General features: G+C 59.3%; 26 protein-coding genes. 22 read left to right on the forward strand and 4 right to left on the reverse strand.

From position 1 onward, the window contains the following. The 22 genes from LLH00_00915 to LLH00_01020 all read left to right on the forward strand — a co-directional run. Positions 1 to 706 (forward strand): phosphoheptose isomerase (locus tag LLH00_00915; GenBank protein ID MCE5269828.1); only part of this gene is annotated, 706 nt, incomplete at its 5' end. Further along, entirely contained in the window at positions 678 to 1,634 is a 957-nt protein-coding gene (locus LLH00_00920) for an ROK family protein (GenBank protein MCE5269829.1), read from the forward strand. The genes LLH00_00915 and LLH00_00920, both read left to right, overlap by 29 nt. A 75-nt stretch (positions 1,635 to 1,709) precedes the next feature. Continuing rightward, positions 1,710 to 3,131: a glycoside hydrolase gene (locus LLH00_00925; GenBank protein ID MCE5269830.1), complete on the forward strand. Its 1,422-nt coding sequence runs from the start codon at positions 1,710 to 1,712 to the stop codon at positions 3,129 to 3,131. A gap of 397 nt (positions 3,132 to 3,528) precedes the next feature. Beyond that, a complete protein-coding gene (locus LLH00_00930) occupies positions 3,529 to 11,178 on the forward strand; it encodes an SDR family NAD(P)-dependent oxidoreductase (GenBank protein MCE5269831.1) in 7,650 nt (2,549 codons plus the stop codon). Beyond that, positions 11,171 to 12,493: an aminotransferase class I/II-fold pyridoxal phosphate-dependent enzyme gene (locus LLH00_00935; protein ID MCE5269832.1), complete on the forward strand. Its 1,323-nt coding sequence runs from the start codon at positions 11,171 to 11,173 to the stop codon at positions 12,491 to 12,493. The genes LLH00_00930 and LLH00_00935 overlap by 8 nt, the downstream gene beginning before the upstream one ends. 39 nt (positions 12,494 to 12,532) lie before the next feature. After that, positions 12,533 to 13,318: an SDR family NAD(P)-dependent oxidoreductase gene (locus LLH00_00940; protein MCE5269833.1), complete on the forward strand. Its 786-nt coding sequence runs from the start codon at positions 12,533 to 12,535 to the stop codon at positions 13,316 to 13,318. Between the two features lie 88 nt (positions 13,319 to 13,406). After that, positions 13,407 to 14,552: a hypothetical protein gene (locus tag LLH00_00945; GenBank protein MCE5269834.1), complete on the forward strand. Its 1,146-nt coding sequence runs from the start codon at positions 13,407 to 13,409 to the stop codon at positions 14,550 to 14,552. Between the two features lie 296 nt (positions 14,553 to 14,848). Beyond that, the gene (locus LLH00_00950) at positions 14,849 to 16,285 is read left to right on the forward strand and encodes a TolC family protein (GenBank protein ID MCE5269835.1); all 1,437 of its coding nucleotides are present in this window, start codon (positions 14,849 to 14,851) and stop codon (positions 16,283 to 16,285) included. Positions 16,286 to 16,308: 23 nt separating this feature from the next. Then, positions 16,309 to 17,217 carry an efflux RND transporter periplasmic adaptor subunit gene (locus LLH00_00955; GenBank protein MCE5269836.1) on the forward strand — a complete coding sequence of 303 codons (909 nt, stop codon included), beginning with the start codon at positions 16,309 to 16,311 and terminating at the stop codon, positions 17,215 to 17,217. Beyond that, positions 17,214 to 18,443, forward strand: coding sequence for a glycosyltransferase family 2 protein (locus LLH00_00960; protein ID MCE5269837.1), 1,230 nt, complete (start codon positions 17,214 to 17,216; stop codon positions 18,441 to 18,443). Before LLH00_00955 ends, LLH00_00960 begins: the two co-directional genes overlap by 4 nt. Before the next feature lie 40 nt (positions 18,444 to 18,483). Continuing rightward, positions 18,484 to 19,614 (forward strand): FtsX-like permease family protein, encoded by a 1,131-nt coding sequence (locus tag LLH00_00965; GenBank protein MCE5269838.1) that lies wholly within the window; start codon positions 18,484 to 18,486, stop codon positions 19,612 to 19,614. 2 nt (positions 19,615 to 19,616) lie between these two features. After that, positions 19,617 to 20,759 (forward strand): ABC transporter permease, encoded by a 1,143-nt coding sequence (locus LLH00_00970; protein MCE5269839.1) that lies wholly within the window; start codon positions 19,617 to 19,619, stop codon positions 20,757 to 20,759. 41 nt (positions 20,760 to 20,800) lie between these two features. Next, positions 20,801 to 21,928, forward strand: a complete 1,128-nt coding sequence (locus tag LLH00_00975; protein MCE5269840.1) for an ATP-binding cassette domain-containing protein — start codon at positions 20,801 to 20,803, stop codon at positions 21,926 to 21,928. Positions 21,929 to 22,457: 529 nt separating this feature from the next. Continuing rightward, positions 22,458 to 23,819, forward strand: a complete 1,362-nt coding sequence (locus tag LLH00_00980) for a sigma-54 dependent transcriptional regulator (protein MCE5269841.1) — start codon at positions 22,458 to 22,460, stop codon at positions 23,817 to 23,819. A 159-nt stretch (positions 23,820 to 23,978) separates the two neighbouring features. Continuing rightward, complete coding sequence (locus LLH00_00985) at positions 23,979 to 25,799, forward strand: HAMP domain-containing protein (GenBank protein ID MCE5269842.1); 1,821 nt, start codon at positions 23,979 to 23,981, stop codon at positions 25,797 to 25,799. Positions 25,800 to 25,915: 116 nt separating this feature from the next. Beyond that, on the forward strand, positions 25,916 to 26,575 hold the full coding sequence (locus tag LLH00_00990; protein MCE5269843.1) for a hypothetical protein: 660 nt from the start codon (positions 25,916 to 25,918) through the stop codon (positions 26,573 to 26,575). Positions 26,576 to 26,603: 28 nt separating this feature from the next. Then, entirely contained in the window at positions 26,604 to 26,684 is an 81-nt protein-coding gene (gene kdpF / locus LLH00_00995; protein ID MCE5269844.1) for a K(+)-transporting ATPase subunit F, read from the forward strand. Positions 26,685 to 26,699: 15 nt separating this feature from the next. After that, complete coding sequence (kdpA, locus tag LLH00_01000) at positions 26,700 to 28,376, forward strand: potassium-transporting ATPase subunit KdpA (protein ID MCE5269845.1); 1,677 nt, start codon at positions 26,700 to 26,702, stop codon at positions 28,374 to 28,376. A 43-nt stretch (positions 28,377 to 28,419) separates the two neighbouring features. Further along, positions 28,420 to 30,498: a potassium-transporting ATPase subunit KdpB gene (gene kdpB / locus LLH00_01005; protein MCE5269846.1), complete on the forward strand. Its 2,079-nt coding sequence runs from the start codon at positions 28,420 to 28,422 to the stop codon at positions 30,496 to 30,498. A gap of 13 nt (positions 30,499 to 30,511) precedes the next feature. Beyond that, on the forward strand, positions 30,512 to 31,099 hold the full coding sequence (kdpC, locus tag LLH00_01010; GenBank protein MCE5269847.1) for a potassium-transporting ATPase subunit KdpC: 588 nt from the start codon (positions 30,512 to 30,514) through the stop codon (positions 31,097 to 31,099). Further along, entirely contained in the window at positions 31,096 to 32,757 is a 1,662-nt protein-coding gene (locus tag LLH00_01015) for a PTS sugar transporter subunit IIA (GenBank protein ID MCE5269848.1), read from the forward strand. The genes kdpC and LLH00_01015 overlap by 4 nt, the downstream gene beginning before the upstream one ends. Before the next feature lie 1,142 nt (positions 32,758 to 33,899). Next, entirely contained in the window at positions 33,900 to 40,739 is a 6,840-nt protein-coding gene (locus tag LLH00_01020; GenBank protein MCE5269849.1) for a PAS domain S-box protein, read from the forward strand. A 39-nt stretch (positions 40,740 to 40,778) separates the two neighbouring features. Here LLH00_01020 and LLH00_01025 read toward each other — a convergent pair whose 3' ends face one another. From LLH00_01025 to LLH00_01040, 4 genes are all read right to left on the reverse strand, one after another. Continuing rightward, positions 40,779 to 41,012 (reverse strand): hypothetical protein, encoded by a 234-nt coding sequence (locus LLH00_01025; GenBank protein MCE5269850.1) that lies wholly within the window; start codon positions 41,010 to 41,012, stop codon positions 40,779 to 40,781. Next, entirely contained in the window at positions 41,002 to 43,581 is a 2,580-nt protein-coding gene (locus LLH00_01030) for a hypothetical protein (protein ID MCE5269851.1), read from the reverse strand. The genes LLH00_01025 and LLH00_01030 overlap by 11 nt, the downstream gene beginning before the upstream one ends. Positions 43,582 to 43,707: 126 nt before the next feature. Next, a complete protein-coding gene (locus tag LLH00_01035; protein ID MCE5269852.1) occupies positions 43,708 to 45,795 on the reverse strand; it encodes a carbohydrate binding family 9 domain-containing protein in 2,088 nt (695 codons plus the stop codon). A gap of 323 nt (positions 45,796 to 46,118) precedes the next feature. Beyond that, the coding region (locus tag LLH00_01040) for a hypothetical protein (GenBank protein MCE5269853.1) at positions 46,119 to 46,324 on the reverse strand (206 nt) is incomplete at its 5' end.

Raw genomic sequence — 46,324 nt, forward strand, 5'->3', positions numbered from 1 at the left:
GGCGACCGGTCACGGGGCCAGGACCTATATCGGTTTCAACGAGGCGGCCGACCCGGACGAGTTCATCCGGGAGGTAAAAAAGTCGGAAACCGAGTTCACGCCGGTCGATTACCGCAAGTACGTGAACCATATCGACTCCCGGCCCGGGGTGCAGGTGCTGCTGCCGGCAGGGACGCTCCACTCCTCCGGGCGGAACCAGGTGGTGCTGGAAATCGGCAGCCTGTCAGTCGGCTCGTACACTTACAAGCTGTACGACTACCTTCGCCCCGACCTGGACGGCAAACCGCGGCCGATCCACACCTACCACGGCGAGCGGGTGCTGGACAAGGGCCGCAAAGCCTCGTGGGTGCAAAAGAACCTGGTGCAGGAGCCCCGGCTCGTCCGCCAGGGTGAGGGCTGGGCCGAGTACGTCGTGGGCGAGCACGAGCTGCTTTATTTCAGCCTGCGCCGGCTGGAATTCGAAAAATCGATCGAGGGAGATACGGAAGGCAAGTTCCACGTGCTGACCCTGGTCGACGGCGAAAAAGTGGTTGTCCGCTCACTCGACCACCCCGAGCTGTGCTATACCCAGAATTACCTGGACGTGGTGGTTGTCCCGGCGAACATGGGAAGATACGTCATCGAAAATCTTGGGAACCAGCCTGTATGTGTACACAAAACAATGTTGAAGGACGGCTTTGAAAACGACAGCATATCTGGCGATTGACGCCGGAGGGACATATCTGAAATCGGCCGTGCTGGAAAAGGCGGGAGCTATTGTTGACGGCTCCGCTTTTTCCAACCGGTCATTTTCGGATGGAACTTGCAGCGAGATACTGGAGGCCTTCCACCTGACATTCGCCCACGGGCTGAGTGTTATCCGGGAAAGGGGAATGCATCTCGGTGGCATCGGGATCGCCATCCCGGGACCGTTCGACTACGACCGGGCCACCCCGCTGATGAAGCATAAATTCAAGAGTATTTACGGGCATGACCTGCGAAGCGCTTTCCGGCGGATGCCCGGGATCGCACCGGAACTGCCCATCCGGTTCACGCAGGACGCCAACGCAATTCTGGCCGGTGAAATAGCCTACGGCAACGCCAGGGGGTTCGGCAGCGCCGCCGTGGCCACCCTGGGCACCGGCCTGGGGTTCGCGATTTCCGAGCGAGGGAAAGTCCTCTGCAATCCAATGGGCGGCCCCTTTTATTCAATCTTTCGGATTCCCTATAAAGATGGAATCCTGGAGGATTATACGGCAAAAGAAGGAATAATAAGAAATTACAGAAGGTTATGCGCCACAGGGGATACGGATGGGATGGAGGTTTCCGACATCGGGCGTGGGGCGGATAGCGGCGATATCGCCTGTATCCACGCTTTCGGGGAGGTCGGGACAGTCCTGGGGGAATCTCTGCGGGATATCCTTCTCGAAAGAAACACCGAGTGTCTTCTTCTGGGAGGACAGATTGCCAGGTCTTTCCTGCACATGGAAAAGCCGTTGAGGGAAGCGTTGAAACAGGTAAACAGCTTGCAGAGAATTGCACGGGTCAAAAACATCGACCATGCGGCCTTGATCGGGGTCCACGCTGTTCTTTTACAGAATGAGCAAATAAATTCCGACAGCCCCCTGAACTCCGACTATAGTTATCAGCGATGAGTGCATTCTTTTGTATTCAATGTCTTTATCGGATTTTCGAGTCATGCAACCGCTGCCCGGGAGCCGGATACGATTATGAACAGAATACTGGCCATCGCGATTCTGATCCTTGCCTCCGCCGGTACTGCTCTGGCGGATGACGAGTACAGCTCGTGGGATGAATTCCGCTATTCCGGCCCCGGCCTGAAACAGATCGGCCGGCTGGCGACCAGGCCCGCAAAAGAGATCGAAGCTTCATCCTGGTCGGTCGGCTGCGAGACCCTCGACCGCGACTACGCGGATTTCAGCCTGTACAAAAATTACGTGGGCGAGCTTGGCGTTAAGCAGGCCCGCCTTCAGAGCGGCTGGGCGAAATGCGAGAAGGTGAAAGGCAAGTACAGTTTCGCCTGGCTCGACAGTTGTGTCTACGGACTGGCCGCGCAGTCGGTCAAGCCGTGGATCTGCCTGTGCTACGGGAACCCGCTCTATGGTTCGGAGCTCGGGCTGGGGGCTGGGGTGGCGGCGGTGTCACAATCGGAAAAAGCGATGGCGGCCTGGTTGCGCTACGTGGAAACAACCGTTGAACGGTACAAGGATGTAGTCAACGAGTGGGAAATATGGAATGAGCCCTATGGTCAGGAAAAGGACTATGCGCCGCTGTTGATCAAAACAGCCGAGCTGATCAAGAGAATCCAGCCCGGGGCGATTATCCTGGGCGAATCGCTGTGGGATGATGTCGAGAGTCCGGAGGTGAGGCTGCCTTTCGAAGCCCTCAAAGCGGCAGACAAGCTGGACCTAGTCGATTACTGGGCATATCACCCTTATGTCAGGAACCCCGACGATTGTTATCCGGTTCTCGATAAGTTCATCGCCTTCATCAAATCGTACCGGGCAGACTATAAAGTGTACCAGGGCGAGGTCGGCTGCCCCTCCCAGCTCGAATGGACTCATGCGCTTGCATATTATCCCTGGACCGAGATCAGTCAGGCCAAGTGGGTGCTCCGGCGCATGGCAGGTGACCGCGTAAGGGATATCCCATCCTCGGTTTTCACGATCATCGACCTGCGCTATCCCAATATGCTCCAATCGTTCGGGCTCATCCGTTCCAACCTTCTGCATGAAATCATATACAAGCGCCCCTCCTACTACGGCGTCCAACATATGGCGGGCTTCTTCGACAGTATGGTCAAGGCTGTGGGAGAGATGGAACATACCACGGAGGCGTACCGCAAGTTGACAGTCGCCGGCTTCGAGCGGGAGGGCGGCTCGATCGCGCTGGTCTGGTACAAAGATCGAATCCCGGGCAACGAGTTCAAGTGGGACCAGATCAGTCTAACCATCAAGAAAATGAATTTCAAAGACCCCGTTTATGTCGAGATGATCTCTGGGAAAGTATATGCGATAAATCCCGCAGACTGGAAAAACGACGGTGACGCCGTGTCGTTCCGGCGCCTGCCGGTATGGGACAGCGTAATCATGCTGGCCGAGCGCTCGGCTGTCCCCTTGAAAGCGGAGTGACACCCGGTAAAGGTTGAAGCTCGCAGTCGGGTCGAGGGCAAACGGCCTGAATCTTTGGGATTCAGGCCGTTTTGTATTCATAGCGCCGGGGGACGGAATTGAAAGACAATCGTCGTTCGACCCTACTGCAACGGGTTGTCTTTCACGCTGCGGGGTACGCTGCCCGAAGGGGCGGCGCTTTGACCGGCCCGGGCCTGGAACGGTATGTCCTTCCTCAAAGGCATTCCTGATCGAATGCAGCCGTTTTCCGCCGTCTTTCAGCTTGTGTGCCTGAACCCGACTTTAACCAAGAGTATCCTGTTGAAAAAAAACCTGAAAACTGTATTTTATGGGTGAAGCAATAAGGCTCATTCCCCGCCGATAATCCCGCCAGGTTTATCTTTCCAGGGGATTTAAGATGAGACAGGATAGTCAGGCCATTGCGATTACAGGCATCGGTTGCCGTTTCCCGGGAGGCGTCAAGGACCCCGATACTTTCTGGAAACTCCTGGCCGAGGGTAGGGACGCCATCACCGATATCCCTCCCGACCGCTGGGACATTGACACCTATTACGATCCGGACCGGGGGAAACCCGGCAAGGCCTATGTGCGCAAGGGGGGGTTCATCGATGATGTCTCCCTCTTCGATCCCCTCTTTTTCGGAATATCCCCCAGGGAAGCCTCCTGCATGGACCCGCAACAGCGCCTGCTGCTGGAGGTGGCCTGGGAGGCTCTGGAGGACGGTGGGTTCTCGCCGCAGCGGCTTGCCGGATCGAGGGTCGGCGTTTTCACCGGCTCCTTCACCCACGACTTCGAGCACATCCACACGCAGTATTCGGAAAATCACCTTCACGGACCGCATTCCGGCACCGGCATCGGTATCAGCATCACGGCGAACAGGCTCTCGTACACTTTCAATTTCACCGGCCCGAGCATCACAATCGATACCGCCTGCTCATCATCTCTGGTGGCGGTGCATCTGGCCTGCCGGAGTCTGCTGGACGGGGAATCCGATATCGCACTGGCCGGCGGGGTGAACCTGATAATAGACCCGCAGATGACGGTCGTGCTTTGCAAAGGTTCGTTCTTATCGCCGGACGGCCATTGCAAATCCTTTGACGACAGCGCGGACGGGTACGTCCGGGCGGAGGGCGCGGGCCTGGTGGTCCTGAAACGTCTTTCCCGCGCCCTGGAGGACGGCGACGCGATATACGCGGTGATCCGCGGCAGCGCGGTGAACCAGGACGGGAAAAGCAAGGGCCTGACTGTCCCGAACGCGGAGTCTCAGGTTAAGGTCATCCGGGAGGCCCTGCGCAAGGCCGGCCTCGGCCCCTCCGAAATACATTACGTGGAGGCCCACGGCACCGGCACCCCGGTGGGCGACCCGATTGAGGCCGCGGCTCTGGCCGAGGCCCTGACCCAGGAGCGCAACGGGCTGGAATGCATAATCGGGTCGGTCAAGAGCAACTTCGGCCACACTGAATCGGCGGCCGGCGTGGCCGGGCTGATAAAAGCCTCACTGATGCTCCGGCACGGCCTGATTCCTCCCAACCTCCATTTCAACAACCCCAGCCGTCAGATTCCTTTCGACAAGTACAAGCTGCGCGTCCCCACCACGCTCGAACCCTGGCCCCGGACCGACAGTGGCAGCCGCCGGATCGCCAGCGTCAATTCTTTCGGCTACGGGGGAACCAACGCGCATGTCATACTGGAAAGCTGCGAGCCATCCCGGGGGGCTGCGATTCAGGCCGGGGAGGAAAAACTTATACTGGTGCCCCTCTCGGCCCATCATCCCCAGGCCCTGACCGGCCTGGTCCGGGGATTGGTCGATCGGCTGGAGAGCGGGACGCCGGAGGGGAGCGCCCTTTACGATATCGGTTGGACCGCGGCCCTGAGAAGGGAGCACCACCGGTACCGGCTGACAGTGGCGGCGCAGACCCGGGAGGAGCTGGCCGCGAACCTGAAGGTTTTCCTGGAGGGCGGGAGCCGCCCCGGAATGGCCTCAGGACAAACCCTGCAGCCAGAGGCCCAGAGACCGGTCTTCGTGTTCTCGGGCATGGGCCAGCAGTGGCGCGGCATGGGACTGCGTCTGTACGAGACCGAGCCGGTTTTCAGGCGGACCTTTGACCGCTGCGCCGACATTTTCAAAGGTCTCACCCGCGAATGGAGCCTGCTCGAAGAGCTTCGGGTGGCTGATGAGGCCGGCTCACGGCTCGCTCAACCCAAGGTCGTGCAGCCCATGATCTTCTCCCTGCAGGCTGGGCTGGACGCCCTGTGGCGCTCCTGGGGGATAGCTCCGGACACGGTGATCGGGCACAGCGTGGGGGAAGTGGCGGCAGCCTGCTCAGTTGGGATTCTCAGCCTCGAGGATGGCGCCCTGGTTACTTATCACCGGGGCCGCCTAATTCAGCGGCTTGAAGGCAAGGGAACAATGCTCGCGGTGGGGCTCTCCCTGGAGGAGACCGGGCCTCTGCTCGAAGGGCTGGAAGGGCTGGTATCGGTCGCGGCCATGAACGGTCCCCGCAGCCTGACCCTTTCCGGGGATGAAAAGGCGCTCGGGGAAATAGCCTCCCGCCTGGAGCAGAAAAACGAGTTCGCCCGCTTCGTGAACGTGAACGTACCCTACCACAGCGCCGCCCTGGATAGCATCCTGGATGAGTTCGAAAAGGCTATCGCGGGCATCGCTCCCCGGAGCGGGGATGCGAAGATGGTCTCGACTGTGACCGGCGGGGTGCTCGACGGTGCGACCGCCGGCCCCTCCTACTGGCGTGACAATATCAGAAAGCCCGTCCTGTTCGCCCGCGGAATCGGCAGGCTCTTTGAAACCGGCCATTCCCTTTTCGTCGAGGTGAGCGCGCACCCGGTTCTCGCGGTGCCGCTGAGAGAATGCCTTGAAACCCCTGGCGGCCGGGAAACAGCGGTGATCCCCTCGCTGCGCCGGGACGGAGATAACCGCCTCCAGATGTACGGGGCGTTGGGACAGTTATATGCTGCCGGATATCCCCTGGATTGGACCCGGCTTTACTGGTCGAGGGGCAAAGTGGTCCGGTTCCCCTCCTATCCCTGGCAGCGGGAATCCCTGTGGATGGAAAGCGAGGAGTCGCTTCAGCGGCGCCTGGGCCATAAAACGGTCCGGGACAACAGTGACTCGCACCCTCTGCTGGGCCGCCGTCTGGATAATTCCATGCCCGTTTGGGCCGTCCATGTGAGCAGGACAAAACCGGCCTGGATCGCCGAACACACCGTGCAGGGAAACGTGGTCTTCCCGGGATCGGCGTTCATCGAGATGGCTTTCGCGGCGGCCAGGCGGCTGTTCGGTGAGGACCTCTTCCTCGTGCGGGAGGTCGAGATCAGCTCGCCGCTCATTCTTCAGGATGACAGCAGTGTGTCGCTCCAGCTCTCGGTCGAGGAGGATTACACGTTCCGGATCAACAGCCGCCCACCCGGCGCGGAAGCGGAATGGATCCTGCACGCCAGGGGCAGGCTGGAGCGCATGGCGCAGGTGACGCCGCCCGCCCCGCAGAACCTGGGAGAGTTGAAAAGCCGCCAGAAGTGGTATAAATCCCGCCAGGCCGCTTACGCCGATTTCCGTCAGCACGGCCTGGAGTACGGGCCGGGCTTCCAGGCGATCGAGGAGGCCTGGATCACCGACTCCACCGCCCTCGGCTGCCTCAAGCCGCCTATCGGCCCCGGGAAAGAGTCTGGCGGCTACCTCTGCCACCCGACTCTTCTGGACGCCTGTTTCCAGGTCATGGGCCTTCTGTTTCCCTCCCGGGGGACTTACCTGCCGGTCTGGTTCGAATCCATCCGGTTCTACGGCTCACCGGGAGAGACGGCCTGGTGCTACGCCAGCAAAACCAACAGCAACCGGAGCCGGATCAGGGGCGACCTGCTGCTGACAGACGGAGAGGGCCAGCCGCTGGTCGAGATCCGGGGCTTCCATTGCCAGAAAATGGAGAGCTCGGAGGAGTACACTCCGGAGTTGCTGGACGGCATACTGTACGAGCCGGTTTGGGTGCTGGACGAGAAATGCGCCCGGGTGCGGCGCCTGGCTGGGACCGGCTGCCTGCCCGCCCCGGAACGGCTGGCTGAAAAGCTCGGGAACGTGCTCCCCGGCCTGATCGAGCGCCACGGGAGGGCGGAATACTATTCCGCGGTGGCACCTGAGCTGGATGCGATTTGTGGCTTGTACGCCGCAGAGGCCCTGGAGCGGCTCGGCTGGAATTCCGGTGGCGCGGAGCCCTTTGCCCCGAAAGACCTGATCGCCCGGCTGGGCCTCCCGCCACAGCGATCCGGCCTGGCCGGGTATCTGCTCGAAATGATGGCCGGGGCGGGCCTGCTGAAAAAAGAAGGCGGATACTGGTGCAACGCCGCCGCGCCGGGAACCAGAAGGGCCGCGGAGGCTTGGCGGGACTCGCTGGCCAAGCATCCCGCCTGGCTTGCCGAGTTGACCCTGATCGAGCAATGCGGCTCGCACCTGGACAGGATGCTGACCGAGGAGAAGGCCCTCCAGTCAGTGGCCTTTTACCCGGACTCCGCCTTGAGCGAGTTTCTCCACCAGGACTCGCCTTCTTTCACAATCTACAACCGCCTCCTGCAACTGGCGGTCAACACAGTGGTGGACAGCCTGCCGGAGGGCTGTCCGCTCCGGGTCCTGGAGCTTGGAGCCGAACCGGGCTCGCTTCTGCGCTGGGTGTTGCCCGTGCTGCCCCCGGCACTGGCCCGGTATGTCCTGACCGCACAGTCGCAGGAGCGCCTGGACAAGGCCCTCGCCCGTCACCGGGACAACCCCCTGGTGGGCGGACAGGTTCTCGATCTCGCCAGAGACCCTGGCGATCAGGGCTTCGAGACCGGAGCTTTCGATCTGGTCCTGGCAGGCAATCCGCTCAGCTTGAGCGACGATCCACGGAGCGCGCTCGAGCGGGCCGGGAGCCTTCTTGCGCCCGGCGGATTGCTGTTTCTGCTCGAAACCGACCGCTCCGCCCGGTGGCTCGAACTGATACTGGGCTTTCTGCACCGCGGACGGCGACAATCCTGGGACGGCGGCCAACCCGGGATTGACCTGCCCGAGCTGCTGGAATCGGCGGGTCTCTCCGAGGTTTCGCCGGTTTCGGACCGGGAGGACGCCTGCACGCCGCTGCAGAAAATTCTGATCGCGCGGAAACCTGTCCCAAGGGAACCCGAGCCGACCGCTGACCTGGACCGGCCATCCGGGGGACAGCCCGCTCCGGGACAGCCCTGGGTCATTCTGGCCGATGAAAGCGGCCTGGCTGAGCGGTTGACAGCACTTCTGCGGGCCAGGGGCATCCAGCCGGTGCTGATACAGGCGGGCCGGACGGAGGACTTCGCCGGGGTCTTCCGGACTGTCTGCCCGGATAACTCCACCGCCCCAGTGGTTGTCAGCCTCCGAGGGGCGACTGACGGACTGGAGAAAATCACAAGCGACAGCCTGGAGAAGACGACCAACGCACTGTGCGCGGAAACCCTGCACCTGGTCCAGGCACTGATGCAGCGCGACTGGGCGGTTAACCCCGCGCTCTGGATGGTCACCCGCGGCATCGAGAATATCGGCCCGCGGACCGGGATTTCTCTCTGCCAGGCTCCACTGCTCGGGCTGTGCCACGTAATCCAGGCCGAGTTTCCCAAACTCCACACGCGCTTAATCGACCTCAGCCCGGCTCCCTCCCCGGAGCAGACGCGGCTGCTGGCGGAAGAACTTCTCTCACCGGGCAAGGAAGATGAAACAGGCCTGCGCGACGGGCTTCTCTACCGTCGCCGCCTGATCGAGAGAAAAGAAAGAGATTTCTTCAATCCGCCCACTGGAGATTACCGTCTTTTCCCCATCCGGTCCAGAGGCCTGAACGGGCTGACCTTGCGGGATTTTTCAGCCGCAGAGCCGGGGCCGGGGGAAGTTCAGGTGGAGGTGCGCGCGACCGGCCTCAATTTCAAGGATGTGCTCATGGCGGGCGGGGTCCTGGATAACGCCGGCATAATCAACTGGAGCGCCCGCGGAGTGATCGGCTGGGAATTCTCGGGTGTTGTCCGTCAAACCGGGCCGGGCGTGCTGGATTTGTCGCCCGGGGATGAGGTGATCGGACTGCATTACAACAGTTTCTCCAGCGCCCTGAACGTCTCTCAACGTACGCTGGTCCGCAAGCCGCAGAGGATGAGTTTCGAGGCGGCGGCCGCCCTGCCGGTGGTTTTCGGCACCGCCTATTACGTGCTGCACGAGCTGGCCAGAATCCGCAAAGGCGACCGGGTTCTGATCCACTCTGCCACCGGCGGGCTGGGACTGGCCGCGGTCCAGGTGGCGCGTGCGGCCGGAGCCGAGGTGTTCGCCACCGCCGGGAACCACGAGAAACGGGAGTTCCTCCAGGCCCTGGGATTGAAATACGCGGGCGACTCGCGCTCCCTGTCTTTCGCCGATGAGATTCTGGACCTCACCAGAGGCGAAGGAGTGGATATCATCCTGAACACCCTGCCGGTCGAGAGCTTCCCACGGAACATATCGACCCTGAGGCCGGTGACCGGCTGTATCATCGACCTCAGCAACGTCTACGAGCGCTCCCTGAAGATGTACGACGTGTCCAAGGGGGTTTCGGTCCACTCTTTCCTCCTGGACAACCTGCTCATACTCCATCCCGAGGCCTTCCAGGGCGCTTTCAGGGAATTCATCGGCCTGTTCGAAAGCGGGCAGTTCCACGCCTTGCCTTACAGGACCTATCCCCTGTCGGCGCTTCAGGATGCGTTCAAATACATGCGCTCGGGGAAACATATCGGCAAGGTAGTGGTCTCCATGGACGGGTCGGTGACAGCGCCGCTCCCCTCCCGGGACAGGATAACGGCACAAAAGGATGCAACTTATCTCATCACCGGCGGGCTGGGCGGTTTCGGTCTGGCTGTCGCGCGGTGGCTGGTGAGCTGCGGGGCGAGGCATCTGGTGCTGGCCGGCCGCAGCGGCGCATCCAGGCCCGGAGCGCTGGAAGCGGTGGAGGAACTCGAAAAAACGGGCGCCAGGGTGACTGTCGTGCGGGCCGATATCACCAGCCGCCAGGCGGTGGGAGAGCTCTTGGAGCAGATACGCTCGACCCTGCCCCCCCTTCGCGGGATCGTGCATGCGGCCATGGTGCTGGAGGACTGCCCTCTACTCCATATGAGCGCCGCGGACATGAAAAAGGTGCTGGATCCGAAAATCCTCGGCGCCTGGAACCTCCACGACGGAACCCTGGAAACAAAGCTCGATTTCTTCATCTGCTTTTCCTCCCTGGCCGCGATCTGCGGCAATGTAGACCAGGCCAACTACGCCGCGGCCAACAGTTTTCTGGATGCCCTGATGCACTGTCGGAGGCTCGCTGGATTGCACGGCCTGTCTATCAACTGGGGGGTGATCGAGGGAGCCGGTTACCTGGATGTCCAGACCGAGCTGAAAGATTTTCTTTCCAGGCGGGGCCTGGGTCCGGTAACCTTGGACCAGGCGTTCCGGGCCATCGCCTATGCGCTCGAAAAAGACCTGACCCAGATCGTGGTCTCGCCGGTCAACTGGAAAAAACTGAGCGGCTACCTGCCTGTGATCGGCACATCGCCCCGCTTCTCGCTTCAGTGGAAAGCCGACGGCGAGAGGGAGAAAGAGGCGGATGCCAGGCTGGTCGGCGCGATCATCGCCGCGGAGCCGGCCCAGCGCAGGGAGATGCTCGCGGATTTCCTCGCCGGAGAGGTGGCCCGGATCCTGGGTATCGCCAAAAACAGCCTGGAACGGACCCGGGCGCTCGATTCGGTGGGGATTGACTCCCTGATGGCGGTGGAGCTTGTGATGGCGATTGAGAGCGGTCTGGGCATGACAATGTCCAAGATGCTGCTCGCCAGGCCGGGCCTGACTATAGACAGCCTCGCCGAGACGATCGAGAAAGAGCTGCAGAAACAGTCGGCCCAGGGAGAGAACCCGCAAAAAGCGGAGACAATCAAGAACAGCGGCGGGGAACTGCCGGTGAACGTGGACGAGATAAGCGACGGGGATGTGGACCAGATCCTCAAAACCCTGCTCAGGCTCGAGGGACAGAAAGATGGCTGAGAACGGCCCGGACCTGTCACAGCTCTCGCCGGAGGAAAAACGCAGGCTGCTCAAGCAGATGTTGCAAGAGAAAGCCTCCGCTTCCAGATCGGACCCGGTCTGGCCCGAGGGGTTCTACCTTTCGCCGGAGATCCTCGATCTGCAGAAAAAACTCCAGTTCCTGGAATCGGCAAACATCAAATCCGTGTTCTTCGCCCCCTCCGAGGGGATCAACGCCGCGACCACGCTGATCGGCGGCAGGCAGTTGATCAATTTCGCCAGCTACAACTATATCGGCGCCTCTGGGGACCCGGAGGTCAGCCGGGCGGCCCGCGAGGCGATCGACCGCTACGGCACCTCGGTCTCGGCCTCGCGCCTGGTCTCAGGGGAAAGGCCACTGCACGGGGAGCTGGAGCGCGAGATCGCGGATTTTCTGGGCACAGAGGACAGCCTGGTCTTTGTCGGAGGATACAACACCAATGTCAGCGTGATCGGGCACCTGTGCGGGCCGGAGGACCTGATCCTCTACGACTCGGTGATCCACGCCAGCGTGACCGCCGGAGTCCGTCTTTCCGGGGCGGCGTCGCGCCCTTTTCCGCACAACAACTGGAACACGGTGGAGCGGATTCTGGCCGAGGAGCGCAGCCGCTACCGTCAGGTGCTGGTCGTGCTCGAGGGCGTTTACAGCATGGACGGCGATATCCCCTGCCTGCCGGAGTTTGTTGGGATCAGGAAACGCCATCGCGCCCTGCTGATGGTGGATGAGGCCCACTCGCTCGGCGTGATCGGGGAGCGCGGAGCCGGCATCGGGGAATACCACGGCGTCGCGGCCGACCAGGTAGATATCTGGATGGGCACCCTGAGCAAATCCCTGGCCAGTTGCGGCGGTTACATCGCCGGACGCCGGGCCCTGATAGAGTATCTTAAATTCACCAATCCGGGGTTCATCTACAGCGTCGGGATCAGTCCGCCGGATGCGGCCGCGGCCCTGGCCGCGTTGCGCCTTCTCCGGCAGGAGCCTCAGCGGGTGAAGCGTCTCCAGGCCCTGGCGCGCCTTTTCCTGGAGGGGGCCGGCAGGCACGGCTGGAACACCGGCGCCAGCCGGGACTCCGCGATAATCCCGCTGATACTGGGGCCGGCGGCGCGCTGCTTTATCCTGCGACAGGCGCTCTACGAACGGGGGATCAACGTGCTCCCGCTCACCTATCCCTCGGTGGCGGAGAACGCCGCCCGGCTGCGGTTCTTCATCAGCAGCACCCATACCGAGGAGCAGATCCGTTACACGATCGAGGCCATCGCGCAGAGTATGGCCGAGCTGGGCTTTCAAGACTCCTGAGCCGCTTCCGGCGAACCGATTTTGTCAGGGAAAGATGTCATGCCGAAAACCGCGCTTATCACCGGTGGTTCCTCCGGACTGGGGCTGGCCCTGGCCCGGGAGCTGTCAGGCCGGGGCTATGCAGTGCTCCTCCTGGCCCGTGACCGCGACAGGCTCGACCGGGCGGTCGAAACGATCCGGAGCGCGGGGGGCGCCGCCGAGGGATTCCAGTGCGACATCCGCGATGAAACCGCGCTGAGGCGGGTGGAAGCGGAGGTGCGGGAACGCTCCGGGGCCGTGGATTTCCTGGTCCTCAACGCGGGCGTGGTCACTCCGGGCCTGTTGCAGGACTTCCGCAGCGGTACGGAGCTGAAAAAAGACCTGGAGACAAACCTCTGGGGCACGATCCTCTGCTCGCATGTGTTCCTGCCCCTGCTGGCCCCTGGGTCCCGTCTGCTGATGGTCTCCTCCGGGTTCGGCCTGGTGGGGCCGGCCGGTTATGCGGTGTATGCGGCCTCCAAGGCCGGGATGATCGCTTTCGCCGAGTCTCTGCGCCGGGAATTCCTGCACCGGGACATCGCGGTCCACGTGGCCTGTCCCGGCGACATGCTCACGCCCCAGTACACGCGGGAGCTGGCCGACCAGCCCGCCTGGATGAAGGAAAAGTCCCCACGGGGACTGCTGACTCCGGAGGAAGCGGCGCGGAGAATTCTTAAACAATGCGGGCGCGGCAGGTTCCTGATCGTGATCAACCCAGAGGTGCATCTGTTGCAGTTCCTGACCAGGCTCCTGCCGCGCGCCCTGAGGGACCGGCTGCTTGACCGTGTGCTGCCGCGGCCCGGCTGAGAGTGGGGCAAAGGGAAAAGATTCTTCGGGGAATCGGCAGGCTTCTGTCAGACAGGAATAACGGACGGTATATCAATAGGACCCGGCAATGAGCGGCATCCGGATAGCACCCCTCGAAAACACGAAAAGAAACATCCGGGAATTCGTCAAGTTCGCCTGGCGGATCTATAAGGACGATCCGCACTGGGTCCCGCCGCTCATTTTCGACACCGTTTTCCGCATCCACAAAGGCCCCTACCACGAGACCGGCGTGATCCAGCCGTTCATGGCCTACCGCGACGGGGAGCCGGTGGGACGGATCATCGCCCATTACGACAGCTATCACAACTCATATTTCAACACCCGGCGCGGAGCGGTGGGGTTTTTCGAGTGCGTCAACGACACCGAGGTCTCGCGGGGCCTGTTCCAGGCCGCGGAAACCTGGCTCACCGCGCAGGGCATGACCGAAATGTACGGCCCCCAGAATTTCCTGGTCTACGACGCCTCCGGCCTGGTGGTCGACAATTTCCAGGACGATCCGGTCGTTGAATGCTCTTACAATCCGCCCTACTACGAAAGGCTTTTCCTGGATTACGGTTTCGTCAAGGACATCGACTGGTACGCGTTCCGGATCGACAGCGATGTGCTGATCCCCGAGTCCTTCCTGAACATCTGGAAACAGGTGATGAACAACCAGGAAGGGCTCACTTTCCGCAACACGGTGATCAGCCGCTGGAACAAGAAAGCCTCCCTGGAGGAGGGGAAGCGGTTCCTGGAGGCGTTCAACCGGGCCTGGGCCAACAACTGGGGGCACCTGCCAGTGCGCGAGAGCTACATCTCCTACCTGGTGGATTTCGGGCGCTGGATCGGGATACCGGAGCTGGTGATCATCGCCGAGCACAAGGGCCGCATGGCTGGATTCGTCTACAACATCCCGGATTTCAACCAGGCGCTCAAGAGAGCGAACGGGCGTCTCTTTCCGTTCGGCATTTTCAAAATTCTGCGGGACATCCGGAAAATCGACCGTATCCGGGTGGCGATGACCGGCATCCTGCCCGAGTACCGTCTGTCCGGCATGCTCGAGCTCTGCCTGTACCTGGAGACCAAGAGCCGCGGTGACAGGCGCGGTATAAAATCCTACGATTTTTCCCTGATCGTGGAGAAAAACAGCGGGGCCTGCCGGGGGCTGTACGGAGTGGGCGGTAAACGCTACAAGACTTTCCGGTTCTATTCCAAACCCATAACTGCGGTCTGAGAAGGGTGGCCTCGCTGCCTTGGCGGCTTGACGATTGCCGGGTGGATGTGACATTGTATAGATAAAATCATGATTCGCTCTTGTCTCACTTTATGTTTAAATAGCCTTAACATCCGGCTTTGATTAATTTTCACACCGATATAACCTGACCTGCCGTGTTCTGCATTCATAAAAGTCAAATCTTCCAAGGAACCGATATGGGCAGACTGACCGGAATGAGATCATTTTCGGCCGCTGTGGTTGCGATTTTAGCTCTTGGCGGCGCGCCCCTGCATTCTGCCGATGCCGAGAAGTCCATGTCCCTCACCCTGGCGATCCAGAGACTGCTGGAGTCCGGCCCTGGCGTGCAGATCGACAATGAATCGGTACGGCAGAGCGCAAGCCTCTATGAGAGGACCGCCGGTCAATTCGACCTGCTACTGACCAACGGCGTGTCGCTGGAGCGCAAGCATGTGCCGGTCTCGGGGATGCTGAACAATTTCGAGCGGAACGAGAATTTCGCCCTGGGCCTGCAGAAACAGCTCCGCAACGGCGTGTCGCTCTCGGTAACGGCCGCCTCGTTCGACCTGACCGACAATATCACCAACATCCGGCCGCTAAACGGGGCGGATGTCACCGCCCTGGTGATAGTGCCCCTGCTGCGCGGCCTCGGAAACAGCAACACCGACGCCGATGAGCTGGCCGCGAAATCCACTCTGGATGCCCAGGGACTGCTGACAGGCTATTCTGTTTCCGCGCAGATATACGACCTGACTTCCGCATACTGGGACTATCTGGCCGCGGTGGGATACCTCGAGATACAGAAAAAGGTGCGGGAAAACGAGCTGAAAATGCTCGATATCGTGGGCAAGCTGGTTTCCACCGGCGAGCTGGCGCCCGTGTTCCTGGAACAGACCAAAGGCAATCTCAACACGACCCTGCGGGGGATCAGCGACGCCGAGTACAGCCTCTATTCCAGCCGTCAGGATATCGCGGTGCGGCTGGGGTACGCGCCGCAGGAAATGGATCGGGCGCCCCTGCCCTCGGAGGAGTTCCCGGAGATGGCCGATCCGGACAGCCTGCCCGAGGGCGCCCGGGCCCGGCTGCTGGAGCAGTCGATGCAAAACCGGGGCGACTACCTGGCGCTGCTGAAAAACATCGAGACCGACCGGATCTATCTGCATCAGGCCGAGAACAGCAAAAAGCCCAACCTGAACCTGAACCTGAAACTCGGATACGCCGGTCTCGAGGAGGATGGCGGCAAGGGACGGTTTATCAAGTCGTACTCCAACAATGTCGACGGCGTTAACTCCTATCTGGGCCTTCAGTTGGAGTTGCCGGTGGTCAACCATGACGCGCGGGGCCAGGTGAACTACCGTCTATCCCTTCTTCGGGAATCCGAAATCCGGAAAGACAACCTGGCCAATGCCATTGTCTCCGAGGTCGATCTCGCTCTGGAATCGATGCGACGGGCCGTGCGGGAATACCATCTGGCTGAGGAATCCTCCAACTATTTCCTCAACGTGGTCGATTTCGAGGTGGAAAAAGCCAAAAACGGGTCGCCGGACCTGACCAGCCTGTATATCGGCCTCGACCGGTTCAGAAACGCGAAGATGGCGCAGATCGACGCTCAGCGGAAGTACGCCGTGTCCCTCGCCCGGCTCCGTCTGTCCACCGGCACAGTGCTTGTCGGCCGGGGCGACGGCTGGGTCTATATCTCCGGAGCCATGACCCAACTGCCCCCGATTCAATGAACACCCGAACCCGAGAGACAACAATGGATAAACTGGACCGCACCTTCGCAGTATCAGTCCTGGCTCTGTCCTTATGCGCCGCGGGCCTTTCCGCCGCGGACAAGGTGGGAGCCACGGGGCATATAGTGCCGGCGGCAGGAATAGTCAAAGTCGCGGCGCTCAGGCAGGGAGTGCTCTCAGAGATAAAGGCGCAACGGGGCGACGTGGTGAAAAAAGGCGCACCCCTGTTCACCCTGGTGGTCCCCACTTCCAGCCTGGCCGAGGTCGAACTGGCCAAGCTGGACCTGCGGGACGCCACCGAGAACGGGGCCAAGGCGGTGGAGCTGCAGAAGCTGAAAATCCAGGCGGCCACCACCGAGCTGGATATAGCCGAGAAAAGGCTCGCCCGTTTCGAGTCTATGGGCCAGGACTTTTCCGCCCTCTCGCAGAAAGAGGAACGGGAGTACCAGGTGAAATCCGCGCGCAAAAGCCTCGAGATCGCGCAGGCCGAGCTGGAGCACATGACCCTGACCAACACAATCAACATAAACAGAGCCACCGAACGGCTGAAAGCCGCCCGTGGCGCGCTCGACCTGTGCACCGTGCTCGCTCCGGTGGACGGCACCGTGATCGACTATTTCCAGAACCCGGGGGAGGTGGCCGGCACTGCGCCCAGTCTGATCCTGGCCGATCTGCGGACTATGTACGTTGTCGCCGAGATATCGGAAAGCGACGTGCTCAAGCTGAAAGAGGGCCTGGCCGCCACTGTCACGCACAGCGCCATCTCCACGCCCCTGACCGGACGGGTGGAATACATCGGACGGTTCGTGGCCGACAATGTCAAGACCGCCAATGTGCGGATCCGGCTCGACCAGGCCGAACCAGCCTCCCGTCTCCTGAACATGGAGGTGAATGTCACGATCGATCTGGGCGCCGGGATAAAAACCCAGTGATTACGGCAACGCTCCTGCGGGTCCTGGCTGAAACCCCGCTCTGGGCGGTGGTGGCCTCCGCCCTTGCGCTTATCGTTGTCTTTGCGGAGGTCGGTATAATCCTTCTGGCCGCGGCGCTCGAGCGCCGGGGCAGACGGAAATCGGAGCGCCTTACAGCCGCCAGCGCCTCAGCCGGTGCGCGCTGCGCCGTGATCGTACCGAGCCGGGGCCTCACACAATCGGTCGAGTGCAATTTCGCCACCGTACTCCGGCAGGACTGGCCCGCGTACGAGGCGTATTTCGTGGTGGAGGCGGAGTCCGACCCCGGTGCACCGGTCTTGAAGGCGCTCTGCGCCTCGAACAGGAACGCGCACCTGGTGGTGGCTGGACAGTCGAGCACGTGCAGCCAGAAAATCCACAACCTGCTGGCCGGGGTAGCCGCCGCGGGAGAGGTAGATCTGCTGGCCTTTGCCGACAACGACATCCCCCTGCCGCAGGACTGGTTGGCCAGCCTGGCCGCCCCGCTCACCGACCCGCGCATTACGGTGACCACGGGTTTCTGGCGGATACAGAGCAGCGACAGCAGTTTCGCCGTGCAACTGCAAGTATTTTTCAACCGGCTGCTCTATTCACATTTTCTGACCGTTTCCAGCCTCGCCGGAAGCTTCCTCTGGGGGGGCTCGTTCGCCATGAGAAAAGTCGACTTCGAGGCCCTGGGAGTGGCCGACCGCTGGGCGGAATCGGTCAGCGATGACATGAGTCTGGGCCGGATGCTGGCCGCCGCAAGGCGGAAAAGCAGGCTGATCCCGGGATTCCTTATGGTCAGCGGAGAAACTTTCGCCTCCACGAGTGAGGCGGTGAGGTGGTTTTCCCGGCAGGTGATGAACCTGAAAGCGAACTTTTATAATCTCTGGCTGTTGGGACTGACACCCCTGTGCCTTATGCTCGCCGGCGGCTACCTCGTTGCTTTGCTGGCGGTTTTCCGGTATTTTTTCAGTGCTCTGTCTTTCTGGTCCTGCGGCGGTCTGGTGACAGTGCTGGTCCTTGGGGGGGAGCTGGTGATCGCCGGATGCTCAGGCCTTCCCGGGACAGTCGAGGGGCGCTGGCGGCTCGTCGCGCGTATCCATCTGTTCCGGTTCTGTTTCCTGGCAGCCTGTCTGATGACCCTGGGAAAAAAATACATCCACTGGGCAGGAGTCGGGTACCGTATCGACCGTCAGGGCCGGGCGGTGGAGATTCACCGCTGATAGCGACAGTTTCATTCTTCCGGTTTTATCGGAGAGTCGCATGAGATCGATGCTGCTGGCCTGGAACAACACCTTCCAGAACGTGAAACGCACCACTGCGGCAGTCGCCGGGATATCGTTCTCCATCCTGCTCATTTTCATGCAGCTCGGTTTCCTTAACGGCAGCAAGCTCGCTTCCTCGGGACTTTACCACTATTTCTCGTTTGACCTGGTGATAGTGGCCAGCAAGTTTCTGCACCTGGGCGCACCCGTGGAATTTCAGAAAACGCGACTCATGCAGGCCACCACCGTGCCCGGGGTCAAGGATGTCTTCGTGCTGAACGTGGCGCCCGGCACCTGGAAAGACACCCATACCGGCATCCGGACCTATATGCGGCTACTGGGCATCGACCCCAAGCCGGAGTTCATCCTCGACCCCGAGATCGTAAACGGTCTGCCCGCCATCGAGAAAACCAACACGGTGCTGATCGACAGGCTGTCCCACAAGGACTACGGAGATATCTCCGTGGGACGGAAAGCCGAGATAGACGGGACCGAGGTCACGATCGGGGGCCAGTTCAAGCTCGGGATGGTCTTTTTCGCCGAGGGCTGGGCCGTGACCAGCAACAGCAACTACACCCGCCTGACCTGGCGCGACCCCCGCAGCATCACCTACGGCCTGATCTCGGTCGACAATCCGAAAAATATCCAGACAGTCAAGCAGGAACTCAAGAAACGCCTTCCCAGCGACGTGGTGGTCTACGACCGCGATGAGTTGATCCGGCGCGAGCAGAAATATTTCATCAACGTCAAGCCGGTGGGCATAGTTTTCAAGCTCGGCGTGCTTGTTTCCTACCTGATCGGGGTGGTGATCCTGTTCCAGATCCTCTCGACCGACATCTCGACCCGGCTCAAGGAGTACGCCACTCTCAAGGCGTTGGGATTCTCGAACTGGTACATCTACTCGATCGGCGTGGGGCAGGCCCTGCTGATGGCCTCGCTGAGCTATGTCCCAGCCCTGGGCTTTGCCGCCATCGTATTCAAGATAGTGTACAAACTGTCGAACCTGCCCATGCGCCTTACTCCGGGGCTGGCGCTGTTTGTCCTGCTTCTGACCCTGACCATGAGCGGAATTTCCAGTGTCATCGCCTTGCAGAAAGTGAAGAAAGCCGATCCGGCGGAGTTGTTTTAACCATGTCCTCCAGTGCAAAAATCAATATCGCCGTTCGGATTCTGCTCCACGAGAAGAAACGCCTGTCACTGTCGATACTGGCCGTCTCTTTCGCGGTGCTGGTCATTTTCATGGAGCAGGGTTTCTACAACGGCCTGAACGACAGCCAGGTGAAGCTGTACGACGTGCTCAACGCCGACCTGGTCATCATGAACTCCATGCAGCGTCACATGCACAAGTACGATATGCTGCGCCGCTCCTCGCTCTATCAGGCGCTCGGGGTGGAGGGGGTCACGGAGGCGGTGCCGGTGTACAAGTTCCTGGTGCAGATGAAAAATTCCCGTACCGGCGACCTGTCCGAGGTTTTCGGCCTCGCTTTCCCACCGGAGTCGAACCCTCTTACCGTGCCCATCGGGGAAAACCAGCGGGAAGCGCTGAAAAAGCTTGGAGTCATTCTGTTTGACAGCGATTCGCGCAAGAACCTCGGAAAAGTGCTGTCCGGCCAGGAAATCGAGATCAACGGCCTGAGCTATACGGTTGGCGGGTTTATGAAGCTCGGACCCACGTTCAGTTTTGACGGCAATATCCTGATGTCCGAGGGCACCTGGCTGCGGGACAAGGATCCGCGTTATGCAGAACAGGTGTCGTTCGGCCTTCTGCGCACCCGGCCGGGGACCGATATCCAGGCGCTCAAGGAAAAAATCCGCCGCGCGGTCAACGAGGATGTCACCCTTCTTACGCCCTACGAGCTGCGCAGGCGGGAGATCATCTACACCACGAAGACAGCGCCCCTCGGCTCGATCTTCGGCGTGGGCATGATAATCGGCTTCATCATCGGCACGATCATCTGTTACCAGATTCTCTACAACGAGATCACGGACCATATCCCCCAGTTCGCCACCCTGAAAGCGATGGGTTTCACAGACAAATACCTGAGGAACCTTGTGCTCCAGCAGACTATCCTTCTGTCTCTGATCGGATTTTTACCAGGCCTGCTGCTGACCCAGGTGCTGTATTATTTCCTCTTCAAGTTCACCGGCATAGCGATGATCTTTACCGTTCCCCGGGTGGTGATCGTCCTGATCATGACTTTCAGCATGTGTGTCGTCTCCGGATTTATCGCCGTGAAGAAAATAATCAAGGCTGATCCGGCCGATCTGTTCTGATCCTGTCCCAACACCCTCCGGCTGACAGAGGCGTAAGCGCCATGCAAAAAAGAGAAAAAAGCCAGTTCCTCTACCATGATGACAGCAACCTGCCCGTGATAGAAATTGCGGGGCTCAATTTCGCCTACGGCACCGGCGAGAGCAGCAAGCAGGTCCTGTTCAACAACCACCTGAAAATTTATTCGGGCGAGATCGTAATCATGACCGGCCCCTCGGGGTCGGGCAAGACTACCCTCCTGACTCTGATCGGAGGCCTGCGTTCAGTCCAGGAGGGTGAGCTTAAAATCCTGGGTCGGGAACTCAAGGGGATGAGCGCGGCGGGACTCCAGGAAATCAGGCGCAACATCGGTTTTATTTTCCAGCAGCACAACCTGTTCGATTCGCTCACGGCTGTGCAGACCCTGGCGGTCGCCATGCAGCTCAAAGACTACCCGGAGGAGGAGTACGCCAGGCGTCCGGGAAAAATTCTCGGGGAGCTGGGACTGGCCGACCGGATGAGCTACAAGCCGGAGAACCTGTCTGGCGGGCAGCGCCAGCGGGTGGCGATCGGCAGGGCGATGGTCAACGATCCGCTGATAATCCTCGCCGATGAGCCCACCGCCGCGCTGGACAAGGTCACCAGCGCCCAGGTGATCGAGCTGTTCAAGAAACGGGTGCGGGAATACAATTGTACGATCATCATTGTCACGCACGACAACCGCATTCTGGATGCCGCCGACCGGGTGATCAACATGGTCGATGGCAATATCGAATCGAACGTTGTCGTGGCGGATGCCCTGGCGATCATGAGCTTCCTGAAGGATTGCCATATCTTCGAGGACATGCATCAGTCCTTCCTGGCCGATGCGGCCAACTCCATGCAGCTCGAGATCTATCCAGCCGGTGCTCTGGTGATCCGTGAAGGTGATGTGGGAGATAAGTTCTATCTAATCCGTCAAGGGCGAGTGGAGATAATTACCGAAAGCGGCGGAGCAAGGAAGGTGCTTGCCTCTCTGGGGACGGGTGATTTTTTCGGTGAGCTGGCGCTGCTCAAGGACGTCCCGCGGGCTGCCTCTGTGGTTGCCGTCGAGAAACTTGAGGTTTACACACTGTCCAAGGACAAGTTCATCGAGCTGGTAAAACGCTCATCCAGTTTCGAGGAACACCTCAAAAAGTCCTATTTCCATTGATGCGATGCCTGACCATTTTGCAGGCCAGGACAGACCACTATACGATCAGTCCAAACCGTGAAAAAACTAAGACGCGGGGCTGGATTCGAAACAAAAAAAGGGGCTGTGAGCTATCTCGCAACCCCTTGATTTATATGGCGCCGAGGGATGGAGCTGAAAGCCAATAACTAATTGCTTGTAAATTAAAAGATATGTTTTGCACAACCTCGTTTTAGTCATATAAGACACGAAACGACGCCCTGAGGGCACGAAAAGGCACGCTTTGCCACGACAGGCCGAAATGAATGGGGCTGGAATTGGAATTGAACGAGATGTCTGTCGATCCCTCAATATGGAACAAGTGTGATTATCAGTCGAAGGCCGGAGACCACAGGCCGAGGTCCGCAACCGAGTGAGAGGGGCTGACTGAAGGGAGTGTGTAATCAGCCTCTCTCCCCATCCTTGTAGTAACACCGCAATCACTTATATTATTCAAATGTGGTTTCGCAAAATGCAATCCGCTGAAGTGGCCATGCAGAAAGAATGCTGAATGAACAACCAACCGCACTCCTCACCGCCCTCTCTTAACGTCCTGATCGTGGATGATGAACTGAACATCCGCAAGACCCTGGCGGTCTGTCTGGAGTCCCGCGGCCACCGGGTGACCGGGGTGAGCAACGGAGCGGACGCCCGGGCAGAGGCCGACCGTCAGTTGTTCGATCTCGCCTTTGTCGATCTGCGTCTGGGCACGGAGAACGGTCTGGACCTGATTCCGGCTCTGACCGGGGCCTGCCCGTGGCTGCGGATAGTGATGATAACCGCCTATGCGACAGTGGGCAGCGCAGTGGAGGCCATGCGCCGGGGGGCCACGGATTATATCCCAAAGCCGTTCACTCCAGAGCAGGTGGACCTTGTCACCGAGCGGGTGTCAGCGCTCCGGAGCATGGAACAGAGGATAAGAACGCTGAAAGAGGACCTGGATCGCGTGCGTCCGGAGTTTTCGTTCAGCTCCAGTCACCCCGGCATGCAGCGCGCCCTGGAGCTGGCCCGTCAGGTCGCCCCCTCCGAGGCGGCCGTGCTGCTGCGCGGACCCAGCGGGACCGGAAAGACAGTGCTGGCGCGGGCCATCCATGAATGGAGCCGCCGTGCAGACAAGCCGTTCGGCGTAATATCCTGTCCTTCCCTCAGCCCGGAGCTGTTGGAGAGTGAGTTGTTCGGCCATGTGAAAGGGTCTTTCACCGGCGCAGTGCGTGACAATCCGGGGCGAGTGGCGGCCTGCGAGGGCGGCAGCCTGTTTCTCGACGAGATCGGCGACCTGCCCCAGGCAGTCCAGCCCAAGCTACTGCGTTTCCTTCAGGACCGCGAGTACGAGCGGGTGGGGGATCAGCGGACCCGCAAGGCCGATGTCCGCATTCTCACCGCCACCAACACCGACCTGGACAGTGCTGTGCGTCAGGGCCGTTTCCGGGAGGACCTTTTTTATCGTCTTAATGTTTTCCAGATCGACCTTCCGCCGCTGACCGAGCGCCCGGATGACATCGAGTCGTTGGCGCGGGGAATGCTGGCTTTCTTCAGTGCGCAAAACCACAAGGCAGTCGACGGTTTCAGCCCCAAAGCCCTGCTGGCGCTGCGCGGTTACAGTTGGCCGGGCAACATCCGCGAGCTGCGCAACGTGATCGAGCGGGCGGTGATCCTGTGTCAATCCGGCATCGTAGGGATTGAGCAGATGCCGGAGTCGATCGCTCCGCGGGTTTCTCCGGTCGAGCTCGGCGCCCCGGTCTCACTGGATGTAATCGAGGAAAACCACATCCGCCGTATCCTGGCGACCACGCAGACTCTTCAGGAAGCCGCCGACCTGCTGGGCATAGACCAGGCCACTCTCTGGCGCAAGCGCAAACAGTACGGAATCTGATTTTTTCCCGCCGTGACCTTGCATGTTTCAAGGCGCTTCTTCGCCCCTTCTTGCCGATTACAAGGCCGTCCAAGCCCAGCCGAATCCTATCTGTAATGATTCCAAGACAATATAAATCCGGCATGCTGCGTGCATCGTCGAATGGGCAAGGAGGCAACCATGATCGGCATCCGTCAAAAACTCATATTGGGCTTTGGTGGCCTTCTGGCCATAGTCGTGGTTATCGGAACGCTGACCATCTCCAATATCGATAACCTCGGCCAGGCCATCGATGTCATTCTACGGGAGAATTACCGCAGCGTTGTGGCCTGCCAGGACATGAAAGAGGCCCTGGAACGGATGGACAGCGGCATGCTGTTCACTTTCATCGGCAGCGCGGCCGCGGGCAGTCGTCTAATCCAGGAAAACGAGGCCCGGTTCCGGGCCGCCCTCGAGGTGGAACGTGGAAACATTACACTGTCGGGGGAGCAACAGAAGGCCGACAGTCTCGGCCAGCTGTTCGAGGACTACAGGAACGTCATCGCCCTGGCGGCCGATACCACTTTTTCACCAGAATCGAGGCGCTCGATCTATTTCGACCGGCTTCTGCCCCTGTTCCAGCGGATCAAGGGCCTGTCCCAGGCTGTCCTGGACATGAACCAGGCGAATATGAGCGAGGCGAACGATTTCGCGCGCCGGGAGGCAGGGCGGGCTCACAGAAGCATGCTGATGGCCATCGCTGCCTGTGCGCTGGTCGCGATCCTGTTCAGCTTCCTGACCCATCACTGGATCCTGAGACCTATCAACAGCCTGATCGAATCCATGGACCAGATCAGGCGGGGTAACCTCGATCTGGTGCTGAGACCCGGGTCAAGAGATGAGATCGGTCAGCTCTCCGCGACGGTCAATGCCATGGCTGCGGCCCTGCGCGAGACCCGCCGCGCCGACCGGATCAACCTGGCCCGGACCCGCCGCGCCACGGAGGACGTTTTCAAGGCTCTGCCCGCCGCGGTGGCGGTGCTCGACCTGGAGGGCCGGGTCGAGGTGGCCACCGAGACCGCACGCCGTCATTTTGGTCTGAACCCGGGCGTTCTGATCCGCGACCTGGATTATAAATGGCTGACAGAACTACTGGAACGCGCCAAAACTGAGGACCATCTCGCCGACCACGAGGTGCGTGGGGAGTACATACAGCAGTTCATCGACGGGAAAGAGTACTTTTTCTTGCCCTCGGTGATAGAGATTCCAGTCGACCGGGAGCGGAACGAGACCACTGGGACTGCGGTGATAATCAAGGATGTGACCATGATCCACGAGCAGCAGGAGCTGAAAAGCAGCCTGGTCTCCACGGTTTCGCATCAGCTCCGAACTCCGCTGACCGCCCTGCGCATGTCGATCCACCTCCTGCTGGAGGAGAGAGTGGGGGCCCTGAACGAGAAGCAGATCGAGCTGTTGATGGCGGCGCGGGAGGACAGCGATCGGCTGACCGGGATAGTGGACTCGCTGCTGGACATAGGCCGTATCGAGTCCTGCCGGACGAGCCTGAATCTGGCCCCGGTCGCGCCACGCGAGCTGGCGCGGGCGGCGCTCGAACAGTTCACGTCCGAGGCCAGGGACAAGGGCGTCGAGCTGGTTAACGCGGTCCCGGATGACCTGCCCGCGGTTCAGGTGGATTCGGGACGGCTGAAACATGTGTTCGCCAACCTGCTGTCCAACGCTCTTCGTTTCACCGGCGGCGGGGGGACAGTCACTGTCGGGGCTACGGCGGAGGCGGGTCAGGTGTGTTTTTCGGTCCGGGACACGGGCAAAGGGATTCCCCCGGAGCACCTGGGCCATTTGTTCGAACAATTTTACCGCGAGCCGGGTCAGGATGAAAAAACGGGTGTCGGACTGGGGCTGGCGATAGTGAAAGAGATTGTCCAGGCCCACGGTGGCGAGGTGGCGGTAGAGAGCACTCCCGGCGAGGGCTCGACTTTCAGTTTCACCCTGCCGCTGAGTTGATGGCGCGCGGGCTTGGAAGACTATAACTCAATTGCATTGAGGCGAGGACGATGCGACTGTCTGCCTTCTTTATATTGTGCACGTTGGCTTTATTACACTGGGAAAGAGCTTACGCCGTGCCATCCGGCTTTATCTGGATCCCCTCGGCCGATATCCAGGCCTTCGGCGTAGCACATCTGGGGGTGGACGCCTACAACTGCCTCAACCGCTCCGCCTCGCCGCGGACCGCCTCGACTATCGACTACGGCCTGACAGTCGGCGTGGTCCCGGACAGCAGTCCGGTGGGTGCTGAGATCGGGCTGGACTACCGGGATGTCGGCGGGTCCACGGACAGGCCCTGGTTCTACAACGTCAAGGCCGGCCTGAAAGAGGCCAGGCTGTTTCCGTGGCAGCCGGCCCTGGCGCTGGGGTTGTACGACGCCGGGGGACGGCCGGATGTCAGCGCGGCCAATATCGTCTACTGCCTGGCCGCGAAAACCCACCGCCGGCTCGGACGGTTGAGTGTCGGCTATTTCTCCGGTGGCAACCGGGTCCTGGTGGACGCGAACGGGAAGAAGGAGAGCCACGGCCTTCTCGCCTCCTGGGACCGTCCGATCGGCGCGAAGTTCAAGGCCGCCCTGGAATACATGGGCAGCCGAAGCTCCTACGGGGCCTTCCACCTGGGAGCCTCCTATTCACTGACCGCGAGCGCGGGTTTCACCGTGGGCTACAGCGTCTACAACAGCAGCCGGCTGCACGCCCCGACCATGACTTTCCAGCTCGATATCGATCTTTAAACCGCCATCCGCGGCGCTGGAGGACACTGTGCTGTACATCGTCACCACGGTTTTCGCCTTCTGTCTCGGGTATCTGGTCTATGCCATCCTAAGGCCCGAGCGTTTCTGAGAGAGAGAGAAAAAAATGTCCATTCTATACCTGGTGGTTCTCCTGGCGGGAGCGGCCCTGCTGGCCTGGCCCCTGGGACGTTACATGACCTGGGCCATGCAGCCGGGAGAGCGGAGCGGTGGCTTGCGGCAATCTCTGGACGCACTGTTCCGCCGCCTGGGCGGACGCGGCCTGGAGCGGGAACAGGATTGGAGGCAGTACAGCCTGGCCCTGCTGGCGTTCAACGCGGTGATGTTCGCGCTGGTCTGGATGCTCCTGGCCCTGCAGCAGTATCTGCCGCTCAACCCGGACAGCCGGGGCGCGCTGGAGCCGAGCCTGATCTTCAACACCGTGGCCTCGTTCGTCACAAACACGAACCTTCAGCACTACTCGGGCGAAGTGTCGATGAGCTATTTCTCCCAGGTTTTCGGGCTGATGTGGCTCCAGTTCGTCTCGGCCGCCACCGGGATCGCCGCCCTGACCGCCCTGGCGCGGGGCCTGGCCGGAAACACCCGGATCGGGAATTTCCAGCGTGACCTGCTGAACGCCACCATGCTCATCCTGCTGCCGTCGGCGGTGATCGTGGCGCTGCTTCTCGCACTGGGCGGCTCGCCGATGACATTCCACGGTGCGGTTGTGGCCCGGACCCTGGAGGGTGCGGTGCAAACCATCGCCCGCGGGCCGGTGGCGGCTTTCGTGGCGGTCAAGCAGCTCGGGACCAACGGCGGCGGGTTTTTCGGCCCCAACTCGACCCACCCGTTCGAGAACCCGGGCTTTTTCACCAATGCGCTGGAGTGTTTCAGCATCATTCTCATCCCGATGGCCTCGGTCTGGATGTTCGGCCGGATAACCGGACGGCTGCGCCACGCCGCGGTGATTTTCGCGGTCATGGCCCTGCTGCTGGTGGCCAAGGCCAGTCTGGCCGTGTACTTGGAAAGCTCTCCCACCGCCGCCCTGGCCGGGCTGCCGGTGGCAACCTCGGGCAACCTCGAGGGCAAGGAACTGCGTTTCGGCGCCGCGGCGGGTCCGTTCTGGGCCGCGCTGACCACCTGCACCAGTAATGGCTCGGTCAACTGCATGCACGACAGCCTCAACCCGCTCACCGGCCTGGTCCCGCTGGCCGGGATGTGGCTCAACGTCACGTTCGGCGGGGTGGGGGTGGGCCTGATAAACATGTTTCTTTTCATCATCATCGGCGTCTTCATCTGCGGCATGATGGTCGGCCGCAGCCCCGAGTACCTGGCGCGTAAGGTGGAGACCGGCGAGATGAAACTGGCCCTGTTGGCCCTGCTGGTGCACCCGTTCCTGATCCTGGGCGGGACCGCGCTTTTCGCCGCCACGGCCTGGGGTGCCTCCACGGTGCACAACCCGGGGGCGCACGGTTTCAGCGAGATACTGTACGAGTTCAGCTCGGCCGCAGCCAACAACGGCTCCGGGTTCGAGGGCCTGGGCGACAACACTGTCCCCTGGAACGTGGCCACGGGAGTGGTGATGCTGCTGGGTCGCTATCTGCCGATCCTGCTGCCCCTGGCCATCGCCGGCTCGCTGGCGGCCAAGAAACCTTCTCCCGAGACCACCGGCTCGCTCCGCACCGATACCGCGATGTTCGGCCTGGTGATCCTGGGCAGCGTGGTGCTGATCGGCGCACTGCTATTCCTGCCGGTGGCCGTGTTGGGGCCAATCGCCGAGCATCTGTCGGTGCAACGTTTCTGAACTGGCGTTTTCGATGTAGATAAAATTGAAGAGGTATTCACCGATGACTGAATACAGCAATGGAAATCAAGCCGCCAAGCTGCAGCGCCGCAAAGCCCGCCGGGCCTCCCTTTTCGAGCGGGAACTGGTACGCGCCGCTCTGCGGCAGGCCTTTGTGATGCTCGATCCCCGGCGCATGGCGCGCAATCCGGTCATGTTTGTCACCGAGGTAGGCGCGGCCCTGACCACCCTGGTTCTGTGCCAGGATACATTCAGGCACAGCCCGGCGCTGGCCTATACCCTGGCCGTGACAGTGATCCTCTGGCTGACCGTGCTTTTCGCCAATTTCGCCGAGGCGCTGGCCGAGGCGCGCGGACGGGCCCAGGCCGAAACCCTCCGTCACACCCGCCGTCAGACACAGGCCCGGAGATTGACCGGAGGGGGCGAGGAAACGGTCAATTCGGATGAGTTGCACGAGGGCGACCTGGTCCTGGTGACAGCCGGTGAGATTATCCCCGGCGATGGCGAGGTAATCGAGGGCGCGGCCTCGGTGGATGAGTCGGCGATCACCGGCGAGTCCGCCCCGGTGGTGCGGGAGGCCGGCGGCGACCGCTCCGGGGTGACCGGCGGCACGCGAGTGCTCTCGGACCGGATCGTGGTGCGGATCACTGCCGGCGCGGGAGACTCGTTCCTGGACCGCATGATCGCCCTGGTCGAGGGCGCGGTCCGTCAGAAAACCCCCAACGAGCTGGCCCTGACCGTGACCCTGGCCGGGCTGACCCTGGCTTTCCTGCTGGTGACCGGCGCGCTCTGGCCCATCGGGCGCTATTTCGGCGTGAGCCTGCCGCTGCCCACGCTGATCGCCCTGCTGGTCTGCCTGATCCCGACCACAATCGGGGCTCTTCTGGCGGCGATCGGCCTGGCCGGGATGGACCGGGCGCTCTCGGCGAATGTCCTGGCCAAGAGTGGCAAGGCCGTGGAGCTGGCCGGCGACATCGACACCCTGCTGCTGGACAAAACCGGCACGATCACCGTGGGCAACCGTCAGGCCACCGCCTGGCGCCCCCTGCCCGGCGTGAGCCTGGAACGCCTGGCCGAGGCCGCGATGTGCGCCTCGTTCGGCGACCAGACCCCCGAGGGGCGCTCGATTGTCACGCTGGGTGAAAGAACGCTGAAAGAGAAAGCCCCGCTGGAGCCGCCGGACGCGCGGGTGATCCCGTTCACCGCCCAGTCCCGCCTGAGCGGGCTGGACAGCCCGGACGGCTTCTTTTACCGCAAGGGGGCCTCGGATGCGATCCGGGACTATCTTCTGGAACGGGAGGGCGTCGTACCGGGCGAGCTGCAGGAACTTGTCGACAATGTGGCCCGGGCGGGCGGCACGCCGATAGTGGTGGCCGAGGGCAAGGACGCGTTGGGAGTGGTGGCGCTGTCGGATGTGCTCAAGCCCGGCATCCACGACCGGTTCGAGCGCCTGCGGGCCATGGGCCTGCGCGTGGTCATGGTCACCGGCGACAACCCGCTCACCGCGGCCGCGATCGCCGTCCAGGCCGGGGTGGATGACTACCTGGCCCAGTCCAGGCCCGAGGACAAGCTGGAGTACATCCGGCGGGAGCAGCGCGCGGGACGGCTGGTGGCGATGATGGGCGACGGCACCAACGACGCCCCGGCGCTGGCCCAGGCCGATATCGGGGTGGCCATGAACTCCGGCACCCAGGCGGCCAAGGAGGCGGGCAACATGGTGGACCTGGACAGCGATCCGACCAAGCTGATCGAAGTGATCGAGATCGGTAAGCAGTTGCTGATGACCCGCGGCGCACTGACCACGTTCTCCATCGCCAACGATGTGGCCAAGTATTTCGCGATCATCCCGGCCATGTTCATGCTGGCCCTGCCACAGCTGCGGGCGCTCAACATAATGGGCCTGGCCACGCCGGAGAGCGCGATCCTGTCGGCCCTCATTTTCAACGCCTTGATCATCCTGGTGCTCATCCCTGTCGCCATCCGGGGCGTCAAATACCGTCCCATGGGCGCGGAGACTCTTCTGCGGAAGAACCTGCTGATCTACGGCTTAGGGGGAATGCTGGCCCCGTTCGCTGGGATCAAGCTGATCGATCTGGCCCTGGGCCTGACCGGACTATATTAGGAGTGGACGGTATATGGAAACGACGACGCATTTGAACGGAGCGCTAAATCAACTTCTGGCCTCGCTGCGCCTGGTGCTGGTGACAATCGTGGTCTGTTGCATTCTCTATCCGTTGGGCATATATCTCTTCGCCCAGTTGGCCGTCCCCTGGAGCGCCGAGGGCTCGCTTTTGCGGGATGAACAGGGTCAGGTGGTGGGCAGCGCGCTGATCGCCCAGGGGTTTGACAGCTCGCGCCATTTCTGGCCCCGGCCCTCTGCGGTCGGTTACGACGCGGCCGCGGCTGGAGGGAGCAACCTTTCGCCAGTGAACCCCGAGCTGCGTGTTCGCGCGGAGGCCGACCTGGCGCGGCTGGGCGGCGACAAACGGGCCCTGGTCCCAGCCGACCTGGCGACCGCCTCGGGAAGCGGCCTGGACCCGCATATCACCCTGGAGGCGGCCCTGTACCAGGCACCGCGTGTCGCGGCGGCGCGGAGCCTTCCGCTGGAGGCAGTGCTTAAGGTTCTGCATAAAGAGGTAAAAAGGGATGCCGGTCGACTCAATGCCGGGCCCCTGGTGAATGTCCTGTTGGTGAACCTCGAACTGGACAGGATCGAAAAATGAACGACAGCCGCGCTGACAGTTTCCTGCGCCTGATCCGGCGCTCACAGCGGGGGAGGCTGAAAATCTACCTGGGCTACGCCGCCGGGGTGGGTAAGACCTACCAGATGCTGCTCGAGGCCCGCCGTCTGCGCCAGGAGGGAGTCGAGGTGGCGGTGGGCCTGGTCGAATGCCACGGCCGGGCCGAGACTCTCGCCCTGACCGAGGGGCTGGAGCTTATCCCGCGGCGACGGATCACCTACCGCGGGATCGAGATCGAGGAAATGGACCTGGCTGCAATCCTGGCCCGTCGTCCGGCTGTGGTCCTGGTCGATGAGCTGGCGCACAACAACGTGCCGGGCAGCAAGAACGCCAAACGCTACCAGGATGTGGATGAGATCCTTTCCGCGGGCATCCATGTCATTTCCACCCTGAACATCCAGCACCTGGAGAGCCTTTACGAGACAGTCGAGCGCGCCACCGGGGTCAGGGTGCGCGAACGCATTCCCGACCGCGTGGTGGCCGAGGCGGACCAGCTGGTCAACGTGGACCTGACCACCGAGGACCTTCGACGCAGGATCGAGGAAGGCAAGGTCTACACCCAGGAGCGGATCGAGACCGCGCTGAGCCATTTTTTCAGGACGACCAACCTGGAGCAGCTGCGCGAGCTGACACTGCGCGAGCTGGCGGCCCAGATCGACTCGCGTCAACGCGGCCCACTGACCGATGAGACACCCTCCAGCCCGGACCAGGTGATGGTCTGTATCAGCTCGGGCGGCCCCAACACTGAGGCCCTTTTGCGCTACGCCTCCCGCCTGGCCGGCCGTCTTAACCGCAACTGGTACGCAGTGTACGTGCAGACTTCCGCAGAGCGCCCCACCGTGGTGGACGCCCGCACGCAGCGCCAGCTGGCCGACACCATGACCCTGGCCCAGCAACTGGGAGCGGCGGTATTCACCTACCGTGGCGAGGACATCGCCAAGACGATCCTTCTGTTTGCCAGGGAGTACCGGGTCGGGCATATCGTGATCGGCACCCCCGGCAGGAAACTGCCCCTTTGGAGACGGATGCTGGGCGAGGTCAGTATCGTGGAGCGCCTGTACAGTGAAAGCTCCGGTATGACCATCGTACTACTCGATACGCGGGCCGAGGAAAGGAAAGCCTTCCGGGAGGCTGGCGAAGACTCTGGTGTGCAAGTGCAGGAGAAAGCTCCGGCTGCCGCCGGGACTGGTGAGGCGCCGAAATCTCCTCTGGAAAACGTCCCGGTCGTGATCTGGGAGGAGTCGATGGAGAAAGAGGACGCCATGAAAGAGCTTCTGGAAGTATCCTGCGAAAGTGAACCAGCAGTCAAGGACAACGCCTGGTACGCTCTTCTGGAACGGGAGCGCCAGGGAGGGACGTTCCTGGGCGAGGACGTAGCTATCCCGCATGCCCGGATCGCTGGAATTTCCCGGCCCCTTGTGGCCCTCGGCGTGGGGAAACTGGACATCCACGAGCGCGAGACAGGACGGAATTTCAGGCTCATGCTTCTGCTTCTTTCTCCAGCCGATAACCCGAACATTCATGTAGCCACCCTCGGCAGGATCAGCCGGATGGCGCGGGATGACCAGTGGCGGCGTATAGTACTCGCCGCGAAAAGTCCGGAGGAGGTGCTGCGGATCATCCGCTCGTGGGACGTATGATCGGGAACTGACAGGGTTGATCAAACGTTTCCAGCCGGCCCTGACTTTGCAGCCGTCCAAGAAAGAGGCTGTGGGGTTTTCTTGACTGATATGACGAGTAATAACCTGCGATATTTATTTTCGTTGTAAAAGTATGTCGGTTTTGTGCCAAAAGACGAACCCACGGGCGAACCTCGGGAAATGAAAACGGCCTGAATCCCAAAGATTCAGGCCGTTATGTATTCATGGCGCCGAGGGACGGAATTGAAGGTCAATTATTAATCACTTATAATTCAATGAGTTGCGATCTGATCAAACTCGCTTTTTGGTCACAGAAAGGCACGAAACGACACCCTGAGGGCACGAAAAGGCACGCTTTGCCAAGTTGGGTAAAAAAGATTTCCAGTCATTATGAATCCATTTCCCCCGGCCACAAACTCCAACACTTCCCGGAGATCAACTTTGCCAGATGGTTATTTGGATGCATAGTCCCAATAATTACTCCATATTTAGTCAAATCATTTCGAACTCGATTAAGCTCCAGGCTTTGTAGATCTGCGCCGTCATCATGGCCTGCCTCAGTACAGGGAACGCTTGATCCGGTGCACCGGACGGACCATAAGCCCCAAAACTGCTATTTGAGGATTCGAACAACGCGTCAATTTCTTACACATTGGACACGCTCCTGGCTGAGGGCCAAAGGCTGATGTGTCCGGAAGGGTCAATCGGTTCTTCCGGTATCCCGGCTTGCATGGAACCTTCATAGAATAATGGCATCTCTCAAAGGGATCGCCAACCGTATGCGTTTACAGGCGGATTGAAACAGTCCCGGCCAGACCGTTCTTCTGTTGTGCTGTCGAAAAATGTTTGTGTCAACAGAAGCCTTCAATTAAATCACAAAGCGACAGCCTCTGAAAGCATTTGCGTTTTGTCAGAATCCGGAGTACAATAATTTGGAATTGTATTGCTAACATCTTATTAAATATCTCTTTAAATATTCAGTGTCGTTGCTTTACTGGACTAATGAGGGATCAATGGCAGGCATACCGGTAAAACGCGTTGCCCAAATACCATTGGCTGGCCTTGTATTTTTATGTATCAGCCTCATTTGCCTCGGTTTCTACCCCTTGCCAGCACAGATATTGCCCTTCCGGAACTACACGGTGGATGACGGCCTGGCCAGCAACCGTGTTCTTTCGGTCATGCAGGATTCCTCCGGATTCATGTGGTTCGGGACTCTGAACGGAATATCCAGGTTCGATGGGCAGCAGTTCATATCCTATTTCAACCAGAAAGCTCTGGATGCAAAGAAGGGAACCTACCGGATGCTCCAGGATCGCCAGGGCCGTCTGTGGTTCTGTATTCAGGACGGGCTGGCCAGGCTTGAAAACGGGGAATGGCGTGTTTTCACTTCCAGAGACGGGCTGGCCGGGAATTATGGCATGCTGCTCTTTGAGGACCGCCGTGGTTGGATCTGGTTCGGTACTCAAGAGGGCTTGAACTGTTATAACAACCGGGAATGGCGCTCCTATTCCATCCGGGATGGGCTGGCCGATGACACCGTGAGAGAAATTCTGGAAACAGCTTCGGGAGATCTCATAAGTGTTTCAAGCCATGGATTGAGCTTGTTCGATTCTTTGAAGCTGAGTTGGAAACACTGGCTGGTCGAGGACTCGCTGGGTATTAAAACAATTTATACCATCAAGCTCGATCACCAGGGCAACCTCTGGCTGGGGACGGATGACGGTCTGAGGGTGAATGACGGCAAGCGATGGAAGTCATTCACACCGTCCAACAGTCCGGTCCCTCAGGCGGTCGGGGTCTTGTATGTCGGCAGGGAAGGCAATCTGTGGCTCGGTGGTCATAACGAAGTGATTGAGTACAATGGGCGCAACTGGCGGGTTCATTCTCTCGATGAGCAGAAGATTCATATTCTCCACCCCGTGTATCAGGATGTGTCCGGTCGGCTCTGGATTTCAGACAAGTCCGACCGTGGAGCTTACATATTGGATAACGGCCGGTTTACAAGGATGGACAGAAACAACGGCATGCTCGAAGGGGCGATCTGGGATATAAAGGGGGACCGGGACGGCAACGTCTGGTTTGCCGTATATAACCAGGGGGTCAGTCTCCTGCCGCGCAATCCGTTTTCAATTTTCCGCGGAGAGCAATACCTGGGCGGCAACATGGTGTTCGACTGCCTGATAGACTCCAGACAGGATATCTGGATCGGTACGGACCTCTGGTTGAGCCGCTATGATGGAAAGCGCTGGAAATCGTACAAAAGAGAAGACGGCGTGCCGAGTCCCCTCGTTTATTGCCTGGCCGAGGATTCATCGGGCGGGATCTGGTGCGGCACCGACAGCGGCGCCGCGAGATTTGACGGGAAGAAATGGACCAACGCGCAGATTGATCCGATATTACGGAAACAGAGTGTCAAGACCATCCTCACCGACCGTCGGGGCGTAGTCTGGATCGGCACTGAGAAAGGTTTGACGGAATACGACGGTTCCTCGGGCCGCTCATACACCACCGAAGACGGCCTGCCGGGCAATCTGGTCATCTCCCTCTGCGAGACTCCATCCGGGGAACTCTGGGTCGGGACCACCGAGGGCGCGGCGCGCTTCAACGGCCGGCGGTTTGAGCCTTTCGGTAAGCCTCAGGGACTGGTTTCGGATTACATCAACGACATTTTCGCCGATTCGTCGGGAAATATCTGGTTCGGAACGGAAAACGGTATCTGCCGTTACGATGGCCGCCGGATCGATACTCTGACTACCGCGGACGGGTTGTCCAGCAACACCTGCTACTTTATCAACCGGATCGGCCGGGAGATGTTATTCGGCACGATGACTGGCCTGAACCGTTACGACGGCAAACAGTTCAGGTTTTACGGCCAGGAGGAGGGTCTGGCCGGAAGCGATCTGAACCGCGGGGCCTCGGCCGTGGACCGGAAAGGAAGGCTTTGGTTCGGCTCCACCGAGGGTTTGACGGTCTTCGATCCGTCCAACGAGCTTGTCTCCCGGAACGGCCCCCGGGTCTATATAACCAGGGCCAGTTTGATCGGCCCGGATTCCAGTTTTTCGGAGGGAGCGGTACTTAAACATTTCGAAAACGACCTTCGTTTCGATTTTGTCGGTCTGGATTTCAGTTCCCCGGAAAAAGTGGTGTATTCCTACCGGCTCGACAGTTTTGACGGGGAATGGAAAGAGACCCGCCTGAGTTCCGTCAATTTCGTAAATGTTCCGTCTGGACGGCACGTGTTCGAGGTTGTGGCTCGAAACGGACACGGCCTTGAAAGCCCGGCGCCGGCTCGTTTTGCCTTTACGATCAAGCCTGCCTTTTTTCAAACCGCAGTTTTCAAACTGTTACTGTTGCTCACCTTGACAGCGATTGTCCTGCTGTTCGTCCGCTACTGGCATAAGAGAAAAGTCACTCAGGAACTCAGGGCAAAGAACATTCAGCTTGAGCGGGAAATCGCCGAGCGGGAAAGGATCGGCGATGAACTGCGCGAGTCTGAACAGCATCTGAGTGATATTGTTGATTTCCTTCCGGATGCGACTTTTGCCATCGACCTGGAAGGAAAGGTCATCCTCTGGAACCGGGCCGTGGAGGAAATGACCGGAGTCAGGGCTGAAGATATCCTGTCGAAAGGCAATTACGAATACGCCCTGCCGTTTTATGGTATCCGCCGTCCGATACTGGTGGACCTGGTGCTAAAATGGGATGATGAGAATGCAAGAAATTACCAGCATGTGAGGATCGATTCCGGTAACGTGATTCTGGCCGAGATCGATACGACCATATTGGGAAAGGATTTGACTCTTTTTGGCAAAGCCAAACCCCTGTCCAGTACAAAAGGCGAGATAATCGGCGCGATAGAGTCGGTCCGTGATATTTCCGACCGCAAGCGGGCCGAGAAAAAACTTCAGGAAGAACGCCAGCGTTTGGCGAGCATCATCGAGGGAACTCATGTCGGGACCTGGGAATGGAATGTCCAGACCGGCGAGACTGTTTTCAATGAACGCTGGGCTGACATTTTTGGATACAGGTTGGAAGAACTGTTACCTGTATCGATCAAAACCTGGGAGCACTTCACCCATCCGGACGATCTCAGGAATACAAACAATGTGCTTCAAAAGCATTTCAAAGGAGATAGCGACTTCTATGAGGTCGAGTTCCGGATGAGGCACAAGGACGGGCACTGGGTCTGGGTCCTCGACCGGGGCAAGGTGACAAGCTGGACCGAGGACGGGAAACCGCTGTTGATGCAAGGAACCCATACCGATATAACCGAGCGCAAGCGGGCGGAAGATGCGATCCTGGAGAAAGCGGCCCTGCTCGAGGCGCAGGTGAACGCGACTATCGACGGGATACTGGTGGTAGACGAGAATAGAAAACGCCTGCTCATAAATCAGCGTATGATCGAGCTGTTCGATGTTCCGCAATACTGTCTCGATAGTGAGGATGATAACGTGCTGCTCGAGTATGTGGCCGGGAAAGCCAAGCACCCCGATGAATTCATCGCCAGAATACTGTATCTGTTCGAGCATAAGAACGAGACCTGCCTCGACGAGATTGAATTCCAGAACGGGATGCGCCTGGACCGCTATTCCGCGCCGGTGCTGGGCCAGGAAGGGAACTACTACGGCCGGATTTGGACATTCAGGGATATAACCGAACGCAAGCAAGCCGAGGAGGCGATACTGAAACGGCTGACCTACGAACGCCTCCTGTCGCAAATATCCTCCAGTGCGGTCAAGGTCGATGATCTTCAGACGTTCCTGCAGGAATGCATGGCGCTTATTGGCGAGATCATCGCGGTGAGCCGTACCTATATTTTCGAGTATCATCAGGCGACTGAAACGTCAAGCAATACCATAGAGTGGTGTTCCGAAGGAACATCCTCCCAGAAAGACGCTCTGCAAAACATTCCCAACAGCGTCAGCCCCTGGGGATTTGAGATGCTAAGAAACGGAAACAGCCTCTCTTACTCCGATATTGAGGATATACCCGATACCTCATTAAAGGATTTCCTCAGATTTTATGGATCTAAATCTCTCCTGGTGGTCCCTCTGTTTATCAGGGGCAACTACTACGGTTTCATGGGCTTCGATGAGTGCAACCGCAAACGAATCTGGCCGGATGAGGATATTGAGCTGCTCCTTTCCATATCCCGGATCATTACCGGCGCCATAGAGCGTAAGCAGGCTTCCATGGAGATCATGGCCAACATGCAGCGCACGGAAGCCCTGTTGCAGCTCGGGAGAATGACAGACGTAGCTTTGAAGGAGATCACCGATTTCGCCCTGGAGAAAGCCATCGAGATAACCGGAAGCCAAATCGGGTACCTGGCTTTCGTAAACGAGGACGAGAGCATACTCACAATAAACTCCTGGTCGAAATCCGCCCTTGAGGAATGTGCGGTTGTCGACAGACCGATAATCTATCCTCTCGTTGAGACAGGGCTCTGGGGCGAGGCGGTCAGGCAGCGCAAGCCGATTATCACCAACGACTATTCCGCTGAAAACGCCTGGAAAAAAGGTCTCCCCAAAGGGCATGTCAGCCTTTTGCGCCACATGAACACGCCGATATTTGACAATAGCAGAATAGTGTTAGTGGCCGGCGTAGGAAACAAAGAGGAAGATTATTCTGAGAACGATTGCCAGCAATTGACCTTGCTGATGCAGGGCATGTGGCACCTGATTGAGCATAAACGGACCGAGGACGCCCTGAGACTGACGCAGTTTGCCACGGACAAGGCATCCGAGCATGTCATGTGGGGGGATGCTGACGGAAATATCATATATGCGAACGATTCCGCCTGCGAATCCCTGGGCTACACGCGGGATGAATTTTTAAAACTGAATGTGCAGGACATAGATCCCGGTTTTTCGCCCGAAGATTTGAAAAGGCATGTGGAAGAGCTGACCCGCCTCGGATCGATGACTTTCGAATCGCGCCATCGCGCCAAGGACGGCCGTATCTTCCCGGTGGAAATCAGGGCCAATTATTGCGACAACAAAGGCCAGTTCATGAGCTGCGCTTTTGACCATGACATCAGCGAGCGCAAGCGGGCGGAGCAGCAGTTGAGGGAAAGCGAGGAAAAGTTCAGGCTCATTTCCGAGCAATCCCTGATGGCGATATTCATCCTGCAGGATGACCGTATTCTTTATGCCAACCAGGCGGCGGCCGATCAGACGGGATATAAGGTGGAGGAGTTGCTCAAGCTCGGGCCGGGAGAGTTTGCCTTTACGATCCACCCGGATGACCGGCAATTCGTGCAGCGCCAGAAATCAATTAAACAGGGTGGCCGGGAAGGTGCAACAGCCCGATTTTTCTTCAGGGGAGTTAGAAAAAACGGAGCAACCCTCTGGCTGGACCAGTATTCAAGAACCATTCTCTACGAGGGCAGAACGGCCGATCTGATCGTACGCGCCGATATCACCGAAATCAAGAATGCGGAGCGCGCCCTGCGTGAAAGCGAGGAACGTTTCCGCATGATTATCGAGGCGAGCAAAGACGGCATGATTGCGGTCAACAGACAGGGCCTGATAAAAATCTTCAACCCGGCGGCTGAAAAAATATTCGGCCGCACGAGCAGTGAAATGCTGGATCAGCCGCTCGATCTTCTGATGCCGCAGAATATGCGTGAGGAACACCGCAGATATGTCGAGAGCTTTTTCGAGAGGGGTGAGCCGGATAGAGCAATCGACAGGACCCTTCAGCTTAAGGGGCTCCACGGAGACGGGACAGAGTTCGATATCGAATTGAGCCTTTCAAAAGGGGCTGCCGACGGTAAAGAGTTCGTATTGGCCGTGATCCGGGATATTACGGATAAGCTGACCCTTGAAGCCAATCTCCTGCAATCCAGGAAGATGGAGACTATCGGCCAACTGGCGGGCGGGGTGGCGCACGATTTCAACAACATGCTGAGTGTGATAATCGGTCATACCGAGGTGGCGCTGGGACAGGTGGATCCGGAGCAGGAACTGCATTTCGTCCTTATGGAAATACTCACCGCCGCCGAGCGGTCCGCGGACCTTACACACCAACTGCTGGCTTTCGCGCGCAAGCAGACGATCTCGCCCCGGGTGCTGAACCTGAATAAAACCGTGGCGGGAACGCTCGGTATGCTGCGGCGCCTGATAGGCGAGGCGATTGAACTGAACTGGCTGCCGGGGGATGATCTTTTTCCGATCAGGATGGATCCTTCCCAGATCGATCAGGTTCTGACCAACCTGTGCATCAATGCCAGGGATGCTATTGCCGGGGTCGGGAAAATCAGTATCAGTACTGGAGCGGTTGTTATCGATGAGGCCGACTGTGCCGGGAATCCAGGATTCCTGCCTGGCAGGTATGTCCTTCTGGCTGTCAGCGATAGCGGCAGGGGCATGGACCGGGAAACGCTGGACAGGGTGTTTGAGCCGTTTTTCACGACCAAGGAACGGGGTAAAGGAACCGGCCTTGGATTGGCTACTGTATATGGCATAGTGAAACAGAACGATGGGTTTATCAACGTATACAGCGAACCTGAAAAAGGTACAATATTCAAGATATATTTACCCGGTCACGATGAACCGGAAGAGCGGGTATCAAATGTCGAGCCGAATCAATATAAGGCTGCCAGCGGTAACGAGACTGTTCTTCTGGTTGAAGATGAACCGTCTATTCTCGTCTTGGCCACAACCATGCTCGAACATCAGGGCTACAAAGTGCTGTCCGCCAGTTCGCCCAATGATGCCATCGGCCTGGCCAATGAGTATAAAGGAAAGATCGATCTTCTGTTGACAGATGTGGTCATGCCGGAAATGAACGGCCGGGACCTGGCGAAGGAGCTTCTCACTCTCTGCCCGGATATCAGGCAATTATTCATGTCCGGATATACGGCCGATGTAATCGCTCACCATGGAGTGCTGGAAGACGGGGTGCATTTCCTGCAGAAACCTTTCACCGCCCGCACTCTGCTCGAAAAAGTAAGACTGGTGCTTGATTCGGTGTAAAACTGAGAATTACTTGTAGTTGGGTGAAGACTATATAACTTAAACAATACTTTTGCCGTCAGCTCTCACGAATTCCGGCTTGCCCTCCAACTCAATCGTGCCGGCGATCTTGTGGGTAGCCGCCTCTATGGCCGCCGCATCATGGCTGCGGCCGTTGAAAGCCAATACCATTTGGCTGGCCGGGTCGTAGAGTATGGCCTCCGGGTTGGAACCGGCAGGCGCCCGATCGAGAACCTTGAGTGTCTTTTTGTTTGGGAACGGATTATCGGGCAAATTTCAACACTGCCGTGGTCCCGGCTGGAATGACGAGAGAACAGGATACAGGACCATCACCGGCCGGATCCTCCACCTGAATGGTTTTTCCAGTCAATGCATCGGTCAGAGAGCCCAAATGCGCGAGCCCCAATGATTTTTTGTCAATTTTGACCGCAACGTTCCGTTCGACGTTCGCGGGATTGCGGACTGAAAAATACAGCGGCCGGTCATTTTCACCACCGAACCGTTCTATCAGGATGCCATCCGTCCCGGCCGTGGCGAACGTGACCGGTTCCCAGCCGGAGGTCGCCAGGGCTTTGAGCACCGGGAGGTGCTTCCTGTAAAATTCTCTTTTGCTGTCAAAATCCTCCTGCGTTCTCCCATCCACGCCCGGCCACCAGGAGTACAGGAAACAGACATTGAAATGGTCCTTGAGCACTTCTTCCGAGTACCGGGCCAGGCGGGCCCCGCTCCAGTCGCCGCAGGTTTTATGGTACATCAGCATTCGGATACTCTGCTGGCTCGCAACCTCCGGGTTCCAGCCCTCCCGTGATATCCCGTCCATCAGCCAGCTGAACCACGGCACGTCGATCGCTCCGTTGGCGTAGGTCAGACCGCCTGCTTCGAGCATCTGCCTGCGGACAAAAGTCATATACTCGAGAGCGCAGAAATAACCGAGCTGGCAGGGCCTGGCCGCCAGATAGCTGAAAGTCAACGGGTAATCGGCGAAGGCGAAATGCTCCTGCCGGAAATTCTCGACCCCCATGTGAACCCATTCGGTGACAGAGTCGTAGCGTATCCCGTTCGCGGCGCCGCCCAGTTTGGCGGCGCCGTCACGATCTCTCAGGAATTCGTATTTCCATGAGAGCAGACCGCGGTTGGGATCGCCGTAAGTTCCGGTTATGTCCGGGTCGGAGTTTGTCAGCCATTCGAGATAGGTCCCGCTCCGGTAGGTCCGGATACCGTTGGATATGGGATCGCCGTTTTCGTCATACATCGCGGAATTCAGGAAAGCCCTGACCGAATAAGCCCGCGGCACCTGGGAGTAGTCACCGGTGAAATCGTTCCCGTCCCACTTGTCTATATCGCTGCGTTCCCGCGCTACTATCGAGCTGAGTGCCAGAGTGTCAATGTCCGGGGCTTTTCCCAGACTCGATCTCCACATCCAGGGCTCGTTGTAGGTCATCGAATACATGCCCTGGTCATTGGCGCTCTTAATCCAGCTGAACTCACCCCCGTGACGGTCTCCATACATGGCGCCAAAATCCGCCAGCCCCTTGAACTTGGCCATATCCCGGGTCGAAGAGGTCGCACCCGGTTTCGTGCGCGCCTCGAAGTATTCCGGATAAAGATCAAAATATTTCTTGGCTGCGGCGCGCATGCCCCAGCGCGGGTCGTGATGGCTGAGGACAAACGAGAACTCCGCCCGGCCCGGGAATTTCTTTGTCGACGGGGAGAGACCGAAATCGAAGCAGAGCGTGTAATACCCATCCGCATAGGACATCCTGTAGACCGCAGGATGGTCGACCGCGACCCCGAGCGACAACCCGGCTGTGTTCCCGTCGATACTCGAATACGGCCACGGGGCGATATAGCGGTTCGTCCACCTTCCTATCTCGGTTGCGTTCGTATAAGACTGTCCTTCCTCGATTGTCTCGCCCGAGGAAAGCCCAGTCTCCCATCTCCAGCCCACGGCGGCCACCGGCAGACGGTACAGGAGCTGGACACAACGGTCCTGTCCGGTGGTGTCCTGCAATGTCCCGCTGATATTAAAATGGTCATCATGCCCACTCACCTCGGCCGAAAGCCTGATCCCTTTATATTCTCCCAGCATGCGGGCTGCATTCGTTTCCACCTTCTGCATTTCACCGTTGATCACCCCGAATTCCGGTAATCTCAGCTCTCTCAGACTGAAATTGTCGACCCAGATTTTCCCACCCAGACTTGTGCTGTTTGCTTCTGGATCACGCACCACATGGAACTCCAGTTCAACCGATTCGGTTCCGGGGAGTGTCTGGAAGGTATGCCGGAACTCGGTCCAGCCAGATTTGTAAGGCCCTAAATACTCAATGTTGGCTTGACTGCCGATAATCGCATTTCCGGAATCCAGCCTGCGGATATGGAGAGTCGGCGTACCTCTCAGCTTATCAGCCTTCATCCAGAAAGAAATCATGAAGACCGACTCTGGTTCGAGTGGGATCCTGTCCAGCAATAGACGGCCCCCGCCGGCAGCATCGAGGCAGACCGAGGCTTTACCTGAATACGCAACCTGTGTGTCCACCCTGCACGTTCCGCTCAACCCTGCTGCACCAGTACTCTCGAAATCCCCTCCAGCAATCAGCTCCGAGCCAGGATCACACTTATATTCCCGCAGCAGGAACCCGCCTGTCCTGACGCGTGCGAGCAGCTCGCTGCTGTCGGCGGCGAGACCTTCAACCTGCCCCCTGCCATCGAGCTTCATCACCAGGCCGTCACCCGTGGATAGTATGATATCGTCCTTCTTTTCCGCAGAAGGCGAGGCGCAGGATAATAATGCAATCAGCAGACTCATAAATGGGAAGATCGCTCTGAAATGAATGCCCATCATCCACTCTCCGCGTTGCGGCCGCTCTGCCAGTCCCGTTCAGGTCCCTGTCGCGGGTTACAGACATGCGGACTGGTGTGACGAAGATGACACGAAACTGGAGATCAGGATTGACTGTTAATTATCAGCTCAGTACATCGTGAGCGGAACGGTGAGCTTGACAAAGAGGGCGCGGTCGCGCCGACCGAGAGTACGGCCGAGCCGGCTGTCCGGCATGTCGAACCGGTCGGCCGTGTAGGCCACATACAGCGCCCCGAAAGGCGGCCTGAACCGCCAGCCGAACAGGCCGTAGAAGTACACCCGGTCGTTGTTGGAATTGTACTCGCCGGTCAGATGGAACCAGAAATCGGGGCTGAAATTGTAGTCCGCGGTCAAGTCGAAAAGGGATGTCTCCTGGTTTGTGGAGTCGGGAGAGAACCGTAAAACGGTCAGGCTGGAGCTCAGGGAGAGCCCGCTGACCGGCTTGAACGCTCCGGTCAGGCTGGTCTGGTTGAAATCCCGCTCGAAATTCCGTCCCCAGGTGCGGGTCAGGCCGGCGCTTTTACTTATCCGGTCGTTCCAGATTATGTCGGTTGTCCAACTGGGATTGTGGAAGCGTTTCTCGAACAGTTCGGTCTGGTACACGCCGCCGAAATCCGCCTGCCAATTGGAGAGGAAAGTCACACCTTCCGTGCTCCGAATTTTAACCAACTGGAGGTCGCCGTTGTTGTGCCAAGCAAGATCGTTACCCTGGTTGAAACTGATCTTGTCGATTCCGTGACGTCTTATCCAGTGTTCGCCGCTGAACCAGGTGAAAGGCCGGTTGTAGTTGTCCTGTGGGACAAGCGCGACCCTGTTGACGTTTTTCTGGAAGCCGCTGTCGTAATGGTATCCTCCGGCGTTAACCTGGTACAGGCCCCTGGCGTAAGAGAACCGGAGCGCCGCAGCGCTGGCGAATCTGTCACCGCCGGAGGGAAAGCTGCCCACAAGCTGGGTGCGGATACTCGTGTTTGAGTTGAATACCAGCACCCCATCCCCGCTGAGCACCCGGGCGTAGCCGCCGTCCCAGGCGCGGCTGACAGCAGTCAGGCCGATATTCGAGGAGCCAAGGATATCCCGCTGCAGACGGACGGCCTCGGTCTGGGCCGAGGGGTTTCCACCCACTCCGGCACGCTCATCGGCCGCGAGCACGGCGTAGTTTACTTTTCCCACGCGCCCGTTGGTCTTAACCCCCCAGTTCAGATCCCCGATCCGCCGACTGTAGAACACGTTGATCTCGTTGTTGAACAACTCGGCGCCCTCAAGAAAATACAGCCTTTTCTCCGGGTAAGAGATCTCGTAACGGGTAAGGTTGATTTTCGACAGGTCGGCCTCGACCGTGGCGAAATCCGGGTTGCAGGTGATGTTGCCGTCCATAGTGTTGCCCAGTTTCAGCCGTAGATCCGCCCCCCCAACCAACTCCCGGCCGCCGGAGGAGAGGATCGTGCGTCGGCCGGAAGCGGGCAGGTTGGAGTCCAGGCCCACCAGGTAGGGGTAGAGCGTGGCTGAGAGAAGCTTGTTGAATGCGGGGAGGCCCAGAAGGTCACCGGATTGCGATACGCGCCAGGCCACGTCGCGGTATTGCCAGAAACTGGTTTCGAACCTTTCGGGATAGTTGCGTCGGAAATTGATACCCCAGAGGCGTCCCTCGCCACGGGGGATACGCATCTCCGAAACGGGGATTTTCATCTCGCAGCTCCAACCCAGGCTGTCCTCATGGGAGGCGACCCACCAGATGCAGTCCCATTTCTTGTCGTTGGAAAGGCCATCCTCACTGATCCGGCCATCCACCTGGGTGCCCAGCGAGTTGGTGCTGAAATAGTAGCAGTCGCGGCGGGTGTGGAAAGTGTCCAGGTACAGGGTGACCGCGTTGTCGTTGTCCATGTCGCCGTCGCGCTCGGCGATCGAGCTGTTGGCGGCCGCCCCCCCGGGGTTGAGGCAGCGGAACGCTGCATAGATAAACTGGCGGTCGCAGGCGACAGCCACCCGGGTTGCGGCCTGAGGGATGTCGCCCGGTGTGGGCCTGTACTGTACGAGGTTATCCTGCCATTCGGCCGCCTGCCAAACCGGGTCATCCAGCAGGCCGTCAATCTTGGGCGGAGCCTGGGCCGTGGCCGCGGTAATAGTGCGGGTGGGCCGCTGGACTTTTTCCTGGGCCCAAAGGGAAGAAACGCCCAGAAATAGGCACCAAGATAACACCAGAGAAAAAACTGTAAAACAAGCTGGCATCTTTCCTACCGTTTTAGTCGACATTCCATAAATCAGAATCGCCGCAGTAAAATATTCGCCTTCTTATTCGATCCCAAAATTGGATTTTTCGGCCTGTCCATTGCAACTCAATATATTTCACATGTTTATGATAATACTTATTTCGAGAAAACTCAACAATCAATTTGTAAGATGAATATATTGTCAGGATTATAATGTGAACGCGGGAAATGAGTTGCACCAATACAAAAAGGGCTGCGAACAATAGTCCGCAACCCCTTGATTTATATGGCGCCGAGGGACGGAATTGATAGTCAAATATTAATTACTTGTAAATAAATGGGTTGCGATTTGTAAAAACCCGCTTTTGGATCACAAAAAGGCACGAAACGACACCCTGAGGGCACGAAAAGGCACGCTTTGCCACGCTGCATTGAAAATGCAATTCTTCTACCGAGAATCCATTCGAATTGAACAGATAGTTCTCCCCGGCCAAGAGATAAAAAGTGGACTTTTGGAC

Source organism: bacterium (genome assembly GCA_021372515.1).
Classification (GTDB): domain Bacteria; phylum Gemmatimonadota; class Glassbacteria; order GWA2-58-10; family GWA2-58-10; genus JAJFUG01.

Bases quoted from the DNA above. Each gene is read 5' to 3' on its own strand.
- LLH00_00925 (MCE5269830.1), top strand. From the start codon at position 1,710: ATGAACAGAATACTGGCCATCGCGATTCTGATCCTTGCCTCCGCCGGT.
- LLH00_00930 (MCE5269831.1), top strand. From the start codon at position 3,529: ATGAGACAGGATAGTCAGGCCATTGCGATTACAGGCATCGGTTGCCGT.
- LLH00_00935 (MCE5269832.1), top strand. From the start codon at position 11,171: ATGGCTGAGAACGGCCCGGACCTGTCACAGCTCTCGCCGGAGGAAAAA.
- LLH00_00940 (MCE5269833.1), top strand. From the start codon at position 12,533: ATGCCGAAAACCGCGCTTATCACCGGTGGTTCCTCCGGACTGGGGCTG.
- LLH00_00945 (MCE5269834.1), top strand. From the start codon at position 13,407: ATGAGCGGCATCCGGATAGCACCCCTCGAAAACACGAAAAGAAACATC.
- LLH00_00950 (MCE5269835.1), top strand. From the start codon at position 14,849: ATGTCCCTCACCCTGGCGATCCAGAGACTGCTGGAGTCCGGCCCTGGC.
- LLH00_00955 (MCE5269836.1), top strand. From the start codon at position 16,309: ATGGATAAACTGGACCGCACCTTCGCAGTATCAGTCCTGGCTCTGTCC.
- LLH00_00965 (MCE5269838.1), top strand. From the start codon at position 18,484: ATGAGATCGATGCTGCTGGCCTGGAACAACACCTTCCAGAACGTGAAA.
- LLH00_00970 (MCE5269839.1), top strand. From the start codon at position 19,617: ATGTCCTCCAGTGCAAAAATCAATATCGCCGTTCGGATTCTGCTCCAC.
- LLH00_00975 (MCE5269840.1), top strand. From the start codon at position 20,801: ATGCAAAAAAGAGAAAAAAGCCAGTTCCTCTACCATGATGACAGCAAC.
- LLH00_00980 (MCE5269841.1), top strand. From the start codon at position 22,458: ATGAACAACCAACCGCACTCCTCACCGCCCTCTCTTAACGTCCTGATC.
- LLH00_00985 (MCE5269842.1), top strand. From the start codon at position 23,979: ATGATCGGCATCCGTCAAAAACTCATATTGGGCTTTGGTGGCCTTCTG.
- kdpA (MCE5269845.1), top strand. From the start codon at position 26,700: ATGTCCATTCTATACCTGGTGGTTCTCCTGGCGGGAGCGGCCCTGCTG.
- kdpB (MCE5269846.1), top strand. From the start codon at position 28,420: ATGACTGAATACAGCAATGGAAATCAAGCCGCCAAGCTGCAGCGCCGC.
- kdpC (MCE5269847.1), top strand. From the start codon at position 30,512: ATGGAAACGACGACGCATTTGAACGGAGCGCTAAATCAACTTCTGGCC.
- LLH00_01015 (MCE5269848.1), top strand. From the start codon at position 31,096: ATGAACGACAGCCGCGCTGACAGTTTCCTGCGCCTGATCCGGCGCTCA.
- LLH00_01030 (MCE5269851.1), bottom strand. From the start codon at position 43,581: ATGATGGGCATTCATTTCAGAGCGATCTTCCCATTTATGAGTCTGCTG.